The following is a 55,564-nucleotide window of genomic DNA, read 5'->3' as shown; positions in this document are numbered from 1 at the left end:
CGAATGCCGCCGAGGCGGTCTTCAGCCCCAAGGCCTTCGAGGCGGCGCAGAAGGCGGGCAAGCCGATCCTCGTCCACGTCACCGCGCCGTGGTGCACCGTCTGCGCGGCGCAGAAGCCGATCCTGGCCAAGCTGGAAGCCCAGCCCCGGTTCAAGGACCTTCAGGTGTTCGACGTCGACTTCGACAGCCGCAAGGACGTGTTGAAGCGGTTTGGCGTGACGAGGCAGAGCACCCTGATCACCTTCAAGGGTGAGAAGGAGACGGGTCGTTCGGTCGGCGACACCCAGCCGGAGTGGATCGAGGGCGCCGTCGAGAAGGCGTTGTAGGTCGGTCGTGGCCACGACGTTCGGCCTCGCGTTCCTCGCCGGCATCCTCTCGGTGCTGTCACCCTGCGTGCTGCCCTTGCTGCCGCTGGTGCTTGGTGCCGCGGCATCGGGGCACCAGCTCGGCCCTGCAGCCCTCGCCGCCGGCCTCGCCCTGTCCTTCGTGGCCATCGGGCTGTTCGTGGCGACCGTGGGCTTCGCCATCGGCCTCGACGGCGATGTCTTCCGAACCGTCGCGGCCATTATGCTAGTCCTGATCGGGCTCGTCCTGATGGTTCCGGCTGCCCAAACACGGCTCGCCGTCGCCGCCAGTCCGGTGAGCAACTGGACCGAGAGCCGGTTCGGTGGCTTCTCGACCGCCGGGCTCCTTGGGCAGTTCGGGGTCGGGCTGTTGCTCGGAGCGGTCTGGAGCCCTTGTGTCGGACCGACCCTGGGGGCGGCGTCCCTCCTCGCATCGCAGGGGCGAGATCTGGGTACGGTAGCGGTGACGATGCTTCTGTTCGGCCTCGGCGCCGCCCTGCCGCTCCTGCTCCTCGGCACCCTCTCCCGCGAGGTGCTGATGCGCTGGCGCGACCGGATGATGGGGCTCGGCAAGGGGCTGAAGGTCGCCCTGGGCGCCATCCTCGTCGCCACCGGCCTGATGATCGCCACGGGCTACGACAAGGCTGCGGAGACCGTCCTGGTCAACGCCTCGCCGGCTTGGCTCACGAATTTGACCACCCGGCTTTGATGGCGGGCACGCCGTAGACACTCTTCGTCAGGCCGTGCTTGGGCCGGCAAAAGGCGAGCGGCGGTGAGAGGGTGTCGCGGCCGATGGCGGGCGACGCGCAAACCCCTCTGACGGCTCGCACGTGTCCCTCCGGACGGAGCCGTGCCATAGGTATGTCCTGAATCGGCCGATGCGCCGGAGCCCGCCGGAATTCGCTTTCCCGCGGCAAGGGAGGAACCGTGCCGAACGTGGGGACTCCTGCAAACGCGGACCTCGCGCAGCTGATCGCGGCCGTGGCCACGGGCGACCGCATGGCCCTGCGCGCGCTCTATGACGCCGCCGCCCCGAAACTTCTCGGGATCATCCTTCGTATCTTGACGGATAGGAGTGCGGCCGAGGACGCGTTGCAGGAGGTGTTCGTGCGCATATGGCAGCGTGCTGGCACCTATGATCCGAGGACCGGGCCCGCGGCCGCATGGCTCGGTGCCATCGCTCGGCACAAGGCCATCGACCGCCTTCGGCAGGACCAGGCCACCCGCCTGACCCAGGCCGACGAGGACTGGTTCGAACGCCTCGCCGATGCCCGTGACGGCGAGGCGGACCTCGCCCGCCGTGACGCCCTCGCGCATTGCCTCGAAGCCGTCGAGCCCGCCCAGCGCGATTGCCTCGTCCTCGCCTACTGCGAGGGCTGGTCACGCGAGGAATTGGCGGCACGGCACGACCGCCCCGTCAACACGGTCAAGACGTGGCTGCGCCGCGGCCTCATGAGCCTGCGCGGCTGCCTGGAGGCGACATGAGCGGCGATGTTGGCACGGGCGCCGCGCCCTTCTGGGCGGAGGACCCCAGCGGCGCAGCTGGGGAGTACGTCCTCGGGACCTTAACCGCCGACGAGCGCGCCGCCTTCGCCTCGGCGATGGAGCGGGACGCTTCCCTTCGCGCGGCGGTGGCCGATTGGGAGGCGCGGCTCGCGCCGCTCACGGCGACGGCCCCATCGGTCAAGCCCGCGCCCGACGTATGGGATGCAATTGAGGCCAGGATCGGGACGGATCGCTCACCTGAGGTCGATGCCAGTGGCGCGACTGTCCGCAGGCTGGAGCGCGGGCTGCGGATCTGGCGGCTCGCCGCGGGGGCTGCGACCGCGCTCGCGGCCGGCCTCGCCCTCTGGCTCGCGGTCGGGCCGCGGCCTTCCGCCACCGACCGGCAGTACCTAGCCGTGGTCGACCGCGGCGGCACCCTGCCGGCGCTGATCGTGCGCGTCGATCTCGACGGCGGCACCGTGCAGGTCCGCAGTCTCTCGGCGGAGACGCCGCCGGACCGCAGCCTGGAGCTCTGGTTCGTGGGGGCGAATGCTGCGCCGCGCTCGCTGGGCCTCGTCACCGACCCGGCGGCACGCTTGCCCGTGCCGGCCGCCCTCCGTGCCGGTGCGGAAGGTGCGACCCTCGCGGTGTCGGTGGAGCCGAAGGGCGGCTCGCCGACCGGTACGCCGACTGGCCCGGTCGTATATTCCGGGAAGCTCCTGCGTGAATGAGGCGGGCGCCGGCCTCCGCCGGCGCCCGCCCCCGCTATCAGGGCATCAGCACGCCGCTGACGACGTGGATGACACCGTTCGACTGCATCACGTTCGGGATGGTCACCGGAACAGTGTTGCCCTTCACGTCGGTGACGTAGACTTTCTTGCCCCTGGCCGAGACGGCGAGCGGCTCGCCCTCGACGGTGGTGAGCTGGTTCTGTCCCTCAGGCTTCTTGGCGAGCGCCATCAGGTCCTTGGCGGTGTAGACGCCCGGGACCACGTGGTAGGTCAGGATCTTCGTCAGCGTTGCCTTGTTCTGCGGCTGCACGAGGTTTTCCACCGTGCCCGGCGGCAGCTTGGCGAAGGCGGCGTTGGTCGGCGCGAACACCGTGAACGGGCCCGGACCGTTCAGCGTGTCGACCAAGCCGGCTGCCTTCACGGCGGCGACCAGCGTGGTGTGATCCTTCGAGTTGACCGCGTTCTCCACGATGGTCTTCTGGGCGTACATCGGCGCGCCGCCGACCATCGGGTTCTTGGCGAGCGCCGGCGCAGCGACGAGGCTGAGGCCGAGAGCGAGGCTTAGAAGGGTCTTGGACATGGTGTCTCCCTGATACTGCGCCCCTCCAGGGGCGTCGCAGGGGCCTACGGGGCTCGGCGGGGGAAAAGTTTCAGGCCTGTCCGACGCCGCCGCAAATGCGTCCGAAGCCCCAAGTGACCTCACTTGCGGTGACCCGGTGGTATCGATCAACCCATTCGCGCGTTGACGTTTCCTATCGCCCACGGGTCAGACAGACAGTGCATGCTCGATGTCAACCGTTGTCGCGACCTAACTCGCTCACGGTCGGTTCCCGGAAACCACAACCGGCAGTGCAATGCCGGCAAGCAGACCCCGTTCGGTGATTGCCGCCACGACCTGATCGGGGATGAGGGAGTGAGCTGACCGCGTACGTGGATGGGTCGGAGGATCGGCTCACGGCCTCGGCTCCAAAGGTGTTTCTCAGAGCGCGGCAGCTGCAGAACTTCGCGCTCGCCCTGCACGAGCAGACCACCAACGCGGTGAAGTACGGGGCGCTAAGGAGCTACACCGGTCGGTTTGCCAGCAGCTGGGACGTTGTGCTCGACCGATGCCAGCGACCGAGCTGGAGTTTAACTCGGTCGAGAGCGGCGTTGCCCTCGCGCCGGAAAAGATCGCTCGCCGCGGCTACGGCACGGAGCTGATCCAGGAAGCGCTTGCCCAAGCGCTAAAGGCTACGGTGGATTACGCCCTGAGCCTGGTCACCTGCGCTCCCGGATCTAGATGCCAGTCTCCTGAGCGGCGGGAAGCACACCCTCTAAGGGTCCGAGAAGGGGCGAAATCAGACGGTCGGCCTTCCGAGACTAAATGTCCGCTATCGGGCTTGGACCTGATGTCGGCTCATGGCGCGAAGCGGCCCGCAATGGTTAGTTCTGGCAGTTTAAGGGTATCGAGGCCGCCCTCAAATCACACCCACTTGTCGCCGCTCCAATCCTCGTAAACGGGACCGCAGCCCTGCAACCTCCGAGCTCAGAACTCCGGTGATTTCAAATCGGCGCCGAGCCCTCCGGGACCCGTCCGGCCGCCGCGTCGTGATGCTTACCTCGTGAATTAGAGCGCGCTGTCTCGCCTCAACCTTCGCTTGACGGGCATTCGCAATTGCGTTCGGCGGGGATGAGGACACCCGTCTCGCCACTGCCCGCTGACGCGCCCAGGCGTGCAGCCCCTGGCCCGGTGTCGCCGCCAATGCCTGAACCCGACTAGGCAGCACCTTGGCTGCTTCGAGGTGCTGGATCGCCCGCACGTCCCGGCTGATCAGCTTGCGCGCCGCCAGCCGCTCGGTCTGCGTCTCACCGCCGTAGGAGACGAAACGCTCGACGATGAAGTGCAGGTCGTGGGTCATGCGCGAGCGTTTGCGCCCGCTCAACGTTTCAAGCTCGGTCATGATCGCAGCATGCAGTGGGCTGGTGCTGATCCGGATGTATGTCGCGTAGGCCAGCGCGATGGCTTCAAGATGCTGCACATCCGACGCCTTGCGGATGTTCAAGCCGGCGCGCTGCAACCAACCCGCGCTGCCGAGCGGTTGCGACCCGGCACTCTTGGCGTGATGCAGGAAGCGTTCAGCGTCGGCGGCCACAGCGTCACGGCTACTGGCCTGAGCGCCGGTTCGATCTGCTTCGGCAACCTTGGTCGCAAGTTGAGCCGAATTTTGCCCATCAGGCGCTTTCGCCGGCTCGTTGCGACGCGGCGGCCGGGTTGAAGGGGAGTGGGGACGAGGTCGGTTAAACCGAAATGTCGGAACCGTGTCGTTGAACATGGCCTGGATCCATCCCGAGCAAACGGCCGCGCTTTGAGGCAGCGCGACACGTCGTCGATATGAATTGGCGACCTGCTGATGGCCGACTGAAGCCAGCATCGTCCAACGTTGTCCGGCCCGCTCGACGGGACACAAACTGGACACCGCTTGAAGCAACTTGAGCTAAGTATTTGAAAAGCCTGGCGCGCCCTACGGGAATCGAACCCGTGTTTTCGCCGTGAAAGGGCGACGTCCTGGACCGCTAGACGAAGGGCGCTCTGGCTGGGCCGGGGTTCTATAGTCGGACCGGAGACGCCCGGCAACCGTCCAGGCGCGGCACAGGTGCCACAGGTCCCGAGTTTGCAGGTCCTGAGGTCACAGACCCCGAGTCTGTCGGTCCTGGGTTTGACCGCGCACCGGGTTGGGGCGATGGAGAGCCATGCCCCAGCCCACCCCTCGCATGACCCTCGTCCTCGGCGGGGCGCGGTCCGGCAAGAGCGCCTACGCGGAGGGGCTGATCGAAGCCTGCCCCGGCCCGTGGCTCTATCTCGCCACCGCCCAGGCCTTCGATGACGAGATGGTCGACCGCATCGCCCAGCACCGCGCGCGGCGCGGCGGCGCCTGGCGCACCCGCGACGTGCCGCTCGCCCTGCCGGAGGCGGTCGCCGAGGCCGAAGGACCGGTCCTGGTCGACTGCCTCACGCTCTGGCTCACCAACCTGATCCTGGCGGAGGCCGACGTGGCGGAGGCGTCGGCGCGGCTCCTCGCCGCCTGCGCCGACGCCCCGGGCCCGCTCGTGCTGGTCGGCAACGAGGTCGGGCTCGGGATCGTCCCCGACAACGCCCTCGCCCGGCGATTCCGCGACGCCGCCGGCCGCCTCCACCAGCAGCTCGCCGCGCGGGCCGACCGGGTCGTCCTGACCGTGGCCGGCCTGCCGCTGGTCGTGAAGCCGCGAACCTCTGAGACAGGAGCCTCCGCATGAGCGACGACGCCGCGCGCCACCGCGAGAAGATGGAGAAGCGCAAGGCCGTCCAGGACGCCGAGGTCGCGGGCAAAACCCTCGAGAAGGGCCTGCTCCTCGTCCATACCGGCCCCGGCAAGGGCAAGAGCACGGCGGCCCTGGGGCTGATGCTGCGGGCGCTCGGCCGCGGCTGGCGGGTCGGCATGGTGCAGTTCATCAAGGGCGGCTGGGACACTGGCGAGCGCCACGCCGTGGCGGCCTTCGGCGAGAGGGTCGTGTGGCACACCCTCGGGGAGGGCTTCACCTGGGAGACCCAGGACAAGGCGCGCGACATCGCCGCCTGCCGCCACGCCTGGGCAGTCGCCGAGGGGCTGATGGCCGACCCCGCGATCCGCCTGCTCGTCCTCGACGAGCTCAACATCGCGCTGCGCTACGACTATCTCGACCTCGACGCGGTACTGTCCGCCCTGCGCGCGCGCCGGCCGGACCTGCACGTCGTCGTCACCGGCCGCAACGCCAAGCCGGCCCTGATCGAGGCCGCCGACCTCGTCACCGAGATGGGCAGCGTCAAGCACCACTTCGCCGCCGGCGTGAAGGCGCAGGAAGGGATCGAGTTCTGAGCCCGCCGCGCGCGACGGCGCCCAGGAAGGCCCTGATGATCCAGGGCACCGGCTCCGATGTCGGCAAGTCCCTGATCGTGGCGGGGCTGGCGCGCGCCTTCACGGAGCGGGGCCTGAAGGTCCGGCCGTTCAAGCCGCAGAACATGTCGAACAACGCCGCCGTCACCGCCGACGGCGGCGAGATCGGCCGGGCGCAGGCGCTCCAGGCCCGAGCCGCCCGGGTGGCACCCTCCGTGCACATGAACCCGGTCCTGCTGAAGCCGCAGAGCGAGGTCGGCTCCCAGGTGGTCGTGCAGGGCCGGATGTTCGCCACCGTGAAGGCGCGCGACTACCAGGCCTGGAAGCCCCGGCTGATGTCCGCCGTCCTCGACAGCTTCTCCCAGCTCGCGGACGAGGCCGACTTGGTTCTGGTCGAAGGCGCGGGCTCGGCGTCGGAAATAAACCTGCGCGCGGGCGACATCGCCAATATGGGCTTCGCCCGGGCCACCGACACGCCGGTGGTGCTGGTCGGCGACATCGACCGGGGCGGGGTGATCGCGAGCCTCGTCGGCACGAAGGCCGTGATCGACCCGGCGGACGCCGCGATGGTCGCCGGCTTCCTCGTCAACCGGTTCCGCGGCGATCCGAGCCTGTTCGCCGACGGGATGCGGCTGATCGCCGAGCGGACCGGCTGGCCGGCGCTCGGCCTCGTGCCGCACTTCCCCGACGCCGCGCGCCTGCCGGCCGAGGACGTGCTGGGCCTCGCCGGCTCGGACCCGCGCGGGCCCGGCTCCGTCACGGTGGCGGTGCCGGTGCTGCCGCGCATCGCCAATTTCGACGATCTCGACCCGCTGCGGGCGGAGCCGAACGTGTCGGTGGTGCTGGTCCGGCCCGGAACGCCGATCCCCGCCGAGGCCGCCCTCGTGCTGCTGCCGGGCTCCAAGACCACGATCGACGACCTGGAGGCTTTCCGCCGGGAGGGCTGGGACGTCGACCTGCGCGCCCATGTCCGCCGGGGCGGCCGGGTGCTCGGCCTGTGCGGCGGCTACCAGATGCTCGGAAAGAGCCTCGCCGATCCGCACGGGATCGAGGGGGCGCCGCGCACCGTGGAGGGCCTCGGGCTCCTCGCCGTCGACACCGTGATGTCGCCCGAGAAGCGCCTGGCCGCCGTCACCGGCACGAGCCTGCCCGACGGCGTGCCGTTCTCCGGCTACGAGATGCATATCGGCGCGACCGCGGGCCCCGACGCGGCCCGGCCGCTGCTGCGCCTCGCCGACGGGCGCCCGGACGGGGCGGTCTCGGCGGACGGGCGCGTGGCCGGGACCTACGTGCACGGCCTCTTCGCCGACGACGCCCAGCGGGCGGCGTGGCTCGCGCGCCTGGGCACCGCCTCGGCGGGCGCCGGCTACGAGGCCGGGGTCGAGGCGGCGCTGGACGGCCTCGCGCGACACATCGCGGCCCATGTCGACTGCGACCGCCTCCTGGCGCTTGCCCGGTAGGCGGGGCGCGGGCCAGGGATTACTCTGTGTTATGCCGGCCCCGCCACGAAGGGCCGCACGCCCCCGGAGGAACGCCCCATGCCGCCCACGCCGTCCCCCGCCGGGGAGGATCTCGCCGCGAGCACCGTCCGGACCGTGACCCTGCGGCTCATGCCGCTCCTCGGCCTGCTCTACCTGATCGCCTATATCGACCGGCAGAACGTCTCCTACGCCAAGCTGGAGATGGTCGGCAGCCTCGGCCTCTCCGAGACCGCCTACGGGCTCGGGGCCTCGCTGTTCTTTCTCGGCTACTTCCTGTTCGAGGTGCCGGCCAACGTCTTCCTGGAGCGGGTCGGCGCGCGGATCTGGTTCGCCCGGATCATGATCACCTGGGGGATCGTCACCGTCCTGCTGGGCTTCACCCAGGGCACGGCGATGTTCTACGTGCTGCGGTTCCTGCTCGGCGCCGCGGAGGCCGGCTTCTTCCCCGGCGTGCTGTTCGCCCTGACCCTGTGGTTCCCGCAAGCGCACCGGGCGCGGATGATCGGCTGGTTCATGATCGCCAGCGCCATCGCCAACGCGGTCGGTGCGGCGATCGGCGGCGCGCTGCTGGGCCTCGACGGGCTCCTCGGCCTCCAGGGCTGGCAGTGGGTGTTCCTGGCCACCGGCGCGCCGGCGATCCTCATGGCCGCGGTGGTGCTGTTCGTCCTGCCGGACGGCCCCGAGACCGCCCCCTGGCTGTCGCAGGCCCAGCGCGACTGGCTCGCCCGCACGCTCCGGGCCGAGCGCGAGGACGGCGGCCACGTCGACCACGGCAACCCGTTCGCGGCGCTCCTCGACCGGCGGGTGCTGATGCTCGCCGGGGTCTACGTCTCCCTGCCGCTCGCCGCCTACGGCCTGGGCTACTGGCTCCCCACCGTGGTCAAGGGCTTCGGCGTCTCGAACCTCACCAACGGCTTCCTCAACATTATCCCGTGGCTCGCCACGGCCTTCGCCCTGTGGTGGGTGCCACGCCACGCCGCCCGCACGGGGGCGCAGGGCAACGCCCTGACCTGGCACGTGGTCGGGCCGGCGCTGGTCGGGGCGGCGGGCCTCGCGCTCTCCGTCGTCCTGCCGGGCAACGCCGTGAAGTTCGCCTGCCTGTGCGTGGCCGCGGCCGGGACCTTCGCGGCTCAGCCGGTCTTCTGGTCGATGCCCGGGACGTTCCTGCGCGGTGCCTCGGCGGCCGCCGGGATCGCGGCGATCAATTCGGTCGGCAATCTCGGCGGCTTCGTCGCCCAGAACGCCGTGCCGTTCATCCGCGATCAGACCCAGAGCGACCTCGTGCCGATGCTGTTCCTGGCCGCCTGCCTCGCCGTGGGGGCGGGCCTCATGTTCGTGGTGCTCTCCGCCCTGCGCCGCGACGCGGCGCGGCGGGCGGTGCCGACGGCCGCGAGACCGGCCTGAACACGGTCCGGATTCGTGCGTTATCCTTCCTCAGGCCGGCACGACCGGCAGGATGATGCAGACCCGCAAGCCCGCGGGCCATCGTCGAGGAGGGCACCGCGATGAGTCAGGGATTTCCGCTCATGATCCTCGCCTTCGGGACGCTCGGCGGCATCTGGTTCCTGGCCGCCGCGGCCCGGAAGCAGGTCGCCGACGCGAAGGGGAGCCCGGAGCGCTCCAGCGTGATCCACCACCACGGCGGCGAGCCGCGCCCGAACATGCAGGGCACCGAGCACTAGGAGAGCCGAGCACCGGGGCGGCCGCTCCCGCGGCGCAGCTGTCAGCCGGCGGCGATCCGCCGGCAATGGCCGAGGGCGGCGCCGATCAGGTTGTCGCTCGCCTCGGGCGTGCGGAATGCCGAGTGCGCCGACAGGGTGACGCTGGGCAGGTGCGCCAGCGGGTGATCCGCCGGCAGGGGCTCGACGGTGAACACGTCGAGCCCGGCCCGCGCCACGTGGCCGGTGCGCAGGGCCGCGACCAGGGCGTCCTCGTCGAGCACCGCCCCGCGGGCGGTGTTGATCAGCATCGCGCCGGGCTTCATCGCGGCGATCCGCGCGGCCGACAGGAAGCCGCGCGTCGCGTCGGTCAGGAGCAGGTGGAGCGAGACCACGTCGCTCTCGGCGAGCAGGCGGTCGAGCGGGACGAAGTCGACGCCGGGATGGGTCTTCGGGGTCCGGTTCCAGGCGAGCACCCGCATGCCCGCGCCCCGGCAGAGGCGCGCCATCTCGGCCGCGATCCCGCCGAACCCGACGAGGCCGACGGTCTTGCCGGTGAGCTGGATCCCCTCGGTGCGCAGCCAGGATCCGGCGCGCATCGCCCGGTCCATCTCGGGCAGGCCGCGGGCGGCGGCCCACATCAGCGCGAAGGCGCACTCGGCGACCGCCGTGTCGCCGTAGCCCTTGATGGTATGGACGGTGACGCCGAGGGCGTCCCGGAGCGCCTCCGGGTCCATGTAGCTGCGGGCGCCGGTGCCGAGGAACACGACGTGCTTCAGGCCCGCGCAGGCCCGGGCCACGTCGAGGGGGAGGGCGGTGTGGTCGATCACCGCGGTCTCGGCGCCGTCGAGGATCGCGGGCAGGTCCTGCGGCGCGATTCCGGGATCCGCGTGGATCGCGAAGGGCGGATCGTCCGGCCGCAGCAGCCGCCGGGCCACCGCCGCCAGGGTCTCGCTGGCATCCACGAACACGGCACGCATCGGCGTCTCCCTCATCCAGCCCCGTCCGGCCACGATGCGTCCGGTGCGCGGGCCGTGCCAAGGCCCGATCGGGAATTGCCGCCGTCTCTGCGAGCGGAGCGAAGCGATCCCGTCGGCGCCACGATCTCAGAGGTCGCGCGGCCCTGGCGCGCTTCGCTCCGCTCGCGAGGACGGCTCAGCCGGTGAGCGACAGGCAGAGCGCGAGGAGCGCCAGCACGAGCCCGCCCTGCAGCCAGCAGGCGGTGCGGTAGAGGGCCAGCGCCCGGGCGATGTCGTCGGCCGTGGCGGCGTCCCGGCCGTCGCCCATATGGGCGTCCGGGACGAGGGTGCCGTCATAGACCCGCGGCCCCGCGAGCCGCAGGCCGAGCGCCCCCGCCATGGCGGATTCGGGCCAGCCGGCATTGGGCGAGCGGTGCCGGCGCGCGTCCCGGGCCATGGCCCGGAGCGCCCCGCGCGCGTCGGCGCCGCGCAGGGCCGCCGCCCCGGCGATCAGCAGGCCCGCGAGCCGGGAGGCCGGCAGGTTCACGCCGTCGTCGAGCCGGGCCGCCGCCCAGCCGAAGGCGGCGTAGCGCGGGCTGCGGTGGCCGATCATGCTGTCGGCGGTGTTGACCGCCTTGTAGAGGGCGCCCCCCGGCAGGCCGAGGCAGCCGATCCAGAAGGCCGGCGCCACGATCCCGTCGGAGAAGTTCTCCGCCAGGCTCTCGATCGCGGCCCGGCAGACCGCAGCCTCGTCGAGGCGGTCGGGGTCGCGCCCCACGATCATCGCCACGGCCCGGCGCCCGGCCTCCAGGCCGCCCGCGCGCAGGGCCGTCTCCACGGCGGCGACGTGCTGGTGCAGGCTGCGCTGCGCCGGCAGGCTCGCGCCGAGCAGGCCGAGGAGGAGCAGAGCGGGGAGGGGGCCGGCGAGCCCCGCCAGCGCCGTGACGGCGAGGGCGGCCGAGCCGACCGCGGCGAGGAGCAGCGCCAGCGCGGCGCAGCCGGCGACCCGCCGCCGGCGCGCCGAGCCGCGGTTGAGGCCGCGCTCCAGGGCGGTGATCAGCCGGCCGATCCAGGTGACAGGGTGACCGGCCGCCCTGTAGAGCGCGTCGGGATAGCCGGCCGCCGCCTCGATCCCGAGGGCGACGGCGAGGACGGCGAGCGTGTCGGCGAACGTACCGGGCAGATGGACCATTCGGTGTGGAGCGTTCCCGCGCGTGAGGCCGCCCCGATCGCGCATGGCGGCGATCTCGGCGGGCTCCGACAAGCCTTTCCCGACGCGCCAGAGCCCTGGCTCGACCTCTCGACGGGGATCAACCCGGTCCCCTATCCCGTGCCCGCGCTGGAGGCCAGCGCCTGGGCGCGCCTGCCCGAGGCCGCCGAGGTCCGCGCGCTCCGGGAGGCCGCCGCCGCGGCCTACGGCGCGCCGGACGCCGACCACGTCGTGCCCGCGCCCGGCACGCAGGTCCTGATCGAGACCCTGCCCCGGCTCCTGGCCCCGACCCGCGTCGCGGTGGTCGGTCCGACCTACGCCGAGCACGCCGCCGCCTGGGCGCGGGCCGGGCACGCGGTGGCGGAGGTCTCGAGCGTCGACGCCCTCGGCGAGGCCCGGGTGGCGGTGATCGTCGATCCCAACAACCCGGACGGGCGGACCCATCCCCTGGACGAGCGCCGGGCGCTGGCCGAGACACTGCGTGCCCGCGGCGGCCTGCTGGTCGCCGACGAGGCCTTCGCCGACCTCGAGCCGGTGGAGAGCCTGTGCCCGCACGTCGCCACACCGGACTCGGCGCCGGGCACCGTGGTGCTGCGCTCCTTCGGCAAGACCTACGGGCTCGCCGGCCTGCGCCTCGGCTTCGCGGTCGCCGAGCCCGGCACGGCGGCCCGGATCGCCGCGGCGCTCGGACCCTGGGCGGTGTCGGGCCCGGCCCTGGCGATCGGGCGCGCGGCCCTGTCGGACGCGGGCTGGCGCGCTGAGGCCGCCCGCGCCAGGGCCGCGGATGCGGGCCGTCTCGACCGGATGATCGCCCGGGCCGGCGGCCGGGTCGTCGGCGGCACCTGCCTGTTCCGGACCGCCGATTTCCCCGACGGGCCGGACCTCTACCGGCGGCTGGCGGCGGCCGGCATCGCGGTGCGGCGCTTCGCCGGGCGCCCGGAGCGCTTGCGCTTCGGACTTCCGCCCGACAGGGCGGGCTGGTGCCGGCTGTCGCGGGTGCTCAGGTAGCCCGAGCCCCCGGCGGGTGCGGGTCGCTGGCCGCCACGAGCACGGCCAGCGCCGAGAAGGCGAGGCCGACCGCGCAGACGCCCGGCCAGCCGACGAGCAGGAAGGCCTGCGAGCCGGCATAGGCGCCGACCGCACCGAACACGAACAGGGTCGTGAACAGCACGGTGTTGATGCGGCCCCGCGCGCCCGGGACCAGCGCGTAGGCCCGGGTCTGGTTGGCGATGAGCGCGCCGTTCATGCCGATGTCGATGAGCAGCACGCCGAGCGACACCGCGGCGAGCGACCACGTGCCCCCCACCCAGAGCACGACGAAGGACAGGGCGACCAGCAGGCTGCCGCCGAGGACGACGGGCTTCGCCCCCCGCCGGTCGGTGAAGCGGCCCGAGATCGGCGCCACGAAGGCCCCGCAGACGCCGATCACGCCGAACAGCCCGGCCCCGGCGGCGGTGAGGCCGAAGGGCGGCGCCTCGACCAGCAGGGCTAGGGTCGCCCAGAAGGCGTTGAAGCCGGCGAACAGCAGCGCCTGCGACAGGCTCGCCGTGCGCAGCACCGGCTGCGTGCGGGCGAGGTGGAGGATCGACAGCATCAGGGCGCGGTAGCGCAGCGGGTGCGTCTGCACCGTGTGGGGGAGGGTGGCCCGCGCGATGCCCGCCATGGCGAGCGCCAGCACGGAGGCGACCAGGAAGACCGGCCGCCAGCCGAGATGCGCCCCCAGGAAGCCGCTCGCCGTGCGGGCGAGCAGGATGCCGGTGAGGAGCCCGGTCATGACCTGGCCGACGATCCGCCCGCGGCTCGCGTCCGGGGCGAGCTCGGCCGCGAACGGGACCGCCTGCTGGGCCGCGCAGGACAGCACGCCGACCACCAGATGGGCGAGCGCGAGGCAGGCGAGGTTCGGCGCGAGGCCCACGGCGAGCAGGGCCAGGGCGAGGCCGAGGCACTGCCCCACGATCAGGGCGCGGCGCGGCAGGGCGTCGCCGAGCGGCACGAGCCCGACGATGCCGAGCCCGTAGCCGACCAGGGCCGTGGTCGGCACCCATAGGGCGGCGCGGTCGCCGAACTCGGCCACGATCAGGCCGAGCAGCGGCTGGTTGTAGTAGATGTTGGCCACGGCCCCGCCGGCGATCAGCGTCAGGCCGAGCCGGGCCTTCGCGTCGAGGGGTGCGGTCACGGCCGGGTCGGGGGCAGGCGAGTGGGCCGCCGCGGGAGAGCCATGGTCGGGTCCGTGTGGGGAGGGCGATCGGAGCGGCGAGCGATACGGGCGGAGCGCGCCGCCGGGCAAGCTGCGGCGATGCATCCCTGCCGGGACGCCCCGGGCCCCTTCACCGGAGCCGGCGGCGCACCATATGCAACAGACGCAGCCGGCGCCGCCCCCATGCCAGCGGGCGCCGCGACCGATGCGCCGGGCGCCGGGCCTCGCGAGGTTTACGGACCGGACTACGAACGAGAGGGCGGTTTCGTTCCGTGCGAACGGCGCCGGGCCGCCGCAGCAGGGAGTACGGGATGCCGAACTACCGCGTCGACTTCGCCAAGGAGATCCTCGGGGTGCCGTTCACGATCGGCTCGGTCGCGATCGCGCGGGCCCGCGATCCCGAGCGCGCCCGCCGCGCCGCGGAGCTGCGCTTCGCCCGCCAGCACGGCGTCGGCGACTGGCGCGAGCGGGCGGACCTCGCCACCGTGGCCGAGCGGCTCTGACGACCGTCCGGATCCGTCGCACCACCCCCGTCACACGATGGTCGTGCCGCGCCCGCACACGGGGAGCCCCGTGTCCGCTACCGGTCAAGCTCTGGTCGCGGCGGCCGCGGCGCCGTAGAATGGCGGGCGGATCGGGACGCCCGCCGGCGTCCGGATCCCGTTCCGTCCGCGCCCGACCGACGAGCCGGCGTCGCGGGACCGGACACGTCTCGAATCCGGGTCATCGGGGGTCAGTGCGAAGGTCATGGCGGCGATCTCCTTCTTCGGCGACCTGCTTCAGACCATCAGCGAGCGCGGCCGCGACCTGATCGGGATCGGGCGCGGCGACATCGGGCCCCGGGCGAGTGCCGGCGACCTCGTCAAGCTCTGCGAGGACCTGATCTCCCGGCGCGGCGAGGCCTCCGGGGTGGCGCTGGCCCGCCTGATCCTCGACCGCTACGCGAGCTTCGGCCAGGCGGAGCGCCACGCCTTCCTGCGGGCCATCGCCCTCGACTTCGACGCGGACCACGCCGCCGTCGACGAGGCCATCGCCGCCTACCGCGCCGCCCCTTCCCGCGCCCGCCTGGGCAGCCTGCACGAGGCCGCCGAGCCGCGCAGCCAGGAGCTGATTCGCCGCCTCAACCTCGCCCGCGGCGGCACGCTCAGCCTCGTGCGGATGCGCGAGGACCTGTTCGACCTGCGCCGGGCCCTGCGCGCCGGCGACGAGGCCGACCCCGCCCTGATGGACGCCGTCGACAGTCTCGACTGCGACTTCGAGCACCTGTTCGCGTCGTGGTTCAACCGCGGCTTCCTCGTGCTGCGCCACATCGACTGGACGACGCCGGCGCACATCCTGGAGAAGATCATCCGCTACGAGGCGGTCCACGCCATCTCCGGCTGGGACGACCTGCGCGCCCGCATCGAGCCGCCGGACCGGCGCTGCTTCGCGTTCTTCCACCCGGCGCTCGCCGACGAGCCGCTGATCTTCGTCGAGGTGGCGCTCACCGACCAGATCGCCCCGGCGATCGCCCCGATCCTGTCGCAGGAGCGCAAGCCGCTGCAGCCGCAGGCGGCCACCACGGCGGTGTTCTACTCGATCTCGAACTGCCAGAAGGGCCTCGCCGGCGTGACCTTCGGCAACTTCCTGATCAAGCAGGTGGTCGAGGACCTGACCCGCGAGGTCCCCACGCTCAAGACCTTCGTGACGCTCTCGCCGGTGCCGGGCTTCGCGGCGTGGCTGGCGCGGGAGCGCCGGGCCGACAGCCCGCAGGGCCTGCTGCCCGAGGATGTCGAGACCCTGCGGGCGCTGGACGACCCGGCCTGGCCGGCCGACAAGGCCCGGGCCGAGACGGTGCGCCGGGCGCTGATCCCGGCGGCGGCCGCCTATTTCCTGCGCGCCAAGAACGAGCGCGGGCGCCCCCTCGACCCGGTGGCCCGGTTCCATCTCGGCAACGGCGCGCGCCTCGACCGGATCAACTTCCTGGGCGACACCTCCAAGAAGGGGCTGGCCCAGTCCCACGGGCTGATGGTCAACTACCTCTACGACCTCGCCGCCATCGAGCGGAACCACGAGACCTACGCCAATCTCGGCACCGTGGTGGCGGCGCCGGCGGTGACCCGGGAGCTGCGCGCCAAGCTGCCGCCGCCCCGGGCCGTGGTGCTCGCCGAGGCGTAGGCGTCGCGACTCACCGGGCCGCGCGGACGACGCGCCACCGGAAAGGGCTCGCCGAGGGGGCCTCCGGGCGGCTATGGGTGCGCGCGACCCATAGCCCGTGATAGCCCAGCCTCACGATGACGAACCACCTCTTCTCCCTGGTGCGGGACGGCGCCGCCGATCCCGCCAAGACCGTGATCGAGACGCCGGACGGGCGCCGCTACGCGTACGCGGACCTGATCGCCCGCTCCGGCGCCTACGCGGCGGCCCTGCGGGCGGCGGGCGTCGCGCCCGGCGACCGGGTGGCCGTGCAGGTCGAGAAGAGCCCCGAGGTGATCTTCCTGTATCTCGGCGCGGTCCGGGCCGGCGCCGTGTTCCTGCCGCTCAACACCGCCTACACCCCGGCGGAGATCGGCTACTTCCTCGGCGACGCCGAGCCGACCGTGTTCGTCTGCGACCCGGGCCGGCGCGACGCGCTCGCCGAGGCCGCCGCCGGCGTCCGGCAGGTCTGGACCCTCGACGCGGCGGGCGGCGGCAGCGCCGCGGAGGCCGCTGACCGGGCCGCCGATGCGGGCGCCGCCTTCGCGGACGTGCCCCGGGGTCCGGAGGACCTCGCGGCGATCCTCTACACCTCGGGCACGACCGGGCGCTCCAAGGGCGCCATGCTGACCCACGACAACCTCGCGTCGAACGCCCGGACGCTGGTCGCGTACTGGCGCTTCACCGCCGACGACGTGCTGATCCACGCCCTGCCGGTGTTCCACACCCACGGCCTGTTCGTGGCGACCAACACGGTGCTGGCGAGCGGCGGCTCCATGCTGTTCCTGCCCCGGCTCGACCCGAAGCTGATCCTGAGCCTGATGCCGCGGGCGACCGCCCTGATGGGTGTCCCGACCTTCTACACCCGGCTCCTCAAGGAGCCGGGCCTGACGCCGGAGGCGGCCCGGGGCATGCGCCTGTTCGTGTCGGGCTCGGCGCCGCTGCTCGCCGAGACGCACCGGGAATGGCAGGCCCGCACCGGCCACGCCATCCTCGAGCGCTACGGCATGACCGAGACCAACATGAGCACCTCGAACCCTTACGCGGGGGACCGGGTCGCCGGCACGGTGGGCTTCCCCCTGCCGGGCGTGTCCCTGCGGGTGGTCGATCCCGAGACCGGCGCGGCCCTCGGGCCCGACGCGGTCGGCATGATCGAGGTGAAGGGCCCGAACGTGTTCCAGGGCTACTGGCGCATGCCCGAGAAGACCGCGGCCGAGTTCCGGGCCGACGGGTTCTTCATCACCGGCGACCTCGGCAAGGTCGACGGCCGGGGCTACGTCCACATCGTCGGGCGCGGCAAGGACCTGATCATCTCGGGGGGCTTCAACGTCTACCCGAAGGAGGTCGAGACCGAGATCGACGCCCTGCCGGGCGTGGTCGAATCCGCCGTGATCGGCCTGGCGCACCCGGATTTCGGCGAGGCCGTCACCGCCGTGGTGGTGGGCGGCGCCGGCTGCCCGGACGAGGCCGGCGTGCAGGCCGCCCTGGAGGGGCGCCTCGCCCGGTTCAAGTGCCCCAAGCGCGTCCTGTTCGTGGACGAGCTGCCGCGCAACACGATGGGCAAGGTCCAGAAGAATCTGCTCCGCGAGGCGCATGCGGGGCTGTATCGGGACTGACGCGCCGTCCTGTCAGAAGGGTCGACGGAGCGAGAATCCGGCCACCGCGTCGCTGCGAGCGGAGCAATCCAGGCGGCGCCACGCTGCTCGACGTCGCGCAACTCCGGGGCACGTCGCCTCGCCCGGGATGACGGCGCCGAGGCCCCCACGGAGGGGCCTCGGCCACCGAATCAGAGATTGTGCTGCGTCCGCTCGCCCGCGGGCGGCGTGTGGCTCTCCGGATCGACCACCTTGCGGGCGGCGGCGTTGAGGTTGTCCGGATCGAGGGCGGTCTGGACGAACTCGCGGCCGATATTGGTCACCTCGCGGGCGTAGCGCAGGCCCTGGTCGCGGACTTCGTCGGCCCAGGGACCGATGCTCCGGTCCTCCTGGCGGGTGCGCGGCAGCAGCGCGCCGAGGAGCAGGCCCGCGGCCACGCCGACGACGCCGACGAGGAGCGGGTTGTCGTCGACGAAGCGCTCGACGGCGGTGCGCCCGCGGTTGATCCCCGCGATCCCCTGGTTGGTTAGGTCGTCCAGCGCCCGCATGTTGCGGCGATGGAGGGCGCCGGCCCGCTCCCGGGCCTCGTCGTAGGCCGCGGTGGCGCGGTCGCGCGCCTGATCGGCCGCCCCGCCGAGGCGATCGTTGATGTCGTCGGCGAGGCCCGAGACGGTGCGGCGCGCCTGCCCGGCGAACTCGGTGGCCCGGTCGCCCGCCGCCCGGATGCCGTCCTTCGCGGCCGAAGCGGCGTCCTGGGCAGCGTCGTGGGCAGTGTCGCGGGCGGCGTCGTGCGCGGCCGCGTCGTGCGAGCCCGTCGCCGCGCCGGGCCGGAGCGGGTCGTGCAGGCCGCGCGGATCCGGCCGGAGGGTGAAGTCGCCCGCGGCGGTGCCGGGCGCGCCCGGGTCGCCGAGGCCGGCCGGATCCGGCCGCAGGCTCTTGTCGTCGGCGCCGTGCGGCATCCCCGCCGCGGCGGCGAGCTGCTCGGGGGTGCTGGAGGGGATACCCGGCTTGTCGGTCATGGCGCTGTCCTCAGATGTCGGTCTCGCCGGCCCGCCTTCGGCGCCGGTCTGCCCGGTCGTCCGGCCGGGCGGCACGGTGTCTCGTCCCGGACCCGGCCGGATCCGGCCGGACCCGGACGGGTCCGGTCCTCAGATCTCGGTCGTGTCCAGCGGATCGCGGGCCGGGCGGACCGTCGGGCGGTCGGGGTCGTAGCCGCGCGCCGCGCCGGTGTTCAGGGTGGGCACGCGCTCGGCCGAGACCTCGGTGCGGCGGCGCTGGGCGTCGCGGGCCATCCGGTTGAACAGCAGGCCGACGCCCGCCGCGATCAGCAGCACTGGCACGGGATTGCGGCGCACCGCCTCCAGGGCCGAATCGTAGGTCGTGTTCAGCGCCGGCACCCGCCGGGCATTGCCCAGCATCTCGTCCACGAGATTCGGCACCGAGAGCCGGCCCTGGATGCGGTCGATCGTGTCGTCGAGCCGGGCACGGCTCTCCTCGATCTCCTTCTCGAGGTCGTTCATCGTACTCATCCGGACACGCGCTCCGAGAGGGCCTGGGCATCCTGGCGGACCTGGCGCGTCGTGCGCTTCGGGGCCAGGGTCGAGAGGGAGAGGACGCTGCGCGCCCACAGGGCCATCCCGAGGGCGAGGAGCAGCAGAACGCCGCCGACGATCAGGGCCGAGAGCCACTCGGAGCCCACGATGGTGGCGAGCCACTTCACGAAGGCGCCGATCAGCACCAGCAGGGCGACCACGGCGAACACCGCCGAGCCGACCATGCAGGCGAGGCCGACGATGAGCTGGCGGACGTTGCCGGCCATCTCGGCCCGGAACAGCGCGATCTCCTTGCGGGCGAGCTCGTTGGTCTCCCGCAGGGCGTCGCCGATCAGGCTCTGGATGCTGGAGGGGCCCGTGGCTGGGCCCGTGGAGGGGCCCGTCTGGCGCGGGTCGGAGCCGTAGGTCATGGCGTCAGGCCCGGAAGCTGTCGCGGGCGTCGCCGTCCGGCGCCTCCGGCGGCAGGCTGGACGACTTGATGAAGCGGGCGGCGATCAGGCCGGCCACGAAGGTCCCCACAGCGACCGCCACCGGCGCGCGCCGGGCGAAGGACTCGGCCTCGCTGTAGAACTCGCCGAGGCTGCGGCGCTCGATCGAGGAGCCGAGTTGCTCCAGCCCGTCGGCGGCGCTGTCGAAGAAGGCGCGGACGTTCGGCTTGTCGCCGAGATCGCGGCCGGAATTGCGGATCGTCTGCGCCAGGTCCTGGACCGACTGCGCGGCGTCGCTCTTGCGCTGCTCGACGTAGCTCTGCGCCTGCAGCCGGGCCGCGTCGAGCAGGCCGCGCCCGCGCTCGGCCGCCACGTCGGCGAGCCCCTCGACGTCGCCCTGGAGGGCCCGCCACTGCGCGCGCTCCTCCGCGGCGGTGTGGGGCGCGTCGTGCGGCGCGTCGTGCGGCGCGGCGTGCGGCCCCTCGCGGTGCGGATCCGCGATCGGATCCGCGGGGGTGCCTTGCGGTAACTCGTTGCCGGCCATCTCGAAAACACTCCTCGCGGCGCGGGGACGGTGCCGCTCGCGGCGACCGCGGGCCCCGCGATGGCTGAGTAACCGACTCGGCTGTCGCGGGTTCCGGTCCCTGTGCGCCCTTCCGATGCGTGCGCGGGGTCCGGCGCGACGGGCGGCACCGCTCACGCGCCGTTCAGGCAAGATCTGCCAGAACCGCCACGCTTGTACAACGCTCGCACGGGGCGCCCGACCGGGGCGCCCAACCGGGACGGAGCGGCCGCCCTGTCCCGGAACGGCAGGGCCTCGACTTGACCCGCGCCCGGCTTCACGCTTGGGTTGCGGGACGACCGACAAAGGATCGCGCAGGGCCTCCGCGCGTTCTGACATAATAGTGACGTCCCGATGCAGGCGCGGCGAGATCCTCGACCCGACCCGCGCCCCTGATCCGGAGCCGACCCGCGTGGCACGCCTTGTGATCGTATCGAACCGCGTCGCCGTCCCGGAGGAGGGCGGCAAGGCGGTGGCGGCGGGCGGCCTCGCCGTCGCGGTCAAGGAGGCCTTCACGGCCTACGAAGGTCTGTGGTTCGGCTGGAGCGGCACCATCACGGACGAGCCGTCCGAGGAGCCGACGCTGATCGACCGGGGCCGGGTCCAGTACGCCGTCGTCGACCTCTCGCCGCAGGATCACCTGGAATACTACGCCGGCTTCGCGAATCGCGCCCTGTGGCCGATCATGCATTACCGGCTCGGGCTCGGCGCCTTCTCGCGCTCGGACTATGCCGGCTACAGCCGCGTGAACCGGACCTTCGCGCGGGCGCTGGCCAAGCTGGTCGAGCCCGACGACATCATCTGGGTCCACGATTACCACCTGCTGCCGCTCGCCGCCGAGCTGCGCGGACTCGGGCTCGACAACCCGATCGGCTACTTCCACCACATCCCCTGGCCCGCCGCCGACGTGTTCAACTCGCTGCCGGCGAGCGGCGAGCTCCTGCGCGCCATCGTCGACTACGACCTGATCGGCCTGCAGACCGAGGCGGACGTCCAGAACCTGCAGCGCAACCTCGTCGATACCCAGCGGGCGATCCCGCTCGGCGGCGGCTCGCTGATGGTCGACGGCCGCCGGACCCGGATCCGCGCCTTCCCGATCGGCATCGACGTCGCGGGCTTCAAGGAGGCCGCCGAGAAGGCCAATTCCAACAAGGTCGTGCGCGAGACCATCGCGGGCCTGCGCACCCGCAAGCTGCTGATCGGCGTCGACCGGCTCGACTATTCCAAGGGCGTGCCCGAGCGGATGGAGGCGGTGGAGAGCTTCTTCGCCTCGAATCCCGACCAGCGCGGCAACGTCACCTACATCCAGATCACGCCGAAATCCCGCAGCGAGGTGCCGGAATACGAGCAGCTCGCCCGCGAGGTGAACGAGAAGGTCGGCGAGATCAACGGCTCGCTCGGCGACCCGGCCTGGACGCCGATCCAGTACATCACCAAGGCCTATCCGCGACCGGTGCTGGCCGGCCTCTACCGGGCCGCCCGGGTCGGGCTCGTCACGCCGATGCGCGACGGCATGAACCTCGTCGCCAAGGAGTACGTCGTCGCCCAGAGCGAGGACGATCCGGGGGTGCTGGTCCTGTCGAAATTCGCCGGCGCCGCCCGGCAGCTGCCCGAGGCGCTGCTGATCAACCCCTACGACCGGTTCGAGGTCGCCGAGGCGATTCGCGCGGCCCTCTACATGCCGAAGGCCGAGCGGCTGGCGCGCTGGAAGCCGATGGTCGAGCGCATGACCCGCGAGGACGTCGACTGGTGGGCGCGCAACTTCCTGGCGGAACTCGAGAACTTCCGCACGGTCGAGCGCGAGCCGCCCACCGCCGCCGCAGCCGCCGAATAGCCGGCGCCTCCCGCTGCTCCCGCCCGCCGCCATCCGTGTGACCGGACGCCCCGCATGATCGCCGTCGACGACGGGGTGCCGGCACCGCTCGGCGCCCATTTCGACGGGCGCGGCGTCAACTTCGCCCTGTTCTCCGAGCACGCCACCGCGGTCGACATCTGCCTGTTCGAGCCGGGGGAGCGGCACGAGACCCGCACGGTGCGGCTGCCCTGCCGGACCGACGACGTCTGGCACGGCTACCTGCGCGGCGTGCTGCCGGGCCAGCTCTACGGCTACCGGGTGCACGGCCCCTGGGACCCGGCGGCGGGCCACCGGTTCAACGCCTCGAAGCTCGTCCTCGACCCCTACGCGCGGGAGATCCGCGGCCGGATCCGCTGGCACGACGCGCTCTACGGCCACCGCCGGGGCGGCGGGCGCGAGGACCGGATCGACCGGCGCGACAGCGCGGTCTACATGCCGCGCTGCGTGGTCACCGCGCCGGAGGTGCCCGACCTCGCCCTCAACCCGGTCCGCCGGCCGCTCGCCGAGACGGTGGTGTATGAGGCGCACGTCAAGGCGCTGACCCGCACCCATCCCGACATTCCCGAGGCGGAGCGCGGCACCTACGGGGCGCTCGCCCACCCGGCGATCATCGAGCACCTCGTCAAGCTCGGCGTCACCGCCCTGGAGCTGCTGCCGATCCAGGCCTTCGCGGACGACCGCTTCCTGGTGGAGAAGGGGCTCGTCAATTTCTGGGGCTATCAGCCCCTGGGCTACTTCGCCCCGGAGCCGCGCTACCTGGGGGAGGGCGGCCTCGGCGGCCTGAAGGCGGCGATCCGGGAGCTGAACGCCGCCGGGATCGAGACCTGGCTCGATGTGGTCTACAACCACACCGCCGAGGGCGACCATACCGGCCCGACCCTGTCGTTCCGCGGCATCGACAACGCCAGCTACTACAAGCTCGACCCCGCCGACCCGCGCCGCAACCGCGACTGCACCGGCTGCGGCAACACCTTCGACGCGAGCCACCCGCGGGTGATGCAGCTCGTGCTCGATTCGCTGCGCCACTGGGTCACCGCCTACGGCATCGCGGGCTTCCGCTTCGACCTCGCCTCGAGCCTCGGGCGGGCGCCCTTCGCCTTCACCCCGCAGGCGGCGTTCTTCCAGGCCGTGGCGCAGGACCCGGTGCTGGCGCGGGTCAAGATGGTGGCCGAGCCGTGGGATGTCGGGGAGGGCGGCTACCAGCTCGGCGGCTACCCGCGCGGCTGGAGCGAGTGGAACGACAAGTTCCGCGACGCCGCCCGGGGCTTCTGGAAGGGCGATTCCGCCACGCTCGCCAAGGTCACGCAGGGGCTGACCGGCTCGCGCGAGGTGTTCGCCCCGTCCGGGCGCTCGCCGCTGGCCAGCGTCAACTTCATCGCCAGCCACGACGGCTACACGCTCGCCGACACGGTGTCGTACGAGGAGAAGCACAACGAGGCCAACGGCGAGGACAACCGCGACGGCCATAACCACAACGTCAGCCGCAACTACGGCGTCGAGGGCGACACCGACGACGCGGCGATCCTCGCCCTGCGCGCCCGCCAGAAGCGCAACATGCTGGCGACGGTGATGCTGGCCCAGGGCGTCCCGATGCTGCTCATGGGCGACGAGCGCTCCCGCAGCCAGGGCGGCAACAACAACGCCTACGCCCAGGACAACCCGACGAGCTGGATGGACTGGAGCGTCGATCCGGATCCGGCCCTCACGGACTTCGTGGCCAACCTGCTGGCCCTGCGCCGGGCCCAACCGGCCCTGCGGCGGCGGCGCTTCTTCACGGGCGCGCTGATCGACCCCGACGAGCCCCTGCGCGACGTGCACTGGCTCTCCCCCGAGGGCATCGAGATGGAGGTCCGGCACTGGTCCGACGACGGGCTCCAGGTGTTCGGCATGCAGATCGGCAACGACGGCGACCCGGGCGAGCGCCTGCTGATGCTGTTCAATGCCGGGGCGGAGGCCGTCAGCTTCCGCCTCGCCCCGGTGATCGGCGGCCCGTGGACGCCGGCCTTCGACACGGGCGAGCCCGCGGGCGCCCGCACCCCCGGCGCGCCGGCGATCGCGGCCGGGACCGCCGTGCCGCTGCCGGGCCGCACGGTCCTGGTGCTCACCGCGCCGGGCACCGAGACCGGCAACCGGGGCGGCTGGGTGCCGGGCCGGTAGGGGCGCCTCAGAGCCGGCCGGAATCGGCCGGACGGCGCCGTCAGTCGAACAGGCTGGAGACGCTGGATTCGGTCGCGGTCCGGCCGATCGCCTCGCCGAGCAGCGGCGCGATCGTCGCCACCCGGATGTTGCGGGCGAGCTTGACGGCCTGCGTCGGCTGGATCGAGTCGGTGATCACCAGCTCCTTCATCCGCGAGGCGGCGATGCGCGAGACCGCGCCGCCCGACAGCACGCCGTGCGTGATGTAGGCCGAGACGTCCTTGGCGCCGGCGTTGAGCAGGGCCTCGGCGGCGTTGACCAGGGTGCCGCCCGAATCGACGATGTCGTCCACGAGGATGCAGGAGCGGCCCTCGACCTCGCCGATGATGTTCATCACCTCGGACTCGCCGGGGCGCTCGCGGCGCTTGTCGACGATGGCGAGCGGGCAGTCGATCCGCTTGGCGATGGCGCGCGCCCGGACCACGCCGCCGACGTCCGGCGAGACCACCATCCGGTCGGCGCTCGGCAGCCGCTCCTTGATGTCGCGCACCATCACGGGGGCGGCGAACAAGTTGTCGGTGGGGATGTCGAAGAAGCCCTGGATCTGGCCGGCGTGGAGGTCGAGGGTCAGGACGCGGTCGGCGCCGGCCTCCGTGATGAGGTTCGCCACCAGCTTGGCCGAGATCGGGGTGCGGCCGGAGGTGCGCCGGTCCTGCCGCGCGTAGCCGAAATACGGGATCACCGCCGTGATGCGCCGGGCCGAAGACCGGCGCGCGGCGTCGATCATGATCAGCAGCTCCATCAGGTGGTCGTTCGCCGGGAACGAGGTCGACTGGACGATGAACACGTCCTCGCCGCGCACGTTCTCCTGGAGCTCGACGAAGATCTCCATGTCGGCGAAGCGCCGGACCATGCACTTGGCGAGCGGCAATTCGAGATAGGCCGCGATCGCCTCGGCCAGGGGCCGGCTGGCATTCCCGGCGATGATCTTGATCGAGGATTTCATGGGCGGCCGCTCGCTCGCGGCCGGACCTCCCGCCGCTCTTGTTCAGACCGGTCTCCCGAGGAGCCGGAACGATCCGATGACGGGCGAGGCTCTTAGCAGCGGGCCGGAAGTGTCACAATGCCTTCACGGCCGCGCCCTCACCGCGCTCTTACCCCGCTCTCACCGCGGACGCGCGCGGCGGACCCGGCCCCGGACCCGGGTTCGGATCCCCGCGCGCCCGGTCCCCTCAGGGGGCCGGCGGCTCCAGCAGCCGGTGCAGGTGCACCACGAAGTAGCGCGTCTGCGCGCTGTCGACGGTGGCCTGGGCCTTGGCCCGCCACGCGGCCTGGGCGGTGGCGTAGTCCGGGAAGATGCCGACGATGTCGAGGTTCTTGATGTCCCGGAACCGGACCCCGTCGAGATCCTGCAATTCACCGCCGAAGACCAAGTGCAGTCTCTGGTCGCTGTCGATTTCCGTCGTCATGGCCCGTCCTCCGTTCCTGCGCGGCGCTCGCAAATGGCGGGCCCGCGGTCAAGCCTGAACATCCGCAGGCGAGCCCCCAATCCGCCGCAGGTCTGCGGCGGCCGGGCGAGGGGGCCGGGCGAGGGGGCCGGCCGGGGGGCTGAGCGTAGCGGCGCGGTGGATGCGCAACACCGGACGCGCCGTGCTACGAGCGGCCCATGACACGCCGCCTCCTCACCGACGCCGTCCTCGTCGCGCTGGCCCTCGGCCTCGGCGCGGCGCCGGTCCAGGCCCAGCAGGCGCCCCGCGCGCCCCGCCCCGACAGGAGCGTCCCGGACCGGCGGGCCGGGCCGCCGGTGATCGGCTGCCCGTCGCTGGCCAATTACCGCATGCTGATGCGCGACGGTGCGGCGGCGGCCGCGGCGCACTTGGCCGACCCCAAGGCGGACCATCTCGGCTGCGCGGCGCTGGCGCGCACGGACCTCGCCGGCATCGTCGACAAGGTGACGCTGGGCGGCGCGAGCTACGACTGCGCCGCCGTGCGCGGCACCACGGCCTGCCACTGGATCGCGCCCGGGACGATTCCCGAAGGCCCCGCACCGGCCAAGCGCTGACGGTCGGCCGCGCGGCCCGCGCTCAGCGCAGGTGGCCGCTGGCGCGCAGGTCCCGCTCGACGGCGTCGTGGAGGGCCTGGAGGGGATTGTCGTTGATGGCGGCGGGCGGGTGCAGCGGCGCCATCGGGGCGGGCCGCGCGTCGAGCCCCGGCAGGATCGTGGCCTCGGCGCCCGGCCGACGCGGGGGAAGTCCCACGGGAAGGCGCACGGGCCGGCGCGCCGCGAGGGTTCGCAGCGCCTCGCGGGCGCCGGGCGGGACGAGCGTGACGAGTCTGTCCAGCATGGCCGGCCTCAGCGCGCGCGGCCGGCCGCGGCCGGCGGGAACGGGACGGTGGCGGCGGATCGGTTCTTCACGCGGGCACCCGTGCGGGATCGATCGCGGGAAACGAGCCGGCACCCCCACAGTTCCGATGAAGCAGTATCGCGAATTTAATCGTACGTGTCGCCTGAATATCGGCGAACACTGGTTCATCGGTTTCGATTGTCTGAAGCGTGGCGGAAGCGGATGGGAATCGAACCCACCGTACGCTGTTGGCGTACCACTGGTTTTGAAGACCAGGAGGGCCACCAGACCCCGTTCGCCTCCGCGACTGGGGGTACGGGCGGGGCGGGGCGGGGTCAAGGCCGGCCGCGTGCGGCGGATCGCGCCGCCGATCCGCCGCCCGGACGCCCGGATTCGTATTAATTCCGCCACACTGTTGTGGCCCTGCACCAGTCATGCCGTTCCTGAGACGCTCACGGACAGAGGAAGGCCCCGCGTCGGTCCCCGAGAGGGGTGCCGACGGGGCGGGCCAGGACGCGGTCCAGCAGGACGCGGTCCAGCCGGCCGCGGATCAGCGGGACGCGGGCACGCCCGCGGGCCCCGAGGCGTCCCAGCCGTCCGGCACGCCCCTGGCGGAGTCGCTGCGGCCGGGCCCGCGCGGTCCCGGCTGGATCGGCGCCGCCATGGTGATCACCGCCCTGGTCTCGGCGCTCGCGACCTTCCTGATCCTGGCCGGGGTGATCCGGGTGACGCCGACGCCGGCCTACGGCGTGACGCTGCTGGCCATCAACGCCGCCCTGGTGCTCGGCCTCGCGGTCATCATCGCCTGGGAGGCGCGGGTCTTCCTGCACGCCCGCAAGGCCAACGCCGCGGTGGCGCGCCTGCACACCCGCATCGTCGGCCTGTTCTCGCTGATCGCGATCCTGCCGACGATCCTGCTCGCCGTGGTCGCCTCGGTGACGATCGACCGGGGCCTGTCGCTCGGCTTCACCGACCGGGTCCGGGACGTGGTGCTGAAATCCGTGGAGGTGGCCGACGCCTACCAGGAGAACCAGTGCCAGAGCCTCGCCCGCGAGATCCGCATCCTCGCCGACGACCTCACCCGGGCCCGGCCGAACTTCGACGTGAACCGGGACTGGTTCCAGACCTTCCTGACCACCCGGGCGACCAATCTCGGCCTGCCGGTGGCGCAGATCATGCGCGGCCCCACCGAGGTGGTGGCCCGGGCCAAGATCGACGTCCTGAAGACGAACCGCCTGCCCTCGGCGGCCGCCTTCGAGGACGCGGCCAACTCCGCCGATCCGATCTGCCTCCTGCCCACCGAGGGCCGGGTCTTCGCCGCGCTGCTGCGCATGCCGGCCTACGACGACGCCGTGCTGATGGTGCAGCGGGAGGTGAGCCAGCTCGCCATCGAGTTCCCGGGCGTGTCCCGGGCGGCGGCGGCCGAGTACCTCACCTACGATTCGCTGCGCCGCTCGATCCAGATCACCTTCGCGTCGGTGTTCCTGCTGATCGCGCTGATCGCGCTGCTCTCGGCCGTCTGGTTCGGCATGAACTTCGCCAACCGGTTCGTGGCGCCGATCCGGCGGCTGATCAACGCCGCCGACCAGGTGGCGTCGGGCAATTTCTACGCCCAGGTGCCGACCAAGAAGACCAGCGGCGACCTCGCCCACCTGGGCGAGAGCTTCAACAAGATGACCCAGGAGCTGCGCCGCCAGCACGCCGGCCTGATCGCCGCGAGCGACCTGATCGACACCCGCCGCCGCTTCACCGAGGCCGTGCTGTCGGGGGTCTCGCCCGGGGTGATCGGCCTCGACGCGGCGGGCTTCGTCACCATCGCCAACCCCGCCGCCGAGCGGATGCTCGACCTCGCGAGCGACGCCCTGGTCGGCGAGCCACTGGCCCGCGCAGTGCCGGAGCTCGCGCCGGTGCTGGCCGAGAGCGAGGCGCGCCCGCGCAGCCTGCAGCAGCAGCAGGTCCAGCTCACCCGGTCCCGGGGCGAGCGCACCATCACGGTGCGGGTCACGAGCGAGCAGGCGCAGGGGGCGTCCCGCGGCTCTGTGGTGACGCTCGACGACATCACCGACCTCGTCCAGGCGCAGCGCAGCTCCGCCTGGGGCGACGTGGCGCGCCGCATCGCCCACGAGATCAAGAACCCGCTGACGCCGATCCAGCTCTCCGCCGAGCGGATCCGCCGCAAGTACGGGAAGGTCATCACCGCCGACAAGGAGGTGTTCGACCAGTGCACCGCCACGATCGTGCGCCAGGTGGACGAGATCAAGCGCATGGTCGACGAGTTCTCGGCCTTCGCGCGGATGCCGAAGCCCGCCATCGCGCCGAACGACCTCACCGAGATCGCCAAGCAGAACCTGTTCATGATGCGGGTCGCGCACCCGGACATCGACTTCGCGTTCTCGGCCCAGGGCGGCGCGGGCAGTGCGGAGAAGATCGTGGCGGCCTTCGACATCAGGCTGCTCAGCCAGGTGATCACCAACATCCTCAAGAACGCCGTCGAGGCGGTGGCCGAGGTGCCGGAGGCCGAGCTCGGCAAGGGCAAGATCAGCCTGAACCTCGCCGTCGAGGACGGGTTCGCGGTGATCGCCGTCACCGACAACGGCAAGGGATTCCCGGCCGAGGGGCGCCAGCGCCTGCTCGAGCCCTACATGACCACCCGCGAGGGTGGAACCGGGCTGGGGCTTGCTATCGTCAGCAAGGTGCTCGAGGAGCACGGCGGCGGGATCGAGCTGAACGACAATCCCGCCGGCCGCGGCGGCCAGGTCCGGATGCGGGTCCCGCGCGAGCACGGGCCCGAGCCGGCGGCGGCGGCCCCTGAGACCAGTCCCGTCACGACAGAGGAGAAGGGCGCCGCGCCGACGGCCCCCCGGATCGCGGAGATGCACGCATGAGCGCCGATATCCTGATCGTCGACGACGAGGCCGACATCCGCGACCTCGTCGCCGGGATCCTGGACGACGAGGGCCACCGCTGCCGCACGGCCGGAGGCTCGGACGAGGCGCTCGCCGCCATCGAGGCGCGCCGGCCGCACCTCGTCTTCCTCGACATCTGGCTGCAGGGCTCCCGGCTCGACGGCCTGCAGGTGCTCGACCTGATCAAGGCCGCGAACCCCGACCTGCCGGTGGTGATGATCTCGGGCCACGGCAACATCGAGACCGCGGTCTCGGCCATCAAGGCGGGCGCCTACGACTTCATCGAGAAGCCGTTCAAGGCCGACCGGCTGATCCTCGTGGCCGAGCGGGCGCTGGAGGCCTCCCGGCTCCGGCGCGAGGTCCGCGACCTGACGGCGCGCTCCGGCGCCACCAACCGCATCGTCGGCACGTCGCTCGCCATCAACCAGCTGCGCCAGACCCTCGACCGGGTGGCGCCGACGAACGCCCGGGTGATGATCACCGGGGCGCTGGGCGCCGGCAAGGAGCTCGCGGCGCGCAGCCTGCACAAGGCCTCGGCCCGCTCGAACGGCCCGTTCGTGCTCCTCAACGCGGCGGCGATCCTGCCCGAGACCATGGAGGCCGAGCTGTTCGGGGTCGAGGGCGAGAGCGGCCGGCGGGTCGGCGCCCTGGAGGAGGCCCACGGCGGCACCCTCTACCTCGACGAGGTCGCCGACATGCCGCGGGAGACCCAGAACCGGATCCTGCGCGTCCTCGTCGACCAGAACTTCCAGCGGGTCGGCGGCACGACGCGGGTCCACGTCGATGTCCGCATCATCTCCTCGTCCTCCCGGGACCTTCAGGAGGAGATCGCCGCCGGCCGCTTCCGCGAGGACCTGTTCCACCGCCTGTCGGTGGTGCCGATCCGGGTCCCGGCCCTGTCGGAGCGCCGGGAGGACGTGCCCGAGCTGATCCAGTTCTTCATGGACAACATCTCGTCCCAGACCGGCCTGCCCAAGCGCCGGATCGCCGAGGACGCCATGGCGGTGCTGCAGTCGCACAACTGGCCGGGGAACGTGCGCCAGCTCAAGAACAACGTCGAGCGGCTGATGATCCTGACCCAGGCCGACCCGGAGCAGGAGGTCACCTCGGAGATGCTGCCCTCCGAGATCGGCGCCCTGGTGCCGACGACGCCGGGCGGCGCGGGCGGCGAGAAGCTGATGAGCCTCGCGCTCCGGGAGGCCCGCGAGATCTTCGAGCGCGAGTACCTCGTGGCGCAGATCGCGCGGTTCTCGGGCAACATCTCGCGCACCGCCGAGTTCATCGGCATGGAGCGCTCGGCCCTGCACCGCAAGTTGAAGTCCCTCGGCATCGGCCCGTGAGGCCGCGGCGCCGGCGCGCGCGTTGAGGGCGGGGCCGATCCGTCACGGATCGGCTGGAACGGGGGTTGCTTGCACCCACGCTTTCACGTCGTCATGGTGTTGGTATACACGGCCCTGGACCGGATGATCGGACGATCCGGCCCGCGGCATACTCCTCCCGGACCGAGCGAGCCGGGACAACAAGAAGGCCAAGAAGATGGCGGGCGAACGCGCACAGAACCTTCAGGACACCTTTCTCAACCATGTCCGCAAGAACAAGATTCCGCTGACCATCTTCCTCGTCAACGGCGTCAAGCTGCAGGGCGTGGTGACGTGGTTCGACAATTTCTGCGTGCTGCTGCGCCGGGACGGGCACTCGCAGCTGGTCTACAAGCACGCGATCTCCACGATCATGCCGGGCCACCCGGTGCAGCTGTTCGAGCCGGACGAGACCGCCGAGAAGGCGTGAGGGCCGGCGGCCCCGGCGCCTAGCGGGCCGGAAGCCGGGGACCGGGCGGGTCGGAGGCCCGATGCGCCGCGCGGGCGACGCCGCGCGACCGGCGCGGCCGCGGCGGGGGAGGGCGGAGACCCCGCCCGCCAACGGATATCTGTGCCCGTTGACGGCCGGCATCTTGGCCCGGCCCGCCCGCATCCCCATTCTGACACTCCGACCTCTCCAACGAAGCCGTCGCCCGGGGCGGCGGCGCCGAAGGCCGTATGACCGAAACGCTGACGTCCGGCGAAGCCCGCCTCCAGGCGCAGGCCGCCCCCGAGGGCGAGATCGCCGCGGCGACCCACACCCTGGTGATCGGCCCCTACCTCGCCCGCGGCGCGGCGGGGGCCGGCCCCGGACCGGCCGCGCCGTCGCGCTCCGTGGAGGCCCGCCTCGACGAGGCGACCGGGCTCGCCGCCGCGATCGAGCTCGACGTGGTCGAGAGCCTCGCCGTCAGCCTGCCGCGGATCCGGCCCTCCACCTATCTCGGCAAGGGCCGGGTCGAGGAGATCGCCGGCCTGATCCGCGCCCGCGAGATCGGCCTCGTCGTGATGGACTGCGCCCTGTCGCCGGTGCAGCAGCGCAACCTCGAGAAGGCCTGGGGCGCCAAGGTCATCGACCGCACCGGCCTGATCCTGGAGATCTTCGGGCGCCGCGCCTCCACGCGCGAGGGCACGCTGCAGGTCGAGCACGCCCACCTCGCCTACCAGAAGTCCCGCCTCGTCCGCTCCTGGACCCACCTGGAGCGCCAGCGCGGCGGCTTCGGCTTCCTGGGCGGCCCCGGCGAGACCCAGATCGAGGCCGACCGGCGCATGATCCAGGAGCGCATGACCCGGATCGAGCGCGACCTCGACGCGGTGGTGCGCACCCGCGGCCTGCACCGGCAGAGCCGGGCCCGTGTGCCGTACCCGATCGTCGCGCTCGTCGGCTACACGAACGCCGGGAAGTCGAGCCTGTTCAACGCCCTGACCCGGGCCGAGGTCACCGCCAAGGACATGCTGTTCGCGACCCTCGACCCCACCGCGCGGGCGACCAAGCTGCCCCACGGCGAGACCGTGATCCTGTCGGACACGGTGGGCTTCATCTCCGACCTGCCGACGCCCCTGATCGCGGCCTTCCGGGCGACGCTCGAGGACGCCATCGAGGCCGACGTGCTGCTCCACGTGCGGGACGTCGCCCACGTCGATTCCGAGGCCCAGGCCGAGGATGTCGGCGAGGTCCTGCGCGAGCTCGGCATCGAGACCAGCACCGACCGGATCATCGAGGTCTGGAACAAGGCCGACCTGCTCGACGACGACGAGCGCGCGCGGCTCCTGAACCTCAGCGGCCAGGCCAGGGCCCGCAACGACCGCGACAGCGCCGCGCCGGTCCTGGTCTCGGCGGTGACCGGGGAGGGGCTCGCCGCGCTGTCGGCCCGGATCGAGGCGCGGATCGGGCGCAACCGCGCGAGCTTCGCGGTGGCGCTGCCGCCGGAGGACGGGGCGGCGCTGAACTGGCTCTACGAGAACGCCGAGATCCTCGACCGCCGGTCGGAGGCCGACGGCACCCTGCATCTCGCGATCCGGATCGCCCCCGAGAAGGAGCCGCGCTTCCTCAACCGCTTCGCGGCGGCCCGGCGACTCGGCCGGGGCGGTTGATGGCCTCGGGCAGCGCCGGCAACCCGACGCTCTCCGCGCTGCGGCCCGCGCGGGCTCCTGCCGAGGGCCGGGCGGATCCCGGATCGGACGACGAGGCAGTTTTGCGGACCATGCAGGCCGGCGGCGGCCTGCGCCTGCTCGGCCTGCGGGTGGTGATCGTGCTGGTGCTGCTGATGGCGGCCCAGGCCTATGACGGCTCGCTGCACGCCCTGAGCCACTGGTTCATCCTCGGCCTGTACGGCCTCGGCACGATCTGGTTCGGGCTGCGGGAGCGGGGCGGCGGCCCCGCGGCCAGCGCCTACAGCTGGGCCGGCACCGGCCTCAATGCCGGGCTCGCCGTCTACGTGATCATCGAGCACATGCTGGCCGGGGGCGGGGCGGGGCTCGGCGCCGACGCGGTGAGCCGCCTGCCCGCCTTCCTGCTCCTGCTCCAGACCGGCCTGAGCATGCGGGTGGCGCAGACCCTGCTATTCTGCGGGCTCGTCACCGTCTGCTGGAGCGCGGCCTTCCTGGTCGGCCTGATCCATCCGGACCTGTTCCCGAACGCCGACACCTTCCCGACCGCGCAGCTCACCGGGCTCGCCACCTTCATGGCGGCGGGCCTCCTGGTGGTCGACGGCATGGTCCGCCTGCGCGCCGCGGTGGTGCGGGCCCTGCGCATGGAGCACGAGCGGACCCAGCTCGCCCGCTTCGTGCCCGACACGGTCGCCCTCGACCTCGCCGCCGACGACGGCGATTCCGGCCTCGGCATCCACCGGCGCCACGCCTGCCTGATGATCCTCGACATCCGCGGCTTCTCGCGGCTCTCCCGCGAGCACCCGCCCGAGGCCATGGTGACGGCCCTGCTGGGGGTCCGGGCGGCGGCCCAGGCGGCGGTGGCGGAGCAGGGCGGCCTCGTCGACAAGTATATCGGCGACGCGGTGCTGGTGCAGTTCGTCGTCGGCCATCCCGACGTCCAGGCGCGCGCGGCGCTCGCCTGCGCCCTGTCGATCCGCGACCGGATCGCCGCGCTCAACGCGGCCCGCGCCCGGGAGAATCTGTTCCCCCTGCGGGTCGTGGTCGCCCTGCACGCGGGCGACCTGCTGGTCGGGGTCTTCGACGACGGCGTGCGGGCCGAGTACACGGTGCTGGGCCCGGCGATGAACGCCCTGGCGCGGATCGAGACCCAGGCCAAGGCGGCCGAGATCGAGATCGCCGCGTCGGGAGACTTCCTGGACCTGCTCGGCGGCGTGCTCCCGGCCGGGATCCGGGCCGTGCCGGTGCCGGACGCCGCCCTGCCGGAGCACCTCACCCTGTCGGCGATCGCGGTGGCGCCCGGCGCCTGAGGCGGCTTCACGGCGGTCTCCCGGCGCCGCAGTGCGCCGGGATCGCGAGGATCGAGGCTGGCGCGCGCGGCGTCTTCTGCTACGCCCGCCGTGTTGCGAGCCCACCGTGCGTGGGCGTGGTGCCACGAGGACGCGATGCAGGGATCGACGCTGGGATCGAAGCCGGGCTCCAAGCCGGGCTCCAAGCCGGGATCGAGGTCGGGATCGAAGCCGGGACCGGGCTGGCTGGGGCGGCTCGCCCTGGGCGTCCTGGCGGCCCTGGCCGCCGCCGGGCCGGCGCGGGCGCAGGAGAAGCCGGCCGCGAAGGCGCTCCCGCCCCTCGTCTTCACCGGCATCCCCGACCAGGACGAGAGCCGGCTGGTCGAGCGCTTCGGCAAGGTCGCCGCCTATCTGGAGGCCGAGCTCGGCGTGCCGGTGCGCTACATCCCGGTGAAGAGCTACCCGGCGGCGGTCACCGCCTTCACCAACGGGCAGGTGCAGCTCGCGTGGTTCGGCGGCTTCACCGGCGTCCAGGCGCGCAAGGCCGTGCCGGGCTCCCAGGCGATCGCGCAGGGCGCCGAGGACGCGGCGTTCAAGACCTACGTCATCGCCAACGCCGCCACCGGGCTGAAGCCGGAGAAAGATTTCCCGAAGGCCGTCGCGGGCAGGACCTTCACGTTCGGCGCCCGCGCCTCGACCTCCGGGCGGCTGATGCCCGAGTACTTCGTCCGGCAGGCCTTCCCGGGGAAGACCCCGGAGCAGGTCTTCGCCCGGGTCGGCTTCTCGGGCGACCACACCCGGACGATCCAGCTGGTCCAGTCCGGCGCCTTCGCGGTCGGCGCCGTCGACTACTCGGTCTGGGACCTCGACTCGAAGGCCGGCAAGGTCGACCCGAAGGCCGTCTCGGTGATCTGGGAGAGCCCGACCTTCCCCGATTACCAGTGGACCGTGCGGGGCGACGTGGAGCAGACCTACGGCGCCGGCTTCACCGACAGGCTGCGGGCCGCGCTGACCGGCATCGCCGACCCGGCGATCCTGGAGCCGTTCGGGCGCTCGAAGTTCATCCCCGTGACCAACGCGGCCTACGAGCCCCTCGTCGAGGTCGGACGCTCCACCGGCCTCCTGGACTGACGCGCGTGTCGCGCGGCGCGGCAGCCGGCGAGGAGTCGGGCGACGAGTCGGGCGCGGGGTCCGGCGCGGCCATCGTCCTGGCGAACGCCTCCGCGGCCTATGACGGGCGCCCGGTTCTGTCGGGCCTCGACCTGACCGTGCGGGCGGGCGAGCGGGTCGCGCTCATGGGGCGCTCGGGGGCCGGCAAGTCGACCCTGATCGGCCTGATCCACGGGCAGGCCCCCGGGCGGGTGGCCCTGGTGCCGCAGGCGGCCGCCCTGGTGCGGCCGCTCTCGGTGTTCCACAACGTCTACATGGGCCGCCTCGACCGGCGCTCGACCCTGCACAACCTGCGCACCCTGGTCCGGCCGGCGCGGGCCGACGTCGCCGCCGTGGCGGCGGTCCTCGACCGGGTCGGGCTCGCGGACCGGCTCTGGGACCGAGCCGGGGAGCTCTCCGGCGGCCAGCAGCAGCGCGTCTCGGTGGCCCGCGCCCTCTACAACGGACGGCCGATCCTGGTGGCGGACGAGCCGGTCTCGGCGCTGGACCGCCAGCAGGGCGGCCGGATCCTCACCGAGCTGGCCCGCGGGCACGAGACCCTGATCCTGGCGCTCCACGACGTGGCCCTGGCCCTCGCCCACACCGACCGGATCGTGGTGCTGGAGGCCGGCCGGATCGTCCTCGACGCGCCCTCGGCCGGCCTCGACCCGGCGCGGCTCAGCCCGTTCTACGAGGCCGCCTGATGGGCGCTCTCGCCGGCAAGGCCGGGTTCCTGCCGCGGCCGGGCTACGCGGCGGTGAGCCGCTGGTTCCTGGCGGCGGCGCTCGCCGGCCTGCTGGTCGCCGACCTGCAGGTCACGACCCTCCATCCCTTCGCCGACCTCGCCCGGCTGCTGGGCGGCCTGATCCGGCCCGATTTTCTCGCGGTCGAGGGCTGGAGCGTCCTCTACACCGTGGCCTTCGCGATGCTCGGCGTCGGGCTCGGGGCCGGGACGGGGCTGCTGCTCGCCGTCCCCTTCGCCCGCTCGCGCGCCGTCCGGCTCGCCTGCGCGGGCCTGCGCGCCGTCCACGAGCTGTTCTGGGCGCTGCTGCTGATGCAGGTCTTCGGCCTGTCGGCGACCACCGGCGTCCTCGCCATCGCGCTGCCCTACGCGGGCATCTGCGCCAAGGTCTACGCCGAGCTGATCGAGGAGGCCGACCTCGCGGCGCTCCGCGTCCTGCCCGCGGGCACCGGCGCGGTCTCGGCCTTCCTGTACGCGCGCCTGCCCGAAGTGGCCGGACGGATGCGCGACTACACCCTCTATCGCCTCGAATGCGGCCTGCGCTCCAGCCTCGTGCTGGGCTTCATCGGCCTGCCGACCATGGGCTTCGCCTTCGAATCCGCCTTCCGCCAGGGCCGCTACGCCGAGGCCGGGGCGCTGCTCCTGATCTTCTACGCGCTGATCGGCACGCGCCGGCTCTGGGTGCGCGCCCGGACCCTGCCGTTCCTCCTCGTCGGCGCCGTGCTGGCGCTGCCGCCGACCGTCGGCAGCGCGGCGATCGGCCCGAGCCTCGCCCGCTTCCTCGGCCACGACGTCGTGCCGGCCCCGCTCCGGGGCGCGCCGCTCGCCGAGCCCGAGACCTGGGCGTGGCTCTGGTCGTGGCTGCGCCCGATCCTGACCGAGCAGGTCCTGCCCGGGACCGCCCAGACCCTGATCCTGGCGCAGATCGCCCTGGCCGCCACCGCCCTCGGGGCGCTCGTCCTGTTCCCGCTGACCGCGCGGCGCTTCGCCGGGCCGATCGGGCGGCCGCTAGGGCGGGCGCTCCTCGTGGTGGTGCGCTCCACGCCGGAATACATGCTGGCCTACGTCGCCCTGCAGCTGCTCGGCCCCTCGATGCTGCCGGCGATCCTGGCGCTGGCCCTGCACAATGCCGGCATCGTCGCCTACCTGATGGGCCGGCACGCCGACGCGATCCCCTACCGGGCGGACGCGCCGCGGGGCCTCGACCTCTACGCCTACGAGACCGTGCCGCGGCTCTACGGGCAGTTCCTGGCCTACCTGCTCTACCGCTGGGAGCTGATCCTGCGGGAGAGCGCGATCTTCGGCATCCTGGGGGTCACGACCTTGGGCTTCTATGTCGACGCCGCGATCTCGGAATTGCGCCTCGACGTGGCCCTGGTGCTGATCGCCGCCACCGCGCTGGTGACGATGGCGGTCGACGCGTTCTCGCGGGCGCTCCGCCGGTCCCTGCGGATCGACACCCTGCCGACCCGGCTCTCCGGGCCGCAGCCGATCACCGGGGCGGAGACTGCGGACGGCTGATCGGAGCGCCGCCGTCGTTGCGAGCGGAGCGAAGCAATCCAGCAGCGCCACGCCCGCCGATGTCGCGCTGCCCTGGATCGCCTCGCTGCGCTCGCGATGACGGGGCTGGTCACCATGCTGCGGGCGGCCGCAAACAAGAACCGCCCGGGCTACCTCACCACTTGTAGCTGACCTTCGCCAGCACCCGCCGGGCGTCGCCGTAGAAGCACGACACGTTCGACTGGCAGGAGGCGACGTAGCGCCGGTCGGCGAGGTTCGAGGCGTTCACCTGGAAGCGCCAGTTTTCGTAATCGTAGTGCACCTGCGCGTCGAACAGCACGTAGTCGGGCACCCGCAGGGTGTTGGCCACGTCCGCGAAGGAGCTGCCGACGTAGCGCACGCCGCCGCCGAAGCCGAAGCCGCGCCACGGCCCGAGCGGGATGGTGTAGTCGGCGAACAGCGAGGCCAGGGTCTGGGGGATGTTGACCGGCGTCTTGCCGACCCGCACCGGATCGGCATCCCGCTCGGTGGTGAAGTCGAACTTGGTGAAGGACGCCACGAGGTTGAGGCCGTCGGCGACGTTGGCGACGAGCTGCGCCTCGAAGCCGGTGGAGCGCACCGCGCCGACCTGCGTCTGGAAGATCGTGTTCACCGGGTTGGGGGTGAGCACGTTGCTGCGGTGGATGTCGAAGCCCGCCAGCGTCAGGAAGTAGCCCTGGCCGGGCGGCTCGAACTTGACGCCGCCCTCGACCTGATCGCCGGTATCGGGCCTGAAGGTGCGGTTGTTGATGTCCACGCCGATCTGGGGCTGGAACGAGGTCGCGTACATGATGTAGGGCGCGAGGCCGAAGTCGAAGTTGTAGATCGCCGCCGCCCGGTAGGTGAAGGCGCTGTCGTTGCGGCCGTTGGTGTTGGCGGGCGTCAGGCGGTCGTAGACGGTGTTCTGGACGAAGTCCTGGCGGCCGCCGAGGATCAGGGTCAGCTCCGGCGTGAGCTTGATCTGGTCCTGGAAGTAGAGGCCGACCTGCTGGAACGAGTTGGCGTTGATCAGGTAGGGCGAGGCCGAGACCGCCTGCGGGCCGTAAGAGGGCGCGAGGATGTTGAGGTCGGGGCCGGGGAAGCCCGAGGCCTGGTTGTCGTGGATCTGGAAGTTCCGGTACTCCACGCCCATTAGGAAGTCGTGGCGGAAGAAGCCGTCGAAGAACTTGGCCTCGGCCTGCGTGTCGACGTCGAGCTGCGCGATCTTGGCGGAATCCCGGAACAGGTAGCGGCCGAGCTGGGTCTGGAGCGGGTCGGTGTAGCCGAGCTGGCCGATATAGGAGTTCTGGAAGCTCTGCGTGTAGCCGTAGCGGGCGTTCTGGCGCACCGCCCAGGTGTCGTCGAAGACGTGCTCGAACTCGTAGCCGATGAAGGCCTGGTCGCGCCGGAAGGTGTTGAAGCCGGCATCGCCCACGTTGAGCGAGCGCGGGATGCGCAGGCCGAGCACGGTCGGCCGGGCCGTGCCGTAATAGGGCAGGAAGTTCGCCGTCACGGCCGTGTTGTCGTGCTGGAAGCTCGACAGGACCGTGAACTTGGTCGACCCGTCCGGCTTATAGGTGAAGGCCGGGGCGATGTAGTAGCTGTCGTCCGGCGCGCCCTGGACCTGCGTGCCGCCGTTGCGGGCGTAGCCGGTCAGGCGGCCGAACCAGTGGCCCTCGGCGTCGGCCGGGCCGCCGACGTCGAAGGCGGCGTAGCGCTGGTCGAAGGAGCCGCCGCCGACCTCGACGAGCCCGAACGGGGTCTCGGTCGGGCGCTTGCTGATCTGGTTGATCAGGCCGCCGGGATTGCCGGCGCCGAACAGCACCGCGGAGGGGCCGCGCAGCACCTCGATGCGCTCCAGCCCGAACGTGTTCACGCGGCTGTAGGCGAAGCCGTAGTTCAGGAGCTGCAGGCCGTTGAGGTAGAGGCCGTAATCGCTGACCACGAAGCCGCGGAGCTGGAAGAAGTCGAGGCGCGTGTCGGCGCCGAAGGTGCCCGCGTAGGTGCCGGCGACGTACTGGGTCGCCTGGGTGAGGGTCTGGGCGTTCTGGGTGTCGAGCTGCTTGCGGCCCACGACGCTGATCGATTGCGGCGTCTCGATCAGCGGGGTGTTGGTCTTGGTCGCGGTCGCCGAGCGCCGGGCCACGTAGCCGTCGATCGGGCCGGTCGGGCTCTCCGCGCCGCGCACGGGCGCGCCGGCGGGGACCGCGGAGGCCGGGCTGCCGCCCTGGCCGGTGACGCTCAGCTCCTCGAGCTGCACGCTGCCGCCGGCGGTCGGGCCGGCGCCGCCGCGGCGCGACGCGTCCTGGGCGAGGCTCGGCGCGGCCTGCGCCAGCACGGCGAGCGAGGCCCCGGCGAGCAGGGCGCGCAGGGTGATGCCGGGGAGGGGGTGGACGGCTCTCATGGTCTCTTGCCGGATGCGACGCTGCGGGCAGCCGACCGCGCGCGCCGGGACCCACCCCGGCGTCTCGGCCGCGCTGTTTAGAATTGTGATAAAGTACTGTAAAACTTGATCTTTCTTCATCCGGACTACGGGCAGCCGGACGCGGCCGCAAGCGGCCTTCACGCGGAAGGCGACGCCTGTTGCCGTAGCGACACGTATCGGTGGTGGGGCGGGGGGCGGTCCCGCGGGGCTACTTCACCCGGTCCGCGAGCCAGCCGGCCAGGACGTCCGCGACGGCGTCGCTGTTCGTCTCCAGCATCATCATGTGGCCGTTGCCGTGGAGGCCGCGGTCGGCCAGCCGGACCACGTCCGGCCTGGCGCCGGCCTGGGTCAGGAACGCGACGGTGCAGTCGTCGTAGGTCGCGTGGAAGGAGGCCTCCGCGGTCACCACCACGGCCGGCACCTTGGCGAGGTTCGGCAGGGACCGGACGGGCTCGCCCTGCAGCCAGCAGCGGATCCGCCCGTCCGCCGCCCTGTCGGACTTGGAATCGGACCCCTTGGCCGCCTGCGCCACCGTCAGGTCCTCGGGCGCCCGGACCGGCGGGTCGAAGGTCAGCGGCATGCGGGTCAGCCCGTAGGCGCGGGCGCGCCCGTCGCCGGTCTTCTCCCAGAACTCCTTGCCGCCGCGGAACTGCACGTCGAAGAAGGGCGGGCCATTGGGCTCGACGGCGACATGGGCCTTCACGAGGTCCGGCCGCGCGTCCGAGGCCGCCCAGCCGAACAGGGCCGCCTGACCGTGGGTGAGCAGGATCGCCGGCCCGATCCTGTCCAGCAGCGCCACCAGGGCCGGGTCGACCCATTCCTCGGTCTGCTGGCTGTTGGCGAGGAACGGGACCTGGCTGGCGAAGAACTGGTCGAAGGCGGCGTTGCCCTGCACGCCGGCCCCGCCCGGCCAGCGGGTGTGGAGCTTGGCCTGCGGGTAGAGGTCGTAGACCTCGGGCGCCGTGTGGGTGCGCTCCAGGCTGCGGGTGCCGAGCCGGTCGTAGGGACCGTAGACCTCCGGGTTGGTGCCCGAGCGCCCGCGCCCGACCTGATCGACCACGTAGACCTGGTAGCCCTTCTCGACGAAGCGCTGCACCCAGCCCGGGCGGCCGTCCGCGGTCGCGAGGTAGTTCACGCCGGTCTGGGCGAGGCCGTGGACCATCACCACCGGGTAGGGCTGCGTGACCCGGGCCGGGGTGCGTGACTGCACGAACATCTGGCCGACCATCACGGTCTTGTCGCCGAGCTTCTGGTAGCGGCCGCCGATGTAGAAGTAGCCGGCGCGGGTCACCGGCTCGGCCAGGCCCGGCTCCGCCGCCTGCGGCGGCGCTCCCGGCGCTCCCGGCGCGGGCGCGGCGCTCCGGGGCGGGGCGTTCGGAGGCGTGGCGGGCTGGGGCGCGGGCTGGGCCGGGACGGGCCCCTGCGCCCGGGCGGGGCCGGGAACCAGCCCGGCCCCCAGCCCGGCGGCCAGGATCAGCCCCTGAACGGCGAGCAGCGCCGCGCGGGTGCCGTTCGCGATGCCGCCCGCGATGCCGCTGCCGGCCATGCCGTCTCTCCCGGATGCGCGCCGCTCCGCGCCGGCGCTTATTGCGGGAAACGCAACGTTCCACCAGCCAGGAAAGCTGCACGGTCCCGCGCGATCATCCCCGGCCGGACGAAGCGTCGCGGCGACCGGGATCGCGGCCGAGCCCGGCCCTCCGCGCATGCCAGGCGCGACCGCGGCGGCGCTGGCGCGGCGCGGGCGGCGCGCCCACTTTGGGGAGGCACCGGCGCCACAGCGGCGCCCCCCGCCCGGATCGCCCGCGGCGGGGCGAAGCCAAGGACTCCCGCCGTGGATCCCGAAACCGCCAAGACCCTGGTCTCCGCCGCCCTGGTCGCGTCGATCACCCTGTTCAGCCTCGTGTCGCTCCAGGCGTTCGTCGCCCAGATCCTGGCCGACCTCCGCGACGCCGGGTCCGCCCCGAAGCCCGTGCCGGTGCCGGTGCGCGTCGACCGCCGGGATCCGCCGCAGGCCTGACCGGCCCGCCGCTCCGATCGACGGGTGCCGGGCCGGGCGCGGCTCAGGCCCCGTCCTGCCGGGCCCGCTCGCGCAGGATGAACTTCTGCACCTTGCCGGTGGAGGTCTTCGGCAGCTCGCCGAAGACCACGTGGCGGGGAAGCTTGTAGGAGGCCAGCCGCCCCCGGCACCACTGGATCAGCTCGTCGGCCGTGGGGGTCGCGCCGGCTTTGAGCTCGACGAAGGCGCAGGGCGTCTCGCCCCACTTCGCGTCGGGCTTGGCCACCACCGCGGCCGCGGCGACCGCCGGGTGCTTGAACAGGGCGTCCTCGACCTCGATCGACGAGATGTTCTCGCCGCCCGAGATGATGATGTCCTTCGAGCGGTCCTTGAGCTGCACGTAGCCGTCCGGGTGCTTCACCCCGAGGTCGCCGGTGCGGAACCAGCCGCCCTTGAAGGCGGCCTGCGTGGCCGCCGGGTTCTTGAGGTAGCCGCGCATCACCACGTTGCCGCGCATCATCACCTCGCCGATCGTCGCCCCGTCGGCGGGCACCGGCTCCAGCGTCTCCGGGTCGCGCACGTCGAGGGCCTCGAGCACCGGGTAGCGCACGCCCTGGCGGGCCTTCCGGGCCGCCCGCTGGTCGGCCGCCAGCGCGTCCCAGTCGGCGTGCCAGGCGTTGACCACCGCCGGGCCGTAGCTCTCGGTCAGGCCGTACAGGTGGGTCACGTCGAACCCGGCCTCCGACATGCCGGCCAGCACCGCCTCCGGCGGCGGGGCCGCGGCGGTGAAGAAGGCGACGCGCCGGGGCAGGTCGCGGCGCTCGGCATCGGGGGCGTTGATCAGCATCTGCATGACGATCGGCGCGCCGCAGAGATGCGTGACCCCGTGCTCGGCCATCAGGCGGTACATCGTCTCGGCCCGCACCTGCCGCAGGCAGACATGGGTCCCGGCCACGATCGACAGGGTCCAGGGGAAGCACCAGCCGTTGCAGTGGAACATCGGCAGGGTCCAGAGATAGACCGGGTGCTGGCCGAGGCCGCCCGTGATGACGTTGCCGAGGGCCAGCAGCGCCGCCCCGCGATGGTGGTAGACCACGCCCTTCGGGTCGCCGGTGGTGCCCGACGTGTAGTTCAGGGTGATCGCGTCCCACTCGTCGTCCGGCAGCCGCCAGTCGTGCTCCGGGTCGCCGCCGGCCAGGAAGGCCTCGTAGTCGGTCGCGCCCAGGCGGGCGCCCGGGCCGTCGTACTCGGGATCGTCGACGTCGATCACGAAGGGCTTGGGCTCCAGCCCCTCCAGGGCCCCGGCGGCCGTCCGGGAGAACTCGCGGTCGGTGATCAGCACCTTGGCCTCGCCGTGCTGCAGGCAGAAGCGGATCGCGTCGGCGTCGAGGCGGGTGTTCAGGGTGTTGAGCACCGCCCCGGTCATCGGCACGCCGTAGTGGCACTCGATCATCTCGGGGGTGTTGGCGAGCAGCGCCGCCACGGTGTCGCCGCGGCCGATCCCGCGCGCCGCCAGCGCCGAGGCGAGGCGGCGGGCCCGGGCGTAGACCTCCCGGTAGGGCCGCCGCAGGGGGCCGTGGACCACCGCGACGTGGTCGGGAAACACCCGCGCGGCCCGGTCCAGGTAGAGCAGGGGCGTCAGCGGCTGGTGGTTGGCCGGGACGCGGTCGAGGTCGCGGTCGTAGATCGTGTCGCGGGCCATCCCCGTCCTCCCGGCAAAGTGTTGCCGGGACAGTAGCTTGCCGGAACGGGCGCGATCAATCGGCCCGGCGGGGCTTCCGCGCCCCGTCGCGCTCTCAGTGGCGCGCTCAGTGGCGCGGCTCGTCCTCGGGTTCGGGCAGGAAGCGGGCGAGCTCGAAGCCGATCTCGATCATCAGGTGCTCGATCCGGTCGGTCAGCGACGGCCGGTGCAGGGCGCGGGCGAGGTCGCGCAGGGCGATGACGTGCTCGGCCATCCGGTTCACCACCCGCTCGCTCTGCACGAGGTTGGCGGCCTGCTCCTCGGTGCGGTCGATGGCGATGCCGCGCCCGCGGGTCGCCCCGCCGGCGGGGTCGCGCTCGATCCGGCCGCGCATCAGCAGCGTGCGGATCCCGGTGCGGGTGTCCTTCGTGCGGAACTCCGCCTCGACGGGACCGCCGGTCTCGGCCACCGCGTGGAGATAGCTCTCGATCCGGACGCGGTCCTCGGGATGGGTGCGGTCGAGGAAGGCCTCCAGGGACACGCCGGCGGCGGCCGCCTCGGGGTCCAGGCCGAGCAGATCCGCGAGCGGGGCCGAGAGCGCCAGCTGCCCCGCCCAGTAATCGTGGGCCCAGGTGCCCACGACGCCGGAGGCCTCCAGAATGGATTGCGGGATCGGGGCTTCGGACATGCCATTCCTCGATGGGGCGATCCTTGTCTTTAAACTTGAGGTTTTCACCCCCACCAAGCTCCTCGTCTCACCCGCGCTCACGCTACGGTATCCGGGCGTCGCTGGAAAGGCTGTTAACCCTCTATATGCCAAGAATCTTAACTTGAAGTTTAGACTGCTGTCCTGCTGCCGCACTGGGCGGGGATATCCGCGAGGGACCGTTGTCTTAACGGCTCGTTAACCATGTCGACCCCAACCTGTGCCCCGACATCCTTGGGTCACAGGATCGCGGCACGCCGCGAATCCCATACCTGAGGTTGGCACAGACGGCGCGGCGACCGGCAGTTGCGGGCGCCCGGACGGATGCATGGGGCCTTCTGGAGGACGCCCGGGATGAAAGCGATCACCTTCGTCACGCAGAAGGGCGGCAGCGGCAAGAGCACGCTGTGCATCTCCCTGGCGGTGGCCGCCCGGGAGGCGGGCCACACGGTCTGCATCCTGGAGATGGACCGGCAGGCCACGATCTCCGACTGGCTGGACCACCGCACGGCCGACGGTCCCGAGGTGGCGCAGATCGACGCCACCCAGATCGACGCCGTGATGGAGCGCCTGCGCGACTCCGCCTACGACTACGTGTTCATCGACACGCCCGGCGTCGATTCCACCGGCACCCTCTCGGCGATCCGCGCCGCGGATCTGTGCATCATCCCGTGCCGGCCGACCCCCGCGGACCTGCGGGCGTTCAAGCCGACCCTGGCCGCCGTCTACCGGCTGGAGAAGAAGTTCGCCTTCGTGCTGAACCAGACCCCGCCGCGCTCCTACCGGGTCCGCGACGCCGCGGACGGGCTCGCGGTGCTCGGCATCCTGCCCGACGTGAACATCGTCGCCCGCACCGACCACCAGGACGCGATCGGCCTCGGCCAGGGCGTCACCGAGTTCAACCCCAAGGGCCAGGCCGCCGGCGAGGTCCGCCGCCTCTGGTCGTGGATCGAGCGCCGCACGCAGTCCCTGAGGACGGGCCAGCATGTCCAAGCCGCCTAAGCTCAGCCTCGCGGCGATCGTGGCCTCGGCGAGCCCGCCGGCCCGGCCCCAGGCGGCCCGGCCGCAGGGCGCCGAGATCGTGTCGCTCACCCTCGCGCCCCCGGCGCCGAAGCAGGCGGCCACGCTCAAGCAGCGCGCCCGCCAGATGTCGGTCTACCTGGAGCCGCCGGTCTACGACCAGCTGCGCGACCTCGCCTACGCCGAGCGGACCAAGATGCACGCGCTGATGCTGGAAGGCCTCGACCTGCTGTTCAAGCAGCGCGGCGCCCAGTCGATCGGGCAGCTCACCGACACGCAGTCCCGCTGAGGCCGGACCGGGCTCGAACCCGGGGCGGCGCGGCCGCTCCGGAGCGTGCCGCTGCTGCGCGCGGCGCCTTCCGGCCCTCCGGGACCGCGGCGCCGCGGAGGGCCGGCGCGGATCAAGCGGCCGCGGCCTCCGCACCGGCTCGGTCCCGAGCCATCGCGATCCTGGCCCCGCTCCCACACGGAAAAGTGGAGCGCCGCGCCCGGGGGCGGTCGGACGGGCGCGCCAGTAAGAATTTGAAAAATCCGTTCCCGAACAAGATGTTGCCCGTCGATCCGCGCGCAATGCTCGAGAACCGACCGGCCGCGCGGCCCGCTTCCTGAACCCGGCCGCAGCCCATCGTTCAGGCTTCCTTTACGCGACCGCTACAAATCTGGGTGGACCGATCGCGGCCCCGTGCACGCGGCCGGCTCCGGTCCGGTCGGGCCCCGCTCACGCGTAGAGTTTGGTGAACCCCACGATGGTGCGCACGACGCTTCCCCGGCCGGCGCGCCTCGCCCTGCGGCTCATCGCCGTCTCGGGCGTGGCCCTGGCCACGGCCAACTGCGCGACCTCGCCCCAGCAGAAGCTCGCCGCCGGGAACGGGATCGACCCGAAATACGGGGTCAAGGCGAGCCCGCGCCTCTACAACGAGGGCGACGTGATCCCGAAGGGCGGCGGGCGCCGCTACACCGGCAAGCCCTACGTGGTGGCCGGGCAGACCTACGTGCCGAAGGAGAATCCGAGCGGCTACGTGCGCGAGGGGCTCGCCTCCTGGTACGGCTCGGCCTTCCACGGCCGCATGACCGCCAACGGCGAGGTCTTCGACCGCCACTCGATCGCCGCCGCCCACCCGACCCTGCCGCTGCCGAGCTACGCCCGGGTGACGAACCTCGAGAACGGCTACTCGATGCTGGTGCGCGTCAACGACCGCGGCCCCTACCATGCCGGCCGGGTCATGGACGTGTCGGAGGATGCGGCCGAAGCGCTGGGCTTTCACCGCAGGGGCACCGCGCGGGTGCGCGTCGAGTATGTCGGCAAGGCCTCGGTGGCCGGCAGCGACGACCGCAAGCTCCTCGCGAGCCTGCGCACCGACGGGCGGCCCGCCGGCCGCTCGACCGTGATGGTGGCCGATCTCGGCCCGACGGAGGACACCGAGCGCTACACGCGCTCCGCCCCGGCGCTGGCCTTCAAACCCGCCCAGGAGGCGGAGGAGGCCGAGAAGGCGCCCGCCGAGGCCCCGGCCGCCCGGCCCGAGCGGGCGGCGCCGGTGCGCGCGCCGATCGTGCTGGCCTCGGCCGCCGTGACGGTCCCGGCGGCCGTGCAGCCCACCGCGTCGCGGGTGCGCGAGTTCCGGCCCGCCCCGGTGCCGGCCGTCGCCGCCAGGGGCGGCCTCGGGGCCGGGACCCTGAAGGTCGCGGGTCTCAACCCGGCCCACACCCCCGGCCTCGCCCCGGCCGCGCCGCCGGCGCACGGTCATGCCGCCGGGAAGGCCGGCCCGAAGGCCGGCCCGGCCCTCGCCGAGGTCCATCGCCGGGCGGTCCCGGCGCCCGGGACCGTGAAGCTCGCCAAGGCGTCGTCGGGCCCGTCCTCCGCGCCGCACGGCGCGTCCCCGGCCGCGATGCCCGCCGCGATGCCGGCCTCGGCCAAGCTCGCCATGGCGCGCCTCGCCGCGGTGCCGGCCAGGGCGTCGGCCACGAAGGCCGGTGCGCCGGCCGCGAACGGCTCCGCGACCACCTCTGCCAAGACCGCCCCCAAGGCCCCCGCCGCCAAGGGGCCGGCCACCAAGACCGCCGGCAAGGCGGGACACGCCCGCCTCGCCGGGATCTACTGACGGCGGCGCCCGGGCCGACCCGCGGCCGCCCGACGGGTCCGGCGGCCCATGTGGCGGCCGATGTGGCGGCCGATGCGGCATTTCGCATTCGATCCGGCGCCGAAACCGTAATATGGTCACGCTTGTTATTGGGATACGGGCGGGACGCTTCCGGCCCGACGGCAGGCGCGGGACGGAACGGTGATGCGCAGACCCCTTCTCACCCTTCTCGCGGCCGCCTGCGCGCTGGGCGCCGGCCTCGCCGCCGCCGCCGCGCAGACTTTCCAGACCGTGGCCCCGCACGCGATCCTGATCGACGCCGATTCCGGCTCGGTCCTGTTCGAGAAGGCCGCCGACGAGCGGTTCTCGCCGGCCAGCATGGCCAAGCTGATGACCACCGACATCGTGTTCGAGGCGCTGAAATCCGGCCGCCTGTCGATGGACACGGAGTTCACCGTCACCGAGGACGCGTGGAAGCGCGGCGGGGCCGGGGGCGGCGGCTCGTCGATGTTCGCGCAGGTGAACAGCCGCATCAAGATGGCGGACCTGCTGCGCGGCCTGATCGTGCAGTCAGGCAACGACGCGGCCATCACCATCGCGGAGAACATGGCCGGCTCCGAGGAGGCCTTCGCCGGGCTGATGAACCAGCGCGCCAAGGAGATCGGGCTGACGAACTCGACCTTCCGCAACGCCACCGGCTACTCGGCGCCCGACCAGAAGGTCACGGCCCGGGACATGGCGAAGCTCGCGCTGCACATCATCGACACCTACCCGGACTACTACAAGATCTTCGCCGAGAAGGAGTTCACCTGGAACAAGATCCGCCAGCAGAACCGCAACCCGCTGCTCGCCCTCGACATCGGCGCGGACGGGCTCAAGACCGGCTACCTGGAGGAATCCGGCTACGCGCTCACCGGCTCGGCGGTGCAGAACGGCCAGCGGCTCGTGCTGGTGGTCTCGGGGCTCAAGACCGCCCGGGACCGCGCCTCCGAGTCGCGCAAGCTGATGGAGTGGGGGTTCCGCGCCTTCGAGCCCCGGCAGGTCTTCGCGCCGGGCGAGACCGTGGCCGAGGCCTCGGTGTTCGGCGGCCAGTCGGGCTCGGTGCCGCTGGTGGCGAAGAAGCCCGTGCGGGTGCTGCTGCCGCGGGGCTCCAGCGACCGGGTCAGCGCCAGGGCGATCTATACCGGGCCGCTCATCGCCCCGGTGGAGGAGGGCCAGCGGGTCGGGATCCTGCGCGTCCAGCGCGGCGACACCGTCGCCCTCGACCAGCCGCTCTTCGCCGGCGCCGCGGTGGAGCCCGGCACCCTGTCGCAGCGGGCGATGGACGCGGCGCTGGAATTCGGCACCGGCCTCGTCCGCAAGGCCTTCGACCGGGCCGGCAAGGGAACCGACAAGGGAACCGACAAGGGCGGGGACAAGGGTGCTGCCGGGGCGGCCAACCCGTCGTGACGGCGCGCGCGTGACCGGGCCGCTGTCCGGGGATCCCGCCGGGGCGGGCGGCACCTTCATCACCGTCGAGGGCGGGGAGGGGGCCGGCAAGTCGACCCAGATCGCCCGCCTCGCCGCGACCCTGCGCGCGCGCTCGGGGCGGCCCGTCTGCGTGACGCGCGAGCCCGGCGGCTCGCCGCGGGCGGAGGAGATCCGCACGGCGCTGCTCGACGGCGTCGCCAAGCCCTACGGCCCCTTCGCGGAGGCCCTGCTGTTCAGCGCCGCCCGGATCGACCATCTCGACCGGCTGATCCGCCCGGCGCTCCGCCGGGGCGAGACCGTGCTGTGCGACCGGTTCATCGACTCGACCCGGGCCTACCAGGGCGCCGCCGGGGGGCTCGATCCCGGGCTCGTGGACGCCCTGGAGCGGGTCGTCGTCGGCCCGACCCGGCCCGATCTCACCCTGATCCTCGACCTCGCCCCCGAGTCCGGCCTCGCCCGCGCGGCCGGGCGCGGCGCCCGGACGGGGCAGGGGGCCGACCGGTTCGAGGCCGAGGCCCTCGACTTCCACGTCCGGCTGCGGGAGGCCTTCCTGGCGATCGCCCGGGCGGAACCGGGGCGCTGCGCGGTGATCGACGCGTCCCGCGATCCCGACACGGTCGAGGCGGCGATCCGCGCCGCCGTCGCGTCCCGGCTGCCGGCGCTCCTGCCCGACCGGCCGGCGGGGGCGGGCCGGAGCGGCGACGCCGCGTGAGCGGCCGTACGGGCGTGGCCGGTCCCGGCCCGACCGGTCCCATCCTGGCCGGCGGCCGTGTAAGCAGTCGCGCGGGCGCGCCGCCCAGATCGGAGCCCGCCGGCCCGCGCCGTGAGACCCACTCCATGAAGCCCGCCCGTGAAGCCCGCCCCGTGAGACCCGCCCCGTGAAGCCCACCGACCGCGCCGCCGACGACGTCGAGCCCGGGGACCTCGCCGGGATCCCGCGCCCGCGCGAGACCCTCGGGCTCGTCGGCCACGCGGCCGCGGCCGACGCCTTCGCGGCCGCCATCGCGGCGGGGCGCCTGCACCACGCGTGGCTGATCGGCGGCGCCCCCGGCATCGGCAAGGCGACCCTGGCCTACCGGGTCGCCCGGCGCCTGCTCGCCTACCCGGGGGGCGGGGGCCCGGCGGGCCTCGCCATGCCGGCGGGCGACGCCGTCCTCGGCAAGGTGGCGGGCCTGTCGCACCCGAACCTCGTGGTCCTGCGCCGCCACCGGAGCGCCGGCGCCAAGACGCTGCCGACCAAGATCTCGGTCGACGCCGTGCGCCGCGCCCTCGACCTGTTCGCCTCGACGGCCGCGGATTCGGGCTGGCGCGTCTGCATCCTCGACAGCGCCGAGGACCTGAACGCCAACGCCGCCAACGCGCTGCTGAAGGTGCTGGAGGAGCCGCCGCCCCGCGCGCTGTTCCTGATCCTGTCCCACCAGCCCGGCCGGCTGCTGCCGACCATCCGCTCCCGCTGCCGGGCGCTGATGCTGCGCCCCCTCCCGGCCGAGGACGTCGCCCGGGTGGTGCGCGGCCTGCCCGAGCCCTTCGCGCAGCCCGACGAGACCGCCCTGGCCCGGGCGCTGGCCCAGTGCGAGGGCTCGGTCGCCCGCGCGCTCGCGATGCTCGATCCGGTCACCGCCGGCCTCGTAGCCGAGATCGAGACCCTGCTGGCGCGGGCGCGCACGCCCGACTGGGGCCGGGTGCTCAAGCTCGCCGAGACCCTGGCGGGCCGCGACGCCGAGGCGCGGTTCGAGGCCGCCCAGGACGCGGTGCTGCGCTTCGTCTCGGCCGAGATCGACCGGCGCCGGGACGAGCCCCCCGCCCGCCTCGCGGCCCTGGTGGAGGTCGCCGACAGGTTCGGCCGCGCCGCCCGGGAGGCGGCGATCTACAACCTCGACCGGCGCCCGGTCGTGCTGTCGCTGTTCGGGGATCTCGCGGCGGTGGCTTAGGGCCCGGCGGGCACCCATCCCCGTATCAGACATCCGGATCCGGCCCGCCGCCGGCGTGGAACCGTCCGGCGCCGGCGCCGTTGTCCGGGCGATGACAGCATACTGTCATTCTGACAATATCCTGCCGCCAGGACGTGCCCCATGGAGCCCGACCCGCCTCGGACAGCCCGCGACCGCGACCGGACCCGGCACGCCCTGTCGGACCTCGTGGTCGCGGTGTTCCGCCTCAACGGCGACCTGCTCGCGGCCGGCGACACGCTGGTGCAGGATCTCGGGCTCACCAGCGCCCGCTGGCAGGTGCTGGGGGCCATCGCCCTCGCGCCGGCGCCGCTGCCCGTCGCCCACATCGCCCGCAACATGGGCCTCGCCCGCCAGTCGGTGCAGCGCCTCGTCGGCGAGATGCGGGCCGACGGGCTGATCCGGCTCGCGCCCAACCCCCACCACCGCCGCGCACCCCTCGTCGCCATGACCCCGCGGGGCGCGGAGGCCTACCGGCAGGCGATGGCGCGCAACGCCCTCTGGTCGGACGGGCTCACCGAGGGCCTCGCGCCCGAGGCCGTCGAGGCCGCCGCCGCGCTGCTGCAGGGCCTGCAGCGGCGGATCGGCGCCTCCCACGCCGCCATCGCGTCCATCGCCGCGGAGGCCCGGCAGGAGACGCCACACGAGACCCCGCACGAGACCCCACAGGAAACCCGACAGGAGACCGACCGATGACCGACGCCCACGCCGCCCCGGGCTACGACGCCGACGTGATCGTCGTCGGCGCGGGCCCCGTCGGCCTGACCGCGGGCTGCGCCCTGCGCCATCACGGCGTGTCGTGCCTGATCCTGGAGCAGCGCGCGGAGGTCAGGGCGTACTCGCGGGCCAACAATCTCTGGGCCCGCCCGCAGGAGCTGCTCGCCGGCATCGGCCTGCGCGACGCCCTGGCGGAGAACGCCTACGCGGTCCGCACCATCAACTTCTTCGTCGACGGCGCGCCGACGACGCCGATCCCCATCGCCGACGTCGCCAGCCCCTATCCCGACGTCCTCTACAGCGGGCAGGACGTGATCGAGCGGACCCTGACCGACGCGTTCGAGGCCCGCGGCGGCCGGCTGGACCGGGGCTGCACGGTGACCGGCATCGACCAGGACGCGGCGGGCGTCACCGTGACCCTCCGGCGGGGCGCGGACGGGCCGGAGACGCGGCTGCGCGCCCGCTACTGCGTGGCCGCCGACGGGGCCCGGAGCACGGTCCGCGCCCGGCTCGGCCTGGATTTCGAGCCCGAGCGGCTCGCGGGCTGCATGAACCGGCAGGTCGACGCCCGGCTGTCCTGGCGCCGCGGGTCCGAGCCGGACCAGCTCTGGTTCTTCTACTACCCGCGCGGCTTCGCCGGCATCATGCCGGTCTGGGGCGGCTACCACCGGCTGTTCTTCCTGGCCGACGACGCCGGCGTGCCGGACCGCGACCCGACGCTCGCGGAGATCCAGGCCCTCGCCCGGGAGGTCACCGGCGACGAGACCCTCACCCTGAGCGACCCGCAATGGCTGACGCACAGCCGCTTCGCCTACGGGGTCTCCCCCGGCTACGCGCGGGGCCGCGTGTTCCTGGCGGGCGATGCCGGGCACCTGTCCCTGCCGATCGGCGGCCAGGGGATGAATGCCGGCCTCCACGACGCGGTCGAGATCGCGTGGCGGCTGGCCATGACCCTGCGGGGCGAGGCGGCGCCCGCCATCCTCGACTCCTACGACGGCGAGCGCGGCGGCGAGCACGCCCGGCTGAGCGCCCAGCAGGTGCGCGGGTTCCGGTGGACCGTCTATCGCGGCCCCGTCACCGACACGGTGCTGGGGCTGGCCGCGAAGGCGCTGCCGAACCTGGGCTCCCTGCTGCAGGGGACGGACGACATGCAGCAGATGGGCGTCGCCTATCCCGGCAGCCTCCTGAACGCGGATCACCTGTCGGGCCTCGCGAACCTGACGCACCTGCTGCGGCCGGGGCCGAAGCCGGGCCAGCGCGCGCCGGACGCGCCGGTGACGCGGGACGGGGTGCGCACGCGCCTGTTCCCGTTCCTCTACAACCCGGACGGATGGACGACGGGCTGGGCGCTCCTGTGCTTCGACGGACGGTCGCCGGAGGCGGCGCCCGCCCTTCTGGAGGCGGTCCGGGCCGTGGCGCCCTGGCCCTGGCTGCGTCCGCGGCTCGTCCTCGCCGGCCCCCTGATCGCGGCGGCGGAGGTGCCCGTCCTGTCGGATCTGGACGGCCGGGCACACGGTGCCTACGGGCTGGAGGGCCGGCCGGCGCTCGTGCTGGTGCGCCCGGACGGGCACATCGCCTTCCGGAGCGGCGCGGACCGGACCGACCGCCTGATCGCGTATTGCCGCGCGCTCTTCGACGCGGCGGGGCGCGCGGCCGGGGAAGCGGTGCGGCCGGAGGCGGCTTGCGCCGGGTGAGGGCGGGGGCCGCGACGTCGGAGCCGTGCCCCGGGGCACGGCTCCGCCCCTCGTCCCGGCGCCGCGTCCCGGCCGCCCGCGACCGGCACCGGAGTCGCGGCGTCTCACGGATCCGGCCGGCTGCCGGACAGGCGCAGGATCGCGGCTTCCCTGTAGGCGCGGGGCGACAGGCCGTGGCGGTCCTTGAAGCGCCGGGCGAAATGGGCCTGGCTCGCGAAGCCGCACTCGTAGGCCACGACGCCGATCGGGCGGTGCAGGCTGACCGGATCGGAGAGGCGCCTGGCCGCCGCCGCGAGGCGGCGCTCCCAGATCCAGTCGGAGATGTGCTGGCCGCGCTCGTGGAACAGCTCCTGGAGCCGGCGCAGGGACACGCCCATCGCGGCGGCGAGCCGGGGCGGATCGAGGGTCTGGTCGCCGAGATTCACCTCGACATGGGCCTTGGCGCGCTGGACCACGACGCTGCCGTGCAGGGAATGCGGCACCTCCCGGGCCATCCGATCCGCGAGCGCGGCCACGATCAGATCCACACCGATGGTCGCCATGCGCTCCGCCGCCTCGGGGGAGAGCTGCCGGTTCACCCGGAGCAGATCCCCGAAGAAGGTCGTCACCAGGCGGGTGGTGGCCGATCCGGCGGGCATCGTCAGGGCCGCGAACAGCCGGGCCGGTCCGAGCAGGCCCTCGAGGCGCTCCCGCGGCAGGGCCATGACCAGGGTCTGGCCATCCGTGCGCGCGTCCAGCACGCCCGGGTGATGGTCGATGACGGTGAGGTCTCCCGTCCCCTGCACCGCCTCGCGGCCGTGCTGCTGAAAGGTGGACGCGCCGGCGAGACGGAAGTTCACGCGGATCAGCCCGTCAGGCCGGCGCCGGACCGTATCGGCGGTGATCGTGGTCGTGAGGGCGCTCTGGGTGATCCGGCTGAAGGTCAGCGGGCCGACGGCGCCGATCTCGATCTCGCCCGCGAACGGCCCGTCGGCGCGCCGCCGCTGCTCGATCGGCCCGATCCGTTCGGCGACGACCTCCTGCCAGAGCTTGAAGCGCGTCCGGGGATGTGTCCCGGCCGTCGAGAAGACCCGGCGCATCAGGCCGCTCGGAGAGGCGCCGGCGCGCGGCCTCCGGAGGACCCGTCCGTTGCGCGGAGCCGGATGCCCCGGAGCGTGACCTGAAGACAAGTCATCGACAACAGATAGATCACATCGCCCCCATATTCGATCGACCAATTCAGCAATAATCGACTTGTTGTCTCTGTTATTCGCAATATATCGAACCGTGTACGGCCATAAGTCTAATCTCTATAGACATTTCATCGGCAAAGATCCGGCAATACCGATTCGAATCGCTCATATGTCACGCTCCTGCGTCGCTCAAGCTCCGAGAATGACTTAGCGAGCGGATCTGCGTCCGCTGGCGCTCGGCATTCCGGGCCGATGTGACGTCGATGACGGCCGTGCGTGGTGCACCGACCCGGAAGCGCGACGGAACGCCGGCAGGGTTCGGCCCACGTGACGGTGCCCGCGGCCGATGGTTTCTCGGCACCGACGTCCTTGCGAGCGGAGCGAAGCAATCCAGCAGCGCGACCTTGCCGATGGTGCGCCGCCCTGGGTCGCTTCGCTGCGCTCGCGATGACGGAGAGGTGCGCGTCGACAGCGGCGAGCGGCTCAGTTTGCCTTGACAATGTTCCTATTTTGTGCTTCCTGACCGCACCTGTCCGCGGCGGCCCGGGAGCGATCCCGGGCCGTCCTTCGGGGGCCCGCCCGGTGGCTGACCGTGCGGGTCCGGGGACGGGGCGGCGCCCGCGTCGGTGGCTCTCAGCCGCCATCGCCTCGGGCGGCGGACCGGTGCGGGGCGTGCCTCGGACGCGGGCGTGAGACCGGGCGGCACTCTGCCCGGCGGGGTGAGGAAATGCCCCCGCGCCGACCCGCCTCTGGGCCGACCCTGAGCGACCTGCGGACCCGCCCACTACGAGGCGGGGGACGGCTGGAAGGCCACGGCGCCGATGCGGGTTCCGGAGGTGCGGGCACGGCGTGCCTGCACCTCGACAGAGACCGCTCACGGGGAGTCGCAGGACCGGGACGTCGGAGACGCCGCGACGAGACAGACGGCACCGGCCGGGGACCATGCCCGGTCGATGCCGCGGGGCGCCGCGGGGATCGGATCCC

The 55,564-nt window shown here is 72.8% G+C and carries 50 protein-coding genes and 2 tRNA genes (1 of these 52 cut by a window edge); 33 read left to right on the top strand and 19 right to left on the bottom strand.

Translation table 11 applies throughout. From position 1 onward, the window contains the following. From BMY19_RS25810 to BMY19_RS25795, 4 genes are all read left to right on the top strand, one after another. Window positions 1–326, top strand: the 3' portion of a protein-coding gene (locus BMY19_RS25810; RefSeq protein ID WP_100253361.1) for a thioredoxin family protein. 64 nt of this gene lie to the left of the window's left edge; 326 of the gene's 390 nt are visible here — the last part of the coding sequence; its start codon lies off the left edge, out of view; its stop codon occupies window positions 324–326. Window positions 327–333: 7 nt separating this feature from the next. Further along, complete coding sequence (locus BMY19_RS25805; protein WP_100253360.1) at window positions 334–1,053, top strand: cytochrome c biogenesis CcdA family protein; 720 nt, start codon at window positions 334–336, stop codon at window positions 1,051–1,053. Between the two features lie 290 nt (window positions 1,054–1,343). Beyond that, window positions 1,344–1,829: a sigma-70 family RNA polymerase sigma factor gene (locus BMY19_RS25800; RefSeq protein ID WP_100253373.1), complete on the top strand. Its 486-nt coding sequence runs from the start codon at window positions 1,344–1,346 to the stop codon at window positions 1,827–1,829. Further along, window positions 1,826–2,560 (top strand): anti-sigma factor, encoded by a 735-nt coding sequence (locus BMY19_RS25795; protein ID WP_100253359.1) that lies wholly within the window; start codon window positions 1,826–1,828, stop codon window positions 2,558–2,560. The genes BMY19_RS25800 and BMY19_RS25795 overlap by 4 nt, the downstream gene beginning before the upstream one ends. A 37-nt stretch (window positions 2,561–2,597) precedes the next feature. Here BMY19_RS25795 and BMY19_RS25790 read toward each other — a convergent pair whose 3' ends face one another. The 3 genes from BMY19_RS25790 to BMY19_RS25780 form a co-directional block, all read right to left on the bottom strand. Beyond that, entirely contained in the window at window positions 2,598–3,140 is a 543-nt protein-coding gene (locus BMY19_RS25790) for a fasciclin domain-containing protein (protein ID WP_100253358.1), read from the bottom strand. 877 nt (window positions 3,141–4,017) lie between these two features. Further along, window positions 4,018–4,872, bottom strand: coding sequence for a hypothetical protein (locus BMY19_RS25785; RefSeq protein WP_139215698.1), 855 nt, complete (start codon window positions 4,870–4,872; stop codon window positions 4,018–4,020). Between the two features lie 180 nt (window positions 4,873–5,052). Next, window positions 5,053–5,128 (bottom strand) — tRNA-Glu (locus tag BMY19_RS25780). A gap of 162 nt (window positions 5,129–5,290) precedes the next feature. On the opposite strand from BMY19_RS25780, the gene cobU reads away from it, so the two are divergent. The 5 genes from cobU to BMY19_RS31035 all read left to right on the top strand — a co-directional run bounded on the left by cobU (window position 5,291) and on the right by BMY19_RS31035 (window position 9,613). Then, window positions 5,291–5,833, top strand: coding sequence for a bifunctional adenosylcobinamide kinase/adenosylcobinamide-phosphate guanylyltransferase (gene cobU, locus BMY19_RS25775; protein ID WP_170863042.1), 543 nt, complete (start codon window positions 5,291–5,293; stop codon window positions 5,831–5,833). Further along, window positions 5,830–6,432, top strand: coding sequence for a cob(I)yrinic acid a,c-diamide adenosyltransferase (cobO, locus tag BMY19_RS25770; RefSeq protein WP_100253355.1), 603 nt, complete (start codon window positions 5,830–5,832; stop codon window positions 6,430–6,432). Before cobU ends, cobO begins: the two co-directional genes overlap by 4 nt. A gap of 35 nt (window positions 6,433–6,467) precedes the next feature. Next, on the top strand, window positions 6,468–7,910 hold the full coding sequence (locus tag BMY19_RS25765; RefSeq protein ID WP_100253354.1) for a cobyric acid synthase: 1,443 nt from the start codon (window positions 6,468–6,470) through the stop codon (window positions 7,908–7,910). A 78-nt stretch (window positions 7,911–7,988) separates the two neighbouring features. Continuing rightward, the gene (locus BMY19_RS25760) at window positions 7,989–9,335 is read left to right on the top strand and encodes an MFS transporter (protein WP_020095589.1); all 1,347 of its coding nucleotides are present in this window, start codon (window positions 7,989–7,991) and stop codon (window positions 9,333–9,335) included. A gap of 101 nt (window positions 9,336–9,436) precedes the next feature. Further along, a complete protein-coding gene (locus BMY19_RS31035; RefSeq protein WP_010687019.1) occupies window positions 9,437–9,613 on the top strand; it encodes a hypothetical protein in 177 nt (58 codons plus the stop codon). A 41-nt stretch (window positions 9,614–9,654) separates the two neighbouring features. Here BMY19_RS31035 and BMY19_RS25755 read toward each other — a convergent pair whose 3' ends face one another. Further along, entirely contained in the window at window positions 9,655–10,569 is a 915-nt protein-coding gene (locus BMY19_RS25755; protein ID WP_100253353.1) for an NAD(P)-dependent oxidoreductase, read from the bottom strand. A gap of 175 nt (window positions 10,570–10,744) precedes the next feature. Continuing rightward, a complete protein-coding gene (gene cbiB, locus BMY19_RS25750) occupies window positions 10,745–11,740 on the bottom strand; it encodes an adenosylcobinamide-phosphate synthase CbiB (RefSeq protein ID WP_056524805.1) in 996 nt (331 codons plus the stop codon). Here cbiB and cobD point away from each other — a divergent pair. Further along, entirely contained in the window at window positions 11,732–12,766 is a 1,035-nt protein-coding gene (gene cobD, locus BMY19_RS25745) for a threonine-phosphate decarboxylase CobD (RefSeq protein WP_100253372.1), read from the top strand. The genes cbiB and cobD overlap by 9 nt on opposite strands. On the opposite strand, the gene BMY19_RS25740 is transcribed toward cobD, so the two are convergent. Then, the gene (locus tag BMY19_RS25740; RefSeq protein WP_100253352.1) at window positions 12,759–13,934 is read right to left on the bottom strand and encodes an MFS transporter; all 1,176 of its coding nucleotides are present in this window, start codon (window positions 13,932–13,934) and stop codon (window positions 12,759–12,761) included. The genes cobD and BMY19_RS25740 overlap by 8 nt on opposite strands. 332 nt (window positions 13,935–14,266) lie before the next feature. Between BMY19_RS25740 and BMY19_RS25735 the strand changes: the two genes are divergently transcribed. The 3 genes from BMY19_RS25735 to BMY19_RS25725 all read left to right on the top strand — a co-directional run bounded on the left by BMY19_RS25735 (window position 14,267) and on the right by BMY19_RS25725 (window position 17,746). Continuing rightward, window positions 14,267–14,458, top strand: coding sequence for a hypothetical protein (locus BMY19_RS25735; RefSeq protein WP_012318462.1), 192 nt, complete (start codon window positions 14,267–14,269; stop codon window positions 14,456–14,458). Between the two features lie 244 nt (window positions 14,459–14,702). Next, a complete protein-coding gene (locus BMY19_RS25730; RefSeq protein ID WP_056524651.1) occupies window positions 14,703–16,112 on the top strand; it encodes a malonyl-CoA decarboxylase in 1,410 nt (469 codons plus the stop codon). 116 nt (window positions 16,113–16,228) lie between these two features. After that, window positions 16,229–17,746, top strand: coding sequence for a malonate--CoA ligase (locus BMY19_RS25725; RefSeq protein WP_020095582.1), 1,518 nt, complete (start codon window positions 16,229–16,231; stop codon window positions 17,744–17,746). 170 nt (window positions 17,747–17,916) lie between these two features. Here BMY19_RS25725 and BMY19_RS25720 read toward each other — a convergent pair whose 3' ends face one another. The 4 genes from BMY19_RS25720 to BMY19_RS25705 all read right to left on the bottom strand — a co-directional run bounded on the left by BMY19_RS25720 (window position 17,917) and on the right by BMY19_RS25705 (window position 20,250). After that, complete coding sequence (locus BMY19_RS25720) at window positions 17,917–18,744, bottom strand: hypothetical protein (protein ID WP_100253351.1); 828 nt, start codon at window positions 18,742–18,744, stop codon at window positions 17,917–17,919. Between the two features lie 129 nt (window positions 18,745–18,873). After that, complete coding sequence (locus tag BMY19_RS25715) at window positions 18,874–19,245, bottom strand: DUF3618 domain-containing protein (protein ID WP_020095580.1); 372 nt, start codon at window positions 19,243–19,245, stop codon at window positions 18,874–18,876. Between the two features lie 5 nt (window positions 19,246–19,250). Next, on the bottom strand, window positions 19,251–19,688 hold the full coding sequence (locus BMY19_RS25710) for a phage holin family protein (RefSeq protein WP_020095579.1): 438 nt from the start codon (window positions 19,686–19,688) through the stop codon (window positions 19,251–19,253). A gap of 4 nt (window positions 19,689–19,692) precedes the next feature. After that, on the bottom strand, window positions 19,693–20,250 hold the full coding sequence (locus tag BMY19_RS25705) for a hypothetical protein (protein WP_100253350.1): 558 nt from the start codon (window positions 20,248–20,250) through the stop codon (window positions 19,693–19,695). A gap of 430 nt (window positions 20,251–20,680) precedes the next feature. On the opposite strand from BMY19_RS25705, the gene BMY19_RS25700 reads away from it, so the two are divergent. Then, window positions 20,681–22,102: an alpha,alpha-trehalose-phosphate synthase (UDP-forming) gene (locus BMY19_RS25700; protein WP_042672419.1), complete on the top strand. Its 1,422-nt coding sequence runs from the start codon at window positions 20,681–20,683 to the stop codon at window positions 22,100–22,102. A gap of 54 nt (window positions 22,103–22,156) precedes the next feature. Beyond that, window positions 22,157–24,280 (top strand): glycogen debranching protein GlgX, encoded by a 2,124-nt coding sequence (gene glgX / locus BMY19_RS25695; protein WP_020095576.1) that lies wholly within the window; start codon window positions 22,157–22,159, stop codon window positions 24,278–24,280. A 40-nt stretch (window positions 24,281–24,320) separates the two neighbouring features. Here glgX and BMY19_RS25690 read toward each other — a convergent pair whose 3' ends face one another. Both BMY19_RS25690 and BMY19_RS25685 read right to left on the bottom strand, forming a co-directional pair. Further along, a complete protein-coding gene (locus tag BMY19_RS25690) occupies window positions 24,321–25,265 on the bottom strand; it encodes a ribose-phosphate pyrophosphokinase (RefSeq protein ID WP_012318471.1) in 945 nt (314 codons plus the stop codon). Window positions 25,266–25,491: 226 nt separating this feature from the next. Beyond that, complete coding sequence (locus tag BMY19_RS25685; protein WP_020095575.1) at window positions 25,492–25,728, bottom strand: DUF4170 domain-containing protein; 237 nt, start codon at window positions 25,726–25,728, stop codon at window positions 25,492–25,494. Between the two features lie 197 nt (window positions 25,729–25,925). Between BMY19_RS25685 and BMY19_RS25680 the strand changes: the two genes are divergently transcribed. Beyond that, entirely contained in the window at window positions 25,926–26,321 is a 396-nt protein-coding gene (locus BMY19_RS25680) for a hypothetical protein (protein ID WP_100253349.1), read from the top strand. 22 nt (window positions 26,322–26,343) lie between these two features. Here the strand turns inward: BMY19_RS25680 and BMY19_RS25675 are convergent, their stop codons facing one another. Together BMY19_RS25675 and BMY19_RS25670 are read right to left on the bottom strand one after the other, a co-directional pair. Further along, the gene (locus BMY19_RS25675; protein WP_100253348.1) at window positions 26,344–26,604 is read right to left on the bottom strand and encodes a hypothetical protein; all 261 of its coding nucleotides are present in this window, start codon (window positions 26,602–26,604) and stop codon (window positions 26,344–26,346) included. A 210-nt stretch (window positions 26,605–26,814) separates the two neighbouring features. Continuing rightward, a tRNA-Sec gene (locus tag BMY19_RS25670) sits at window positions 26,815–26,907 on the bottom strand. Window positions 26,908–27,038: 131 nt separating this feature from the next. Between BMY19_RS25670 and BMY19_RS25665 the strand changes: the two genes are divergently transcribed. From BMY19_RS25665 to BMY19_RS25630, 8 genes are all read left to right on the top strand, one after another. Next, window positions 27,039–29,489: a sensor histidine kinase NtrY-like gene (locus BMY19_RS25665; protein ID WP_100253347.1), complete on the top strand. Its 2,451-nt coding sequence runs from the start codon at window positions 27,039–27,041 to the stop codon at window positions 29,487–29,489. Next, window positions 29,486–30,850 (top strand): nitrogen assimilation response regulator NtrX, encoded by a 1,365-nt coding sequence (locus BMY19_RS25660; protein ID WP_020095571.1) that lies wholly within the window; start codon window positions 29,486–29,488, stop codon window positions 30,848–30,850. Before BMY19_RS25665 ends, BMY19_RS25660 begins: the two co-directional genes overlap by 4 nt. Window positions 30,851–31,046: 196 nt before the next feature. Continuing rightward, window positions 31,047–31,298, top strand: coding sequence for an RNA chaperone Hfq (gene hfq, locus BMY19_RS25655; protein ID WP_007563033.1), 252 nt, complete (start codon window positions 31,047–31,049; stop codon window positions 31,296–31,298). A 248-nt stretch (window positions 31,299–31,546) separates the two neighbouring features. Beyond that, window positions 31,547–32,959 (top strand): GTPase HflX, encoded by a 1,413-nt coding sequence (gene hflX, locus BMY19_RS25650; protein ID WP_020095570.1) that lies wholly within the window; start codon window positions 31,547–31,549, stop codon window positions 32,957–32,959. Further along, a complete protein-coding gene (locus tag BMY19_RS25645) occupies window positions 32,959–34,284 on the top strand; it encodes an adenylate/guanylate cyclase domain-containing protein (protein WP_042672425.1) in 1,326 nt (441 codons plus the stop codon). The genes hflX and BMY19_RS25645 overlap by 1 nt, the downstream gene beginning before the upstream one ends. Before the next feature lie 135 nt (window positions 34,285–34,419). Beyond that, window positions 34,420–35,394 carry a putative selenate ABC transporter substrate-binding protein gene (locus BMY19_RS25640; RefSeq protein ID WP_244527071.1) on the top strand — a complete coding sequence of 325 codons (975 nt, stop codon included), beginning with the start codon at window positions 34,420–34,422 and terminating at the stop codon, window positions 35,392–35,394. 5 nt (window positions 35,395–35,399) lie between these two features. Continuing rightward, window positions 35,400–36,116 (top strand): ATP-binding cassette domain-containing protein, encoded by a 717-nt coding sequence (locus BMY19_RS25635; RefSeq protein WP_100253346.1) that lies wholly within the window; start codon window positions 35,400–35,402, stop codon window positions 36,114–36,116. Further along, on the top strand, window positions 36,116–37,675 hold the full coding sequence (locus BMY19_RS25630) for a PhnE/PtxC family ABC transporter permease (protein ID WP_100253345.1): 1,560 nt from the start codon (window positions 36,116–36,118) through the stop codon (window positions 37,673–37,675). Before BMY19_RS25635 ends, BMY19_RS25630 begins: the two co-directional genes overlap by 1 nt. Window positions 37,676–37,829: 154 nt before the next feature. On the opposite strand, the gene BMY19_RS25625 is transcribed toward BMY19_RS25630, so the two are convergent. Next, window positions 37,830–40,076 (bottom strand): TonB-dependent siderophore receptor, encoded by a 2,247-nt coding sequence (locus tag BMY19_RS25625; RefSeq protein WP_100253344.1) that lies wholly within the window; start codon window positions 40,074–40,076, stop codon window positions 37,830–37,832. Window positions 40,077–40,305: 229 nt separating this feature from the next. After that, window positions 40,306–41,643 carry an alpha/beta hydrolase gene (locus tag BMY19_RS25620; RefSeq protein WP_100253343.1) on the bottom strand — a complete coding sequence of 446 codons (1,338 nt, stop codon included), beginning with the start codon at window positions 41,641–41,643 and terminating at the stop codon, window positions 40,306–40,308. Window positions 41,644–41,928: 285 nt separating this feature from the next. Here BMY19_RS25620 and BMY19_RS25615 point away from each other — a divergent pair, with 285 nt between their 5' ends. Beyond that, a complete protein-coding gene (locus BMY19_RS25615; protein WP_056524620.1) occupies window positions 41,929–42,114 on the top strand; it encodes a hypothetical protein in 186 nt (61 codons plus the stop codon). Window positions 42,115–42,157: 43 nt separating this feature from the next. Here BMY19_RS25615 and BMY19_RS25610 read toward each other — a convergent pair whose 3' ends face one another. Together BMY19_RS25610 and BMY19_RS25605 are read right to left on the bottom strand one after the other, a co-directional pair. Next, window positions 42,158–43,795 carry an acyl-CoA synthetase gene (locus tag BMY19_RS25610; protein WP_056524616.1) on the bottom strand — a complete coding sequence of 546 codons (1,638 nt, stop codon included), beginning with the start codon at window positions 43,793–43,795 and terminating at the stop codon, window positions 42,158–42,160. A 106-nt stretch (window positions 43,796–43,901) separates the two neighbouring features. Continuing rightward, complete coding sequence (locus BMY19_RS25605; protein WP_020095561.1) at window positions 43,902–44,462, bottom strand: PAS domain-containing protein; 561 nt, start codon at window positions 44,460–44,462, stop codon at window positions 43,902–43,904. 372 nt (window positions 44,463–44,834) lie between these two features. Here BMY19_RS25605 and BMY19_RS25600 point away from each other — a divergent pair, with 372 nt between their 5' ends. From BMY19_RS25600 to BMY19_RS25565, 8 genes are all read left to right on the top strand, one after another. Next, window positions 44,835–45,482: a ParA family protein gene (locus tag BMY19_RS25600; protein ID WP_012318487.1), complete on the top strand. Its 648-nt coding sequence runs from the start codon at window positions 44,835–44,837 to the stop codon at window positions 45,480–45,482. Continuing rightward, the gene (locus BMY19_RS25595; RefSeq protein WP_020095560.1) at window positions 45,466–45,789 is read left to right on the top strand and encodes a ribbon-helix-helix domain-containing protein; all 324 of its coding nucleotides are present in this window, start codon (window positions 45,466–45,468) and stop codon (window positions 45,787–45,789) included. The genes BMY19_RS25600 and BMY19_RS25595 overlap by 17 nt, the downstream gene beginning before the upstream one ends. A gap of 457 nt (window positions 45,790–46,246) precedes the next feature. Next, window positions 46,247–47,599, top strand: a complete 1,353-nt coding sequence (locus BMY19_RS25590) for a septal ring lytic transglycosylase RlpA family protein (RefSeq protein WP_100253342.1) — start codon at window positions 46,247–46,249, stop codon at window positions 47,597–47,599. Between the two features lie 183 nt (window positions 47,600–47,782). Further along, window positions 47,783–49,027 (top strand): D-alanyl-D-alanine carboxypeptidase family protein, encoded by a 1,245-nt coding sequence (locus tag BMY19_RS25585; protein WP_100253341.1) that lies wholly within the window; start codon window positions 47,783–47,785, stop codon window positions 49,025–49,027. A 10-nt stretch (window positions 49,028–49,037) separates the two neighbouring features. Beyond that, entirely contained in the window at window positions 49,038–49,760 is a 723-nt protein-coding gene (gene tmk, locus BMY19_RS25580; RefSeq protein WP_091977642.1) for a dTMP kinase, read from the top strand. A gap of 166 nt (window positions 49,761–49,926) precedes the next feature. Next, entirely contained in the window at window positions 49,927–50,979 is a 1,053-nt protein-coding gene (locus BMY19_RS25575) for a DNA polymerase III subunit delta' (RefSeq protein ID WP_100253340.1), read from the top strand. Window positions 50,980–51,120: 141 nt separating this feature from the next. After that, window positions 51,121–51,693 carry a MarR family winged helix-turn-helix transcriptional regulator gene (locus BMY19_RS25570; RefSeq protein WP_100253339.1) on the top strand — a complete coding sequence of 191 codons (573 nt, stop codon included), beginning with the start codon at window positions 51,121–51,123 and terminating at the stop codon, window positions 51,691–51,693. Then, window positions 51,690–53,408, top strand: a complete 1,719-nt coding sequence (locus BMY19_RS25565; protein WP_100253338.1) for an FAD-dependent monooxygenase — start codon at window positions 51,690–51,692, stop codon at window positions 53,406–53,408. The genes BMY19_RS25570 and BMY19_RS25565 overlap by 4 nt, the downstream gene beginning before the upstream one ends. Before the next feature lie 104 nt (window positions 53,409–53,512). Here BMY19_RS25565 and BMY19_RS25560 read toward each other — a convergent pair whose 3' ends face one another. Beyond that, window positions 53,513–54,487 carry a helix-turn-helix domain-containing protein gene (locus tag BMY19_RS25560; RefSeq protein ID WP_100253337.1) on the bottom strand — a complete coding sequence of 325 codons (975 nt, stop codon included), beginning with the start codon at window positions 54,485–54,487 and terminating at the stop codon, window positions 53,513–53,515. Between the last annotated feature and the right edge of the window lie 1,077 nt (window positions 54,488–55,564).

The organism is Methylobacterium sp. UNC300MFChir4.1 (genome assembly GCF_900110155.1).
In the GTDB taxonomy this organism is placed as follows: Bacteria; Pseudomonadota; Alphaproteobacteria; order Rhizobiales; family Beijerinckiaceae; genus Methylobacterium.
The sequence above is the reverse complement of the archived record's forward strand: the minus strand, read 5'-3'. Positions and strand labels throughout refer to the sequence as shown.

Coding starts and splice junctions, on each gene's coding strand:
- BMY19_RS25800 (WP_100253373.1), top strand. CDS start 1,344: ATGGCCCTGCGCGCGCTCTATGACGCCGCCGCCCCGAAACTTCTCGGG.
- BMY19_RS25795 (WP_100253359.1), top strand. CDS start 1,826: ATGAGCGGCGATGTTGGCACGGGCGCCGCGCCCTTCTGGGCGGAGGAC.
- BMY19_RS25790 (WP_100253358.1), bottom strand. CDS start 3,140: ATGTCCAAGACCCTTCTAAGCCTCGCTCTCGGCCTCAGCCTCGTCGCT.
- BMY19_RS25785 (WP_139215698.1), bottom strand. CDS start 4,872: ATGTTCAACGACACGGTTCCGACATTTCGGTTTAACCGACCTCGTCCC.
- cobU (WP_170863042.1), top strand. CDS start 5,291: ATGCCCCAGCCCACCCCTCGCATGACCCTCGTCCTCGGCGGGGCGCGG.
- cobO (WP_100253355.1), top strand. CDS start 5,830: ATGAGCGACGACGCCGCGCGCCACCGCGAGAAGATGGAGAAGCGCAAG.
- BMY19_RS25765 (WP_100253354.1), top strand. CDS start 6,468: ATGATCCAGGGCACCGGCTCCGATGTCGGCAAGTCCCTGATCGTGGCG.
- BMY19_RS25760 (WP_020095589.1), top strand. CDS start 7,989: ATGCCGCCCACGCCGTCCCCCGCCGGGGAGGATCTCGCCGCGAGCACC.
- BMY19_RS31035 (WP_010687019.1), top strand. CDS start 9,437: ATGAGTCAGGGATTTCCGCTCATGATCCTCGCCTTCGGGACGCTCGGC.
- BMY19_RS25755 (WP_100253353.1), bottom strand. CDS start 10,569: ATGCGTGCCGTGTTCGTGGATGCCAGCGAGACCCTGGCGGCGGTGGCC.
- cobD (WP_100253372.1), top strand. CDS start 11,732: ATGGACCATTCGGTGTGGAGCGTTCCCGCGCGTGAGGCCGCCCCGATC.
- cbiB (WP_056524805.1), bottom strand. CDS start 11,740: ATGGTCCATCTGCCCGGTACGTTCGCCGACACGCTCGCCGTCCTCGCC.
- BMY19_RS25735 (WP_012318462.1), top strand. CDS start 14,267: ATGCCGAACTACCGCGTCGACTTCGCCAAGGAGATCCTCGGGGTGCCG.
- BMY19_RS25730 (WP_056524651.1), top strand. CDS start 14,703: ATGGCGGCGATCTCCTTCTTCGGCGACCTGCTTCAGACCATCAGCGAG.
- BMY19_RS25725 (WP_020095582.1), top strand. CDS start 16,229: ATGACGAACCACCTCTTCTCCCTGGTGCGGGACGGCGCCGCCGATCCC.
- BMY19_RS25720 (WP_100253351.1), bottom strand. CDS start 18,744: ATGACCGACAAGCCGGGTATCCCCTCCAGCACCCCCGAGCAGCTCGCC.
- BMY19_RS25715 (WP_020095580.1), bottom strand. CDS start 19,245: ATGAACGACCTCGAGAAGGAGATCGAGGAGAGCCGTGCCCGGCTCGAC.
- BMY19_RS25710 (WP_020095579.1), bottom strand. CDS start 19,688: ATGACCTACGGCTCCGACCCGCGCCAGACGGGCCCCTCCACGGGCCCA.
- BMY19_RS25705 (WP_100253350.1), bottom strand. CDS start 20,250: ATGGCCGGCAACGAGTTACCGCAAGGCACCCCCGCGGATCCGATCGCG.
- glgX (WP_020095576.1), top strand. CDS start 22,157: ATGATCGCCGTCGACGACGGGGTGCCGGCACCGCTCGGCGCCCATTTC.
- BMY19_RS25690 (WP_012318471.1), bottom strand. CDS start 25,265: ATGAAATCCTCGATCAAGATCATCGCCGGGAATGCCAGCCGGCCCCTG.
- BMY19_RS25685 (WP_020095575.1), bottom strand. CDS start 25,728: ATGACGACGGAAATCGACAGCGACCAGAGACTGCACTTGGTCTTCGGC.
- BMY19_RS25680 (WP_100253349.1), top strand. CDS start 25,926: ATGACACGCCGCCTCCTCACCGACGCCGTCCTCGTCGCGCTGGCCCTC.
- BMY19_RS25675 (WP_100253348.1), bottom strand. CDS start 26,604: ATGCTGGACAGACTCGTCACGCTCGTCCCGCCCGGCGCCCGCGAGGCG.
- BMY19_RS25665 (WP_100253347.1), top strand. CDS start 27,039: ATGCCGTTCCTGAGACGCTCACGGACAGAGGAAGGCCCCGCGTCGGTC.
- BMY19_RS25660 (WP_020095571.1), top strand. CDS start 29,486: ATGAGCGCCGATATCCTGATCGTCGACGACGAGGCCGACATCCGCGAC.
- hfq (WP_007563033.1), top strand. CDS start 31,047: ATGGCGGGCGAACGCGCACAGAACCTTCAGGACACCTTTCTCAACCAT.
- hflX (WP_020095570.1), top strand. CDS start 31,547: ATGACCGAAACGCTGACGTCCGGCGAAGCCCGCCTCCAGGCGCAGGCC.
- BMY19_RS25645 (WP_042672425.1), top strand. CDS start 32,959: ATGGCCTCGGGCAGCGCCGGCAACCCGACGCTCTCCGCGCTGCGGCCC.
- BMY19_RS25640 (WP_244527071.1), top strand. CDS start 34,420: ATGCAGGGATCGACGCTGGGATCGAAGCCGGGCTCCAAGCCGGGCTCC.
- BMY19_RS25630 (WP_100253345.1), top strand. CDS start 36,116: ATGGGCGCTCTCGCCGGCAAGGCCGGGTTCCTGCCGCGGCCGGGCTAC.
- BMY19_RS25625 (WP_100253344.1), bottom strand. CDS start 40,076: ATGAGAGCCGTCCACCCCCTCCCCGGCATCACCCTGCGCGCCCTGCTC.
- BMY19_RS25620 (WP_100253343.1), bottom strand. CDS start 41,643: ATGGCCGGCAGCGGCATCGCGGGCGGCATCGCGAACGGCACCCGCGCG.
- BMY19_RS25610 (WP_056524616.1), bottom strand. CDS start 43,795: ATGGCCCGCGACACGATCTACGACCGCGACCTCGACCGCGTCCCGGCC.
- BMY19_RS25605 (WP_020095561.1), bottom strand. CDS start 44,462: ATGTCCGAAGCCCCGATCCCGCAATCCATTCTGGAGGCCTCCGGCGTC.
- BMY19_RS25600 (WP_012318487.1), top strand. CDS start 44,835: ATGAAAGCGATCACCTTCGTCACGCAGAAGGGCGGCAGCGGCAAGAGC.
- BMY19_RS25595 (WP_020095560.1), top strand. CDS start 45,466: ATGTCCAAGCCGCCTAAGCTCAGCCTCGCGGCGATCGTGGCCTCGGCG.
- BMY19_RS25590 (WP_100253342.1), top strand. CDS start 46,247: ATGGTGCGCACGACGCTTCCCCGGCCGGCGCGCCTCGCCCTGCGGCTC.
- BMY19_RS25585 (WP_100253341.1), top strand. CDS start 47,783: ATGCGCAGACCCCTTCTCACCCTTCTCGCGGCCGCCTGCGCGCTGGGC.
- BMY19_RS25570 (WP_100253339.1), top strand. CDS start 51,121: ATGGAGCCCGACCCGCCTCGGACAGCCCGCGACCGCGACCGGACCCGG.
- BMY19_RS25565 (WP_100253338.1), top strand. CDS start 51,690: ATGACCGACGCCCACGCCGCCCCGGGCTACGACGCCGACGTGATCGTC.
- BMY19_RS25560 (WP_100253337.1), bottom strand. CDS start 54,487: ATGCGCCGGGTCTTCTCGACGGCCGGGACACATCCCCGGACGCGCTTC.